Here is a 57,671-nt window from a genome sequence, read left to right as displayed (position 1 = left end):
TTCATCATGCCCATGTGGCCGCCGGCCTTGCCGACTTTGTTGTTGACGGCGCGCCAGATCTGGTCGGGCGTGGCGTCCTCTTCGGCGGCGGGACGGTAGCCGGTGAAGGCGGAACGATAGGTGGTGGCCGGCACGGACGCTTGCGCCTCTTGCGGAGCGGACGGGGATTGCGCTGCGGCGGCCAGCGGCAGTACAGCCAGCGCGAAGCTGAACAGGTGTTTCATGGTATTCCTTGAATGACGGGTATGGCGCGGCGGGCGCGCGGCTGGAACGCTGGCGTGGCCGCTGCAACGTGCAGGGACGTGCGACGGCGGCGCCGCCAGGTTCAACGGGCGGTCAGGCGGAGCGCGTGCTTCTCGGGGGACGTTCGGGGCCAGGCGGGATATGCCCGGCGAACAGGGAATCGGGCGCCAGCGCCGGGGGCGGCGCGCGCAGGGTCAAGGCGTGCAAGGCAGGCATGCCGGGCGGCGCCGTGGCGCCCACGGTGCAGGCGCCATGATTGCTGCAATCGTGGCCATGGTGGGTGGCGCCGCCATCGTCCATGGCCATCTTCATCAGCTGGCCCGCGATCCGCATGTCGGCCGCATCGTTCATATCATGGCACTGGGGCGCCTGCATGGCCTCGGCGGCGACCGTGACCGCTGCCGCCAGCTCGTCCACGCAGCAGCTGCGCATGGCCGACGCAAAGCCCTGCAAGGGCAAGGTGACGACCAGCAGCCAGAGCAGCGAGCGGGCGAGTGAGCGGAAAAAGGCGCGGTTCATGGCAGGACTATAAACCTTCCCACGCGAGGAAGGTCAAGCCCCTATTTGCGCCCGCCGCCGTGCGTCAGCCAGATGACGTAGGCGCCGTAGTAGCCCTGCCCCTCCAATATGACCTGGCCCTCGGCAAAATGGATTTTCTCCACTTTATTGACGGTAAAATACGCGCGGCCATCGGCCGCCTCCACGTCGCCCAGGCAACGGGCGCGGGGCCGGCAGTAGCCGCTGGCGCGCCCGATGGCCCACATCAGGTCGCCGATCATGAAGTCGTACATCATTTCGGCCAGCAACGGCCGGTGCCCCGCCAGCATGGCCGTGATATCGGGGTAGCCGGCGTCCCTGAGCTCGGGCAAATCGCTTTCCTCGTACTGCAGATCGTCTTCACGGCAATCCTGCACGAAACTGTTGAACGGTTCGTCAAGCAGTCCCGCCAGCGCCGCTTCCGGCACGCTCAGGCGGAACGGGTGCAGCGGCAGCACGCTGTGCTGGCCGTAATTGAGTTCGCGGCAGTCGAGCAAGGCCAGCGGGTGCGGCTGGCCACCGACCTCGCAGCGGATGCCGGAGGCCTGCGCCATCAGCTGCCCATCCCCGCCGCCCGCATCAGCAGGCGCATTGCCCAGGCGGCCAGGCCCAGGGTGGCCACGCTCGCCAGCCAGATGCCGGCCATCCACGCCAGTCGCTTCCGCCATGATTGTTGCCCTTGTTCAAATTGTTTCATCAATGATAGCCATCTTCCGGCAAGACTTTGCCACGAAACACATAATAGGACCACACCGTATACATCAGGATCACGGGAATGATGAACAGCGCGCCCACCAGGGTAAAGCCCTGGCTTTGCGGCGGCGAGGATGCCTCCCAGATCGATACCGACGGCGGGATGATGTTGGGCCACACGCTGATGCCCAGGCCCGTGTAGCCGAGGAAGACGAGCGCCAGGGTGCACAGGAACGGCGCCGTTTGCCGGCCCCGCCGCAGGGAGCGCAGCAGCAGCCAGCCCGCGCCCGCCACCAGCAGCGGCACGGGCAGGAAGAAGAACAGTTGCGGCAGCGCAAACCAGCGCGCGGCGATGGCCGGGTCGACCAGCGGCGTCCAGACGCTGATGACGGCGATCACGCCCAGCAGCAGCCACACCAACACGCGCGTGACGCGGTAGGCATGCGCCTGCAAGCCGCCCTGCGTCTTCATGATCAGCCAGGTGCTGCCCAGCAAGGCATACGCCGCCACCAGCCCCGCGCCCGTAAACAGCGAGAACGGCGTGAGCCAGTCCAGCGCGCCGCCCGCATAGCTGCGGTCCTCCACCGGCATGCCCTGGATGTAGGCGCCCAGAGTCACGCCCTGGAAGAAGGCGGCCGCCACCGAGCCAAAGATAAACGCCTTGTCCCACACGTGGCGCTCGTGCTCGCGCGCCTTGAAGCGGAATTCGAAGGCCACGCCGCGGAAGATCAAGCCCATCAGCATGAAGCTGAGCGGCAGATAGCAGGCGCTCAGCACCACCGAATAGGCGAGCGGAAAGGCGGCCAGCATGCCGGCGCCGCCCAGCACCAGCCAGGTTTCGTTGCCATCCCATACAGGCGCGACCGTATTCATCATCACGTCGCGCTCGCTCTTGTCCTGAAAAAACGGATACAGGATGCCGATGCCCAGGTCGAAGCCATCCATCACCACATACATCATGATGCTGAACAAGATAATAATGGCCCACAGTAGAGGCAGATCAATGCCCATGCGAATTTCCTCCTTGCGCTGGTGCTTCAAGATGCGCGGCCGAGATGGGCCGCGCGGGTGTGCGTTCCTGGCCGGGGCCGCCGTGTTCGACGCTCTCCCCCTCGTGCGGCCGCGGCCCCACGCGGATCAAACGCAGCAGGTAGCCGATGCCCGTGCCGAACACTGCAAAATAGATGACGACGAACGACACCAGGGTGATGCCCAGCTGCGTGGCGCCGTGCGCCGAGACGGCGTCTTGCGTGCGCAGCAAGCCGTACACGGTCCACGGCTGGCGGCCGATTTCCGTCGTGTACCAGCCGGCCAGCATGGCCACCAGGCCGCTGGGTCCCATCCACAGCGCGCAGCGCAGGAACAGGCGCGAGCGCCACAGGGTGCCGCGCCAGCGCAGCCACGCGCTCCAGATGCCCAGCGCGATCATCAGCATGCCCAGGCCCGCCATCAGGCGAAACGACCAGAACACGACGGCGGAAGGGGGCCGGTCGCGCGGCGCGAAGTCCTTCAAGGCGGGGATCGTGCCATTCCAGTCATGCGCGAGGATCAGGCCGCCCAGGCGGGGGATTTCCACCTTGTACAGGGTTTCCTCGCGCTCCATGTCGGGCCAGCCGAACAGGATCAGCGGCGTGCCCTCGCCGCCCTTGTTTTCCCAGTGGCCTTCCATGGCGGCCAGCTTGGCCGGCTGGTGCTCCAGCGTGTTCAGGCCGTGCAGGTCGCCGATCACGGCCTGGATGGGCGCGACGATCAGCAGCATCGACAGGCCCATGCTCATCATCTTGCGGATGGCCGCATTGTCGTTGCCGCGCAGCAAATGCCAGGCGGCCGACGCCACCACCAGCAAGGCCGTGGCAAGGAAGGCGGCCACGCTCATGTGCAGCAGGCGGTACGGGAACGATGGATTGAAGATGACGGCCAGCCAGTCCACGGGCACGATCCTTCCGTCGATGATTTCATGGCCCTGCGGCGTCTGCATCCAGCTGTTCGAGGCGATGATCCACGTGGCCGAGATCAGGGTGCCGAGCGCCACCATGGACGTGGCGAACATGTGCAGGCCCGGCCCCACGCGGTGCCAGCCGAACAGCATCACGCCGAGGAAGCCCGCTTCCAGGAAGAAGGCCGTCAGCACTTCATAGGCCAGCAGCGGCCCCGTGATGCTGCCCGCGTAATCGGAAAAGAAACTCCAGTTGGTGCCGAACTGATAGGCCATGACAAGGCCGGAAACGACGCCCATGCCGAAATTGACGGCGAAAATCTTCGACCAGAAGTGGTACAGGTCGCGGTACACGGCGTCCTGCGTGCGCAGCCACGCCGCCTCCAGCACCGTCAGGTAGCTGGCCAGGCCGATCGTGATGGCAGGAAAAATAATGTGGAACGAGATGGTGAAGCCGAACTGGACGCGCGCCAGTTCCAATGCAGTGAGCCCTAACATGTGTTGCCTTCCCGACGTGTGACGTCTGTTTTACCCAGGCCTCCACTCTAGGCTTTACGGGCAAAACATAACAGACTCAGAAATCGGAGAAAACATAGGATCAGTTTGACGTTTTCCGAATGACAAGGTCAAGCCGATCCAATGGAAAAACGCATCAGGCAGGCTCCGTGATCCCCACGCAATTGCGCCCGTTTTCCTTGGCCACGTACAGGGCCGCGTCGGCGGCCAGCAGCACGGCGTCCGTGCTGCGCTCCCCGTGCGACGACGAGACGACGCCCAGCGAGACCGTGATGGCGCCCGCGCCGGGTATCACGGCGGCGGCCACCTTGGCGCGCAGGCGCTCGGCCACCTGCATGGCCACGTCCAGGTCGGCGTCGGGCAGCAGCATGATGAATTCGTCGCCGCCATTGCGGCACAGCACGTCGGCATCGCGCGAACAGGCACGCATCAGCTGCGCCAGGCGCAGGATGACTTCATCGCCCACGGCATGGCCCCAGCGGTCGTTGACTTGCTTGAAATGGTCGATGTCGATGGCGATGACGGAAAACGGCCGCGCCTGCGCCTGCCAGGCGTCCAGCGCCGCCGCCATGCCGCGCCGGTTCGACAGGCCCGTCAGCGGGTCCGTCTCCACGTCCGTCTTCAGCTTGCCGATCTTGTTCTGCAACAATGCCAGGCCCTTCAACAGGGCTTTCTTGATCTGCGCCGCTTCCACGTACCATGAGCGGATGGCGGCGATGCGCTCGGCCGTGCCGGGCGCGTCCATGCGCCGCGCGCCTTCGGCCAGCTGCACCAGGGGCCGTGAAATCAGGCTGGCCAGCCACCAGATGAATGGCAGGCTCAGCAAGGCGATCGGCAGGGAATGCCACACCGTGTTGGCCATCAGCTGGTTCAGCGGCGCCAGGGTCATGGCCGTGGGACGCTGCGCCACGATGCCCCAGCCCGTCGACGGCATGACGGCGTAGCCGGCCAGCATGTCCACGCCCAGGCTGTTGTCCATGCGCCGGTTGCCGCCGCCCCGCTGCGCGATGATGGCGTCGATCACTTCATTGCGGCCGGCCACGTCGCCCAGGCGTTCGGGGTCCGGGTGGTACAGCAGGCGCCGGTTCTGGTCGACCACGTACAGGTAGGAGCCGTCGCGGTAGTAATGCTGGCCCAGCATGGTGTACAGGATATTTTTCTGTTTCAGGTAGATGCTGCCGCCCACATAGCCGAGGTAGCGCCCATCCTTGCCGACGATGGGATGCGAAACGAAGACCACCAGATTGCCGACCGAAGATATGTAAGGCTGCGTGACCAGCGGGCGCCGCTCGCGCAGCGCCTGCGCGGCGCCGGCCGAATCGAGCGTGCGGTTTTTCAGTGCCAGGGTTTCCGGCGACACGCCCAGCACCTTGCCGTCCGCATCGACGATGAGCACGGAATTGAAGCTGTTCGTTTGCAGGCGCAGGCGCTGCGCCTCTTCCGTCAGCCATTGCTCGTCGTCCATGCGCGAGGGCAGGCTGCCGGCGCTGTAGGCCAGCTGCTGGCGCGCCGACTGCAGGAAGTCCTCAGCCGTGCTGGCCAGCTTGCTGGCGTAGGCGTGGTTCGCTTCCAGGGTGGTATCGATCAGCAACTGGCGCTGCACGCTGTAGCTGGCATAGAAGGTATTGGCCAGGGACACCAGGGCGCTGGCAAAGGCCACAAGCACGATCAAACGGCGCAAGTTCATGCGCAGAACAGGTTTAGTCCACATGGAGTCGGCAAGAAGAAAGTATTGCGCTAAAGAAAGGGCGCATTATACCGAGACACCCGTGCCAATATTGAAATCCTGGCATCCATGGTCAAAGAATATGAACAAGCGGCAACGCTGGGCGCTGCCGCCTTGATATGCATCAAGCGTGGATGGCGTGCTTGCGGACCCAGTCCGTGTAACGCTGCATCCAGCCCTGGAAGAAACCCAGGCTGGCCGGGCCGATGCCGCCGTGCTCGTCGAACAGGCCGTCCTTGGCCTGGATAAACATTTCAGGCTGCCCCAGCAGCGGCACGTCCAGGTAGGCGAGCACATTGCGCAAATGCTGCTGCGCCAGCGCCGTGCCCGTGGCACCCACGGAGACGCCCAGCACGGCACCGGGCTTGCCGCCCCACACGCTCTGGCCATACGGGCGCGAGCCGTGGTCGAGGGCATTTTTCAGCACGCCGGGGATCGAGCGGTTGTATTCGGGGGTGAGGAAGAGCAAGGCTTGCGATGCGGAAATGTCGGATTTCAGGCGCAGCACCTGCTCGGCCTGCGCGCCATCGTCGTCCTGGTTGTACAGCGGCAAGTCGCCGATCTCGATATGTTTAAAGGAAAACTCGGGCGGCGCCAGCTTGATGAGGGCGTCGGCCAGCTTGCGGTTGAAGGAATCCTTGCGCAGGCTGCCGACGATGATTGCGACTTGATATTGGCTCATGAAAGTCCCCGATAACGGTTGAAAGAAAGCCCTGGAGTGAAGCTCACACCAGGGCTATCTTGCCACACAATTATCGGTTTTGCGCGCTAGCGTGCGGACTGCGCCAGGCCTTGATACTCGCGGTAGTAGCGTCCACCCAGGTTCGTCAGCACCTCATAGCCGATGGTATTGGCCATGGCCGCCACGGCGTCGACCGGGTGTTCGGCGCAGATCAGGTCGACCAGGCTGCCCGGCGCGACGCGCTCCTGGTCGATGGCGCTGACGTCCAGCGTAATCGAATCCATGGAAATGGCGCCGATCTGCGGCACTTTCACGCCATCGACGATGGCCAGGCCCTGGTTGCTCATGCTGCGCAGCCAGCCATCGGCATAACCGACGGAAATGGTCGCCACCTGGCGCGGCTCGCTGGCCGTGTAGCGGCGGCTGTAGCCCACGTGGTCGCCGGCGGCAATCGTGCGTGTCTGCATGACCTTGCCCTGCAGCCGCACCACGGAGCGCAGCGGATTCGGCTCGCCGCCCTGCGGCCCGATGCCGTACAGGGCCGCGCCCGGACGCACCAGGTCGAAGTGGTAGTCGGGCGACAGGAAGATGCCCGAGGAATTGGCCAAGCTGGCGCGGTATTGCGGCAAACGGGCGCGGATGGCGGTGAAACGGGCCAGCTGCTCGCCATTCATCGGGTTGGCGCGCTCGTCGGCGCAAGCCAGGTGGCTCATGATGTAGCGCACCTTGATGCCGTCGAGAAAGTGCGGATCCAGCAGCCAGGCGTCGATTTCCTGCGGCGACAGGCCCATGCGCGACATGCCCGTGTCCACCTGCACGATGGCGTCCAGGGTGGTGCCCAGCGCCTTGGCATGCCTGCGCCAGCCCGCCACCTGCGGCTCGCTGTTGAGTACGGGCGTCAGGCCGTGGGCCGTGAATTCGCCTTCCGTGTCGACGGGCGGGCCGTGCAGCACGAAGATGGCCGCATCGGGCGCCACGTGCGGGCGCAGGCTGATGCCTTCTTCCAGGTGGGCGACGAAGAAATGGCGGCAACCCTCTTCATACAGGGCCGCGCCCACTTGCGCGGCACCGAGGCCATACGCGTCGGATTTGACGACGGCGGAACAGGCGGCCGGGTGCGCCTTGTCGCGCAACAAGCGGTAGTTGGCGCGCACGGCATCGAGATCCACCGTCAGGATGGCGCCGCTACGTTCCTTGGGAGGCATGCTGGCCGCCATCTCAAGCCGCCGCGTGTTGCAGTTTGCCCTGGCCCTGCGCGCCGCTGTAGCGGCTGACGGACAGGTCGTCGGCCAGGATGGCCGGCTTTTTCGACGACATCAGGTCGGCCAGCAATTGCGCCGAACCGCAGGACATGGTCCAGCCCAGGGTGCCGTGGCCCGTGTTCAGGAACAGGTTGCGCAGCGGCGTGCGGCCGACGATCGGCGTGCCGTCCGGCGTCATCGGACGCAAGCCCGTCCAGAACGTCGCCTCGGCCGTGTTGCCGCCGCCGGGGAACAGGTCGTTGACGACCATTTCCAGCGTTTCGCGGCGGCGCGGGTTCAGGTTCAGGTTGTAGCCGGCGATTTCCGCCATGCCGCCCACGCGGATGCGGTCGTCGAAGCGCGTCACGGCGATTTTATAGGTTTCATCGAGGATGGTCGACACGGGCGCCTTGGCCGCGTTGACGATAGGCACGGTGATCGAATAGCCCTTCAGCGGATACACGGGAATGTCCAGCAGCGGCTTCATGAAGCCCGTCGAGTAGGAACCGAGCGCCACGACGTAGGAATCGGCCTTGACGATTTCCGCGCCGCATTGCACGCCAGCAATCTCATCGCCCTGCGTCAGCAAGGCATCGATGGACACGCCGTAACGGAACTTCACGCCCAGCGCCTCGGCCATTTCCGACAGGCGCGTGGTAAACAGCTGGCAATCGCCCGTTTCATCGTTGGGCAGGCGCAAGCCGCCAAACAGCTTGTCCTTGACGGCTTCCAGGGCCGGTTCCGCGCGCGACAGCTCGTTGCGCTGCAGCACCTCATACGGCACGCCGGCATCCTTGAGCACTTCGATATCTTTCGAAGCGTCGTTATATTGCTTTTCCGTACGGAACAATTGCATCGTGCCTTGCTGGCGGCCTTCATACGTGATGCCCGCTTCGGCGCGCAGCACCTTGAAGCAGTCGCGGCTGTATTCGGCCAGGCGCACCATGCGTTCCTTGTTCACGGCATACGCTTCCGGTGTGCAATTACGCAACATCTGCCACATCCATTTCAGCTGGGCGGCGCTGCCGTCGAGCGAGATGGCCAGCGGCGCGTGGCGCTGCATCATCCACTTCACGGCTTTCAGGGGAATGCCGGGCGCGGCCCATGGCGAAGCGTAGCCGGGCGAGATTTGCCCCGCATTCGCGAAGCTGGTTTCCAGTGCCGGGCCCGGCTGGCGGTCGATAACGGTCACCTCATGTCCTGCCTTGGCCAGATAGTAAGCACTGGTGACGCCGATGACGCCGCTACCCAGAATCACGATACGCATAGTTTCCTCATTATATTTTTTTAGGCTGACGCCAGATTAACCGCTATCATATTGGGAAAGAGCCAGTATTTGTTCACGTATAAATCGAGATATTCAGCAATAAATCATGAGAATCCTAAAAGAATCGGCACGTGGCCTCGACAAGCTGGATCGCCACATCCTGCGCATCCTGCAACAGGATGGCCGCATCTCGATGAAAGACCTCGGTGAACAGGTGGGGCTGTCCATCACGCCCTGCATCGAGCGGGTCAAGCGCATGGAGCGCGACGGCGTCATCACGGGCTACCATGCCAAGGTGAACCCGGCCGCGCTGGGCGCCAAGCTGCTCGTCTTTGTAGAGATTACTCTCAATCAAAAGTCGGCGTCCGCCTTCGAGCAATTCCGCCGCGAAGTGCTGCAGATTCCCGAAGTGCAGGAATGCCACCTGGTGTCGGGCGACTTCGATTACCTGATCAAGGCGCGCATCCATGAAATGGCCGAATACCGCAAGCTGCTGGGCGACATGCTGCTGCAGCTGCCGGGCGCCGCGCAATCGAAAAGCTATGTGGTGATGGAAGAAATCAAGGAAACCCTGGCGCTGTCGACCGACGTGCTGCAGAACCGCTAAAAGTACCGCCAGCCGGTACCACTGGCATCAGATTTTGCGCCTTTGTATAATCTTGTAGCACATTCGTGGCGACGCAAGCACACTCCCGGCATGACATCACGCCCGTCCCCTCTGAGATTGGAAGCAGTGATGCACACCGGGAGTCCCTATGAACACATTGATCAAACTGGCAGCTTCCTGCCTCGCGGGCCTGGCCGTGGCCATGTGCACCGCCAGTGAATACAAGGTCAACCGCGCGCCCGACAATGGCGCCATCTATCAGAACATCAAGGTCGGCAAGACCACCCGCCTCGACCTCGACGCGGCGCTGGGCAACGCCACCGTCGTCAGCTTCGACCCCGGCTATGAAGTCTGGGTCTACAAGAACCAGCTGCAAGCGCCCAAGGTGACGCGGCTGATCCCCCTGCTGGGCGAAAAAGGCACGCGCGAAGTGGCCGTGATGTTCGACCAGGCAGGTGTCGTGAAGAAATTCCGCATTCACGAGCCGCGCAAGTAGGCGCACAGCGAACGGGCGCCGCCTGCCACGCTGGCTGGCTATACTGGCTGCTGGCTACCGCCGCCCACCGCCCACCTACCCAGCAAGGAGTTCCCATGCGCCTGCCCCTGATCGCTCCGAAAGACCTGACGCCCGAACAACAGCCGCTGTACGACGATATGCGCAAAGGCATCACCAGCAATTTCAACGATTTCATCGCCGTGCGCGAAGACGGCGCCCTGATGGGGCCATGGAATCCATGGCTGCACGAACCGGCCATCGGCAAGGCCATCTGGGACCTGACCCTGGCCATGACGGCCAACGCCACGCTGCCCGACAAGGTGCGCCAGATTGCCATCCTGGTGGTCGGCGCGCGCTACAACGCCGCCTATGAAATCTACGCCCACATCGCTGTCGCGGAGCGCGAAGGCATGTCGGCCGAGCGCCTGGCCACGCTGGTGGCCGACGTCAAGCCCGTCGACCTGGACCAGCATGAGAGCATCGCCTACGACCTGGCTTACGCGCTCAGCGGCGGCGGCACGCTGCCGGAGCCGCTGTACCGGCTGGCGCTTGCCACCTTCGGCCAGCACGGCACCAACGAGCTGATCTATCTGGTGGGCCTGTACGCGCTGGTCTCGACCACCTTGAACGGCTTCAACGTGCCGGTGCCGGAACGCGACTGAAGGGCCTTGCCCTTCACTTGCCCTACCCCTGCCCACTTGCCGCGATGGGGAACGCCGGTGGACGCGCTCTTGCTCTACACTGGCGTTTTATCCTCTGCAACCTCCATGCAACTACCTGCAAACCTCGCCCCCATCTCGGTCGAACAAGACTGGCAACACACGACAGCGTATCCGCCGCTCGGCTTCACCCCGTTCTTTGAAGGCGCGCTGGGCAATGGCGACACGTTCGGCCTGTACTGGCCCATCGGGCGCGAAGCGGCGGAACCCATCGTCGTCGAAACATGGCACGACGAGTGGCGCATCCAGCCGCACTTTTCCAGCCTGGCGGCGTTCCTGCAAGCCTACGCAACGGCGGATGACGAGTATGTCGCCACACCGACGCTGGCCGACGACCCCGCCTCGCCGCGCGCCGCCTTCCTGGAAGCCAAGGAATTGATTGCGCAGCGCAAGCCGGACGCCGCCATCGCGCTGCTGGAAGCGGCGCTGGCCATCGTGCCCGAATACACGGACGCCCTGACCTTGCTGCATGGCCAGTATGTGCGCGCGGGCAGAATCGATGACGCCGTCAAGGTGGCCATCCAGGCCATCATTTCACCGCCGTCGTTTGGCGGCCCGCCATTGAAGGCCTTGCAATGGCTGCGCGCGCAGCCGGTGCCGGACAGGGAACTTGACCCCATCTGGCGCGCCTGCGGGCAATTGTCGTTCAACTTTGGCGGCAGCAAGGAAAATACCGATTACCCCGTGCTGCTGGCCGCCATCGACACCTACCTGGAGCAAGGCAAGCATGTTTCCGCCTCGACCCTGATGCAGACGTATGCCGAACTGATGAGCGCGGAAACCGTCTCGTTCCAGGAACGCTACGCCTTCGAGCCGGCCGCCTTCATCGCGCGGCAAATCGATGTCAGCGCCCAGCTGGCCAACGGCAGCCGGGACACATCAACGCTCTGGCTGCCCGACCCGGCCTGATTGCTGCCGAAACAGCTTGCGGTACGCCGACGGCGACGTCTGCAAGCTGGCGCGGAAATGCTGGCGCAGCGACAGGGCCGTGCCGAAGCCGGCTTCTTGCGCCACGACATCGATCGAGACCGCGCTTTTTTCCAGCAGGCTTTGCGCATGCGCAAGACGCTGGTTCAGCAGCCATTGCTTGAACGACGTGCCCGTCGCCTGGCGGAAGTGGCGCGTAAAATTGCGCCGACTCATGGCAGCCCGCCCGGCCAGCGCGTCGATGCTGTGCGCCTGGCCCAGGTTGGCCGTCACGCAGGCGAGCACATCGGCAAAGCGCCCTTCGCTGCCGGATACGGGCAGCGGACGCGCGATGAACTGGGCCTGCCCGCCCTGGCGGTGCGGCGCCACCAGCAGCCGGCGCGCCACCCGGTTGGCCACCTCGGCGCCCGCCAGCTGGCGCAGCAGATACAGACAGCAATCGAGGCCGGCCGCCACGCCGGCCGACGTGAGCACGCCGCCATCGTCCACGTACAGCACTTCCCGGTCCACCCTGACCCGGGGATAGCGGGCCGCCAGCCGGTCCGCCATGCCCCAGTGCGTGGCAGCACTCTTGCCATCCAACAAGCCCGCCTGCGCCAGGGGAAACGCGCCCAGGCACAGGCCCACCATGCGCGCGCCGCGCCCGCTGGCCGCCCGCAGCGCCGCGACCAAGGGCGGCGGCGCATCGCGGCAATCGTCGTGCCAGGCCGGCATGATGACGATGTCGGCCCCTTCCAGCCCTTCCAGGCCGAACTCGGGCGTGATGGCGAAGCCGGCCGCCGTGCGCAAGGGCGCGGGATCGGCGGCGCACACGCGCACGTGGAAAGGCGGCAGATCGGCCTCGTCCGTCTGGGCGCCAAACACGAGGCAAGGCACGGACAGGTGGAATGGCGTCATACCGTCGAAGGCGATCACGGCCACGCTCAAGGGGGACAAAGTAGGGATAGCAGTCATGGCCCGATTTTATCGCAGATAGGCCTTCGGGCCACTTTTTGTTTTCAACGCGCCGCTTGAAAATAGCTGTATCGGGGAAGTCCTTCCTCTTTCAACCATTCAGGAGTCACGCATGTCCAACACTACCGCACCGCGCCGCGCCCTGCTCGTCATCGACGTGCAAAACGAATACTTCACGGGCGACATGCCCATCGAATATCCATCCGTCGACATTTCCCTGCCGAACATCGTCGCCGCCATGGCCGCCGCCCGCGCCGGCGGCGTGCCCGTCATCGTCGTCCAGCACGATGCGCCGGAAGCTTCTCCCATCTTTGCAAAAGGCAGCGACGGCTGGCAGCTGCACCCGCAAGTGGCTTCCTTTGCCGCCGACCACCGCATCAACAAGACCATGGGCAGCGCGTTTGCGGGCACGGACTTGCACGCCTGGCTGGAGCGCCACAGCATCGACACCCTGACGGTGACCGGCTACATGACGCACAACTGCGACGCCGCCACCATCTACCAAGCCGCGCACGACGGCTTGCAAGTCGAATTCCTGCAGGACGCCACCGGCACCCTGCCCTACGCGAATGCGGGCGGCACGGCCAGCGCCGAGGAAATCCACCGCGTCTTTTGCAGCGTGTTCCACTCGAATTTCGCCGCCGTCGCCAGCACGCAGGACTGGCTCGATGCCGTGCGCGCAGGCAAGCCGCTGGAAAAGGACAATATTTATCTGTCGAACCAGCGCGCGAGAACAATTTCAATTACACCTTGATGGAAAGTACCGGATGCTTGAAAATATTTTCAGCCATCCCATTATCTTTCCCTGACACCGGCCGTCAGATACGTTAGAGTTTTACAATTACACAGCTTAAAAAGGCTGTGTCCTTTTCCACGCTAACGGAACACGACCGAGATGGCTTTAGCTGTATTTGAATGCACACAATGTGGAGCGAATCTGGACGTAGAAGACCAGGCATCCACATTTACCTGTCCCTATTGTCACAATTCACATGAGCGCAGCCATGAGGCGGCATCCAGCCCCACCCCACAAACCTTGTGCGTCATGGCGGAGCGCTCGATTGCAAAAGGACTCTATGGCAAAGCCATGCAGTACGTTGAGCAGGGGCTGCTGCTTGATCCTTACCATGCAGGCTTGCTGGATCTGGAAATAAAAGCGCGCGATGGGTTAAGCCAATTCAACAATACACAGGCTGCGCGACGTGCCAAAGAGGCAAAACTGGCTGCCGACAAGGCCGAATCCGACCAGTATCACTATCAAGCGAAGCAAATGATGCGATTGCTGCGCGAGAATAAGAAAATCTACGGTACCAACATAGGTTTTAAAGTGCCGCAATCGGCCGATATGGATCTGGCACTGCAATATATCGACCGTTCGCTGGAGCTATTTCCCGAAAACCCGATCTCTCTCAATCTGAAGGGGCTGATTTTATGGGAAGGACACAAGAAAAAAGACGAGGCACGGGCTTTTCTGGAAAAAGCCGCCCAACTCGCGCCGCGCAATATCGACATCCAGAATAATCTCGCCTCGCTCAATTCTTCGGCATGCTTCATCGCCACGGCGGCATTCGGAACACCTTTTGCAAGCGAAATCAATGTATTGCGGCATTGGCGTGATCGGCATCTGCTGCAATCTATTGGCGGACGCTGGTTTGTGGCGTGCTATTACCGCACCAGTCCTCCCTTCGCCAACTTCATTGCCACACGCCCAACATTGAAACGGCTGGTTCGCTGGCTAATCCAGCCACTGCTGACTTATGCGGCAATCCGCTTGCGCAAGGGCCATATCCATTCCGCCCCAGGAAAAACGTCAAGGCATTGCGAATGATGCGAAAACTTACGCTCCTGGGCTTGGCCAGCTCTGCCACGTTCTCGCTGGCCACCGCCGCCCTGGTGCTGGCGGGCCTGAACGACAAACTGGCCCCGGCCGACGTGATCGTCGTGCCCGGCAACACGATCCTGCCCGACGGCACGCCTAGCCCCCGCCTGCAGGCACGGCTCGACGCGGCGCTGACGCAATTCCAGGCCGGCCGGGCACCGCGCATCCTCGTCAGCGGGGCGACGGGCAAGGAAGGTTTTGACGAGGCCGCATCAATGGCCCGCTATCTGCTCAAGCGCGGCGTGCCGGCCGGCGCCATTATTGAGGATAATCAAGGCTGGACCACGGACTCCACGGCCCGCAACGCGGCGGCATTGATGCGCTCACACGGCTGGAAGACAGCCATGGTCGCCACGCAATACTTTCACGTGCCCCGCTTCCGCCTGGCTTTGGAGCGGGCCGGCATCACCGTCAGCGGCAACGTGCACGCGCCGTATGTCGAGCTGCGCGACCTGTATTCCGTGCCGCGCGAAACGGTGGGTTACGCCGTGTATTTCATACGGCACTGATCCCGGCTGATTCCCTGGCTCACTCGCTCCAGTCGCGCGAGCGCTCCACGGCGCGCTGCCATTTATGCAAGCGCGTCAGGCGCTCGTCGGCCGCCATGGCTGGTTCGAATCGGCGTCCCACCTGCCACTGGGCGGCGATTTCTTCCTGCGAGGCCCAGAAGCCCACGGCCAGGCCCGCCAGGTAGGCGGCGCCCAGGGCTGTCGTTTCCGTCACCACGGGGCGCACCACGGGGACATTGAGGATGTCGGCCTGGAACTGCATCAGCATGTCGTTGCGGGCCGCGCCGCCGTCCACGCGCAATTCACTTAGAGCAATGCCCGCGTCGTCCTGCATGGCGGACAGCACGTCCACGTTCTGGTAGGCCACGCCCTCCAATGCCGCGCGCGCGATGTGCGCCTTGCCCGTGCCGCGCGTGATGCCGATCAGGGTGCCGCGCGCATACGGGTCCCAGTACGGCGCGCCGAGGCCCGCGAAGGCGGGCACGAAGACCAGGCCGCCCGAGTCGGGCACGCTGGTGGCCAGCGCTTCCACTTCGGACGAGTCGCGGATGATGCCGATGCCGTCGCGCATCCATTGCACGGCCGCACCCGCGATGAAGGCGCTGCCTTCGAGCAAGTAATCCGTTTGATCTGCATCAGGACCCAGGCTCCAGCCCACGGTCGTCAACAGCCGGTTTTTCGATGGCAAGGGGCGCTTGCCCACGTTCATCAGCATGAAGCAACCCGTGCCGTAGGTATTCTTCGCCATGCCCGGCTTCAGGCAGGCCTGGCCGAAGGTGGCCGCCTGCTGGTCGCCCGCGATGCCGGCGATGGGCACGGCCACGCCCAGCAGGTCAACGTAGGTGTGCGCAGCCACGCCGCTCGATGGCACGACGTCGGGCAGCAGCGAGGCGGGAATGTCCAGCAGCGCCAGCAGATCCGTGTCCCATTGCAGGGTGTGGATATTGAACAGCATGGTGCGCGCCGCGTTGCTCGTGTCCGTCAAGTGGGCGCCGCTCATCTTGTAGATCAGCCAGCTGTCGACGGTGCCAAAGGCCAGTTCGCCCCGCTCGGCGCGCGCGCGGGCGCCCGGCACATTGTCGAGCAGCCATTTGAGTTTGGTGGCGGAAAAATAAGCGTCCAGCACGAGACCCGTCTTGCGCTGGATCAAGTCTGCCTTGCCCTGCTCGACCAGTTGCTCGCAATAAGCCGCATTTCTCCGGTCTTGCCAGACGATGGCGTTAGCGACGGGTTCGCCCGTGGCGCGGTCCCACAGCACCGTCGTTTCGCGCTGGTTGGTCACGCCGATGGCGGCCACGTCGCTTGCCGCCACGCCGCTGTCGCGCAGCACCTGCTGCAGCACGCCCTCTTGCGAGGCCCAGATTTCGTTCGCGTCATGCTCGACCCAGCCAGGCTGGGGGAAAATCTGGCGGAATTCGCGCTGCGCGCTAGCGTGCGGCCGGCCCGCATGGTCGAACAGGATGGCGCGCGAACTGGTGGTGCCCTGGTCTAAAGCAAGTATGTATTTGGTCATGGTCGCTACTACGGCTATACAGTGAAAAAAGGGCACGGACAAGCGCCCGTGCCCCGGGAAAGCGGCGGCAGAAGTCTACACGACTACTTTACCTTGCCTTCTTTCCAAGCCTGCAATAATTTATCGTAGGCAATCGTTTCACCCTTCGGCTTTTCATTCGCCAGCTTTTTCCATGGCGCGTGCTGGTCCGACAGATACTGGTTCGGATCGACCTTCGGATTGAGCTTCGGTGCGCACGCCTTCATGCCGGCCCGCTGCAATCGCGCCATGACCTGGTCCATTTCCTCGGCCAGGTTATCCATGGCGGCTTGCGGCGTTTTTTCCGCCGTGATGGCCGTGGCCACGTTCTTCCACCACAGCTGGGCCAGCTTCGGATAGTCGGGCACGTTGTTGCCCGTCGGCGTCCACGCCACGCGGGCGGGGCTGCGGTAGAACTCGATCAAGCCGCCGTATTCGTTCGCGTGCTTCGTAAAATAATCGTGGCGGATGTCGGAATCGCGGATAAACGTCAGGCCGACGATGGATTTCTTCAGCGACACGGTTTTCGACGTGACGAATTGCGCGTACAGCCAGGCGGCGGCCTTGCGGTCGTCCGGCGTGGACTTGAACAGGAACCACGAACCGACGTCCTGATAGCCGTTCTGCATGCCCTCTTTCCAGTACGGGCCGTGCGGCGACGGCGCCATGCGCCATTTCGGCGTGCCGTCCTTGTTGACTACTGGCAAGCCCGGTTTCGTCATGCCGGCCGTAAATGCCGTGTACCAGAAGATTTGCTGGGCGATTTCGCCCTGCGCCGGCACGGGGCCCGATTCCGAGAAATTCATGCCGTTCGCCTGCGGCGGCGCGTATTTCTTCATCCAGTCGATATATTTCGTCAGCGCAAAGACGGCCGCCGGCGAATTGGTGGCGCCGCCGCGCGACATCGACGCGCCCACGGGCGTGCACTTGTCGGCCGCCACCTTGATGCCCCACTCGTCGACCGGCATGCCGTTCGGAATGCCCTTGTCGGCCGCGCCAGCCATCGACAGCCACGCATCCGTAAAACGCCAGCCCAGGGATGGATCTTTCTTGCCGTAATCCATGTGGCCATACACTTTCTTGCCGTCCAGTTCCTTCACGTCATTGGTGAAGAAATCGGCGATGTCTTCGTAGGCGGACCAGTTCTGCGGCACGCCCAGCTCGTAGCCATACTTGGCCTTGAACTTGGCTTGCAAATCCTTGCGCGCGAACCAGTCGGCGCGGAACCAGTACAGGTTGGCAAATTGCTGGTCGGGCAATTGATACACCTTGCCGTCCGGCGCCGTCGTGAAGCTGATGCCGATGAAATCCTTCAAGTCCAGGCCCGGATTCGTGAATTCCTTGCCCTTGGCGGCCATGTAGTCGGACAGCGGTTCCACGGCGCCATAGCGGTAGTGGGTGCCGATCAGGTCGGAATCGGAAATCCAGCCGTCATAAATGCTCTTGCCCGACTGCATCGACGTCTGCAGCTTTTCCACCACGTCGCCTTCCTGGATGATGTCGTGGCGCACCTTGATGCCCGTGATTTCCTCGAAGGCCTTGGCCAGGGTCTTCGATTCGTAGACGTGGGTGTCGATGGTTTCCGAGACCACGGAAATTTCCTTGATGCCCTTGGCTTTCAGCTTGGCCGCCGCATCGATGAACCATTTCATTTCAGCAAGCTGTTGCTGCTTGCTCAGGCTGGATGGCTGGAATTCCTTGTCGATCCAGGTTTGCGCCTGCTTGGCGTCGGCCAGGGCCGCGTTCGACACGAGCATGGCCGCAGCCGCGAAGACCGTGAACTTCAATTTCATCGTGAATCTCCTTTTATTTTATTGCCGGCCGCCTGCTGACGGTCCGGCCTCCATCAACACCGGCAAGCCGGTCATCCCCAACGCATTACAATTACCAACAAGACAAAACTAATCGCAGCCCCGATGGCCTGCTGCATTTCCGTAAATCCCGCCCAGGCCAGATTGACATACGCGGCCGTCAACAGCCCGATGAACAGGCGGTCGCCGCGCGTGGTCGGCATCGGCAGGAAACCTTTTCGTTCGATGCTGGGCGAGCGGATTTGCCACACCGTCATGCCGGCCAGCATCAAGCCGATGCAAATGAAGAAGATGGCCACTTCCGGCGTCCACGCCATCCAGCCGAACAGGCTGGCTATGCTATCGGTATTGTTTTCCATATCACACCCTCCCCATCGCAAAACCCTTGGCAATGTAATGCCGCACGAACCAGATCACCAGCGCGCCGGGCACGATGGTCAAGACGCCGGCCGCCGCCAGCACGCCCCAGTCCATGCCGGCCGCCGAGACGGTGCGCGTCATGGTGGCGGCGATCGGCTTGGCATTGACGGAAGTCAAGGTGCGCGCCAGCAGCAACTCCACCCAGCTGAACATGAAGCAAAAGAACGCCGTCACGCCCACGCCGGACTTGATCATCGGCAAGAAAATGCGGATGAAGAAGCGGGGGAAGCTGTAGCCGTCGATATACGCCGTCTCGTCGATTTCCTTCGGCACGCCGGACATGAAGCCCTCCAAAATCCACACGGCCAGCGGCACGTTGAAGACCATGTGCGCGAGCGCCACGGCCAGATGCGTATCCATCAGGCCCACCGTCGAATACAGCTGGAAGAACGGCACGAGGAAGACGGCGGGCGGCGTCATGCGATTGGTCAACAACCAGAAGAACAGATGCTTATCGCCGACAAAGTTATAGCGGGAAAACGCGTACGCGGCCGGCAAGGCGACGGTGACCGACATCACCATGTTCAAGGCCACGTAAATCATGGAATTGATGTAGCCGCTGTACCAGGAACGGTCGGTAAAAATCGTGTGGTAGTTGGCGAACGTCAGTTGCTGGGGCCACAGGCTCAACACGCCCACGATTTCCTCGTTGGTCTTGAGCGACATATTGAGCATCCAGTAGATGGGCAACAGCGAGCCCAGCAAAAAGACCACGAGGATGGTGCTGCTCATTTTCTTGTGCATCATTTCTGGTCTCCCGTGCCGACGCGCTGCATCCACGTGTACAGCACAAAGCAGAACAGCAGGATGATGAGGAAATAGATCAGTGAAAAGGCCGAGGCCGGCCCCAGGTCGAACTGGCCCACGGCCTTTTGCGTCAGGTATTGCGACAAAAAGGTGGTCGCATTGCCCGGTCCGCCGCCCGTCAGCACGAACGGTTCCGTGTAGATCATGAAACTATCCATGAAGCGCAGCAAGACGGCGATCATCAGCACATTGCGCAGTTTCGGCAGCTGGATGTAGCGGAACACGGCCAGGCGCGAGGCGCCGTCGATGCGTGCCGCCTGGTAATACGCGTCGGGAATGGCGCGCAAGCCCGCATAGCACAGCAGCACGACCAGCGGCGTCCAGTGCCAGATATCCATCACCATCACCGTCAGCCAGGCGTCAAGCGAGTTGCCGTTGTAGTTGTAGTCGAATCCCAATTGATTCAGGGTGTAGCCCATCAGGCCGATGTCGCCGCGGCCAAAGATTTGCCAGATGGTGCCCACCACGTTCCAGGGAATCAGCAAGGGCAGCGCGATCAGCACCAGCGCCAGCGACGCCTTCCAGCCATCGGCCGGCATGCACAGGGCGATCAGGATGCCGAGCGGAATCTGGATGGCCAGCACGGAGCCGGAAAACAGCAGCTGGCGCAGCAAGGCGCTGTGCAAGTCGCCGTCCAGCATGACCATGCGGAACCATTCCGTGCCCACGAATACCTTTTGCGTGGGGCTCAGAATATCCTGCACGGAATAATTGACCACCGTCATCAGGGGCAGGATGGCGGAAAAGGCCACGCACAGCAGCACGGGCAAGATCAATAGCCAGGCGCGGCGGTTGTTATCGGTTTTACCGTTATGTATCATCAGGCCACCCGCTTATCGTTGACATAGAACAAGGTGCGTTGCGGCGGAAAATGCAGCCGCACGGCATCACCCACCACCGCATCGATGGCGCGCAGCTTGGCTGCCACCGTCGCGCCGCCCAGCTGGAATTCCGCCAGGTAATGCGTGCCCATGTTGCGCACGGCCGTCACCGTGGCGTCCAGGCAGTGATCGCTGCCCGCACCGCCCTCGCCCGCCTTCAGGCATGCGACGAATTCGGGCCGCACGCCCAGCGTGATTTTCCCTTGCGCGCCAGCCAGGGCCGCGCGGGCGGCGGCGGACACGGCCAGCAGCTGCCCCGCCACGCGCACGCCGCCATCGCCCATGCTGCAATCGAGCAAGTTCATGCCCGGGTTGCCGATGAAATAGCCGACAAACGTATGCTCGGGTTCCTCGAACAGCGCCTGCGCGCTGCCCGTCTGCACCACTTCGCCCTGCGTCATGACGACCACCTGGTCGGCAAAGGTCAAGGCTTCCACCTGATCGTGCGTGACGTAGATCAACGATAACTTCAATTCGTGGTGGATTTCCTTCAACTTTCTGCGCAGCAGCCATTTCAAATGCGGGTCGATCACCGTCAGCGGTTCGTCGAACAGCACGGCCGCCACGTCGGGGCGCACGAGGCCCCGGCCCAGCGAAATCTTTTGCTTGGCATCCACGGACAAGCCGCTGGCGCGCAGTTTCAGGTCGCCCGTCAGCTCCAGCATCTGCGCCACCTGCTGCACGCGCTTTTTCACCTCGCTCTCTTTCCAGCCGCGATTGCGCAGCGGAAACGCCAGGTTGTCGTGCACGGTCATGGTGTCGTAGATGACGGGAAACTGGAACACTTGCGCGATATTGCGTGCTTCCGTCGGCAGCTGCGTCACGTCCTTGCCGTCGAACAGCACCTTGCCATGCGACGGTTTCACGAGGCCGGAGATGATATTGAGCAAGGTCGTCTTGCCGCAGCCGGACGGCCCCAGCAAGGCATACGCGCCGCCGTCATGCCACTCCATGCTCATGGGCCGCAGCGCATAGTCGGCGGGTGCCGCCGGGTTCGGTTTGTAGGCGTGGGCCAGGTCCACCAGTTCGATGCGCGCCATGTCACACTCCCCCTTGCGCAGGAGCAAACAGCAGCCCGCCATCGTCGGCGAAGATCAGCAAGGCGTGCGGCTGGCAATACACGGTGCAGGCGCTGCCGATCTCCAGGTTGTGCACGCCGCCGAGCTGCGCCACCAGGGCCAGCTCGCCCCGGCGCGCATGCACATAGGTTTCCGAGCCGCTGATTTCCGCCAGGTCCACCGTAGCGGCGATGGCTACGTCGCCTTCGGACTGGGGAGATAAATGCAGACTGTGCGCGCGCACGCCGAGGATCACGTCGCGCCGCTCGCCGAGGCGGGCGCGCTGCGCGCCGCTCAGGTGTATCGACAGGCCGTCGGCCGCCTGCGCCACGCCGTGACCATCCACGCGGGCGGGAATCAGGTTGATGGGCGGGTCGCTGAAGGTGCGCGCCACGTCGATGGAATTGGGCGCGTTGAAGACGTCCAGGGTCGGCCCCTGCTGCAGCAAGCGTCCCTCGTGCAGCACGGCCACGTGGCCGCCCAGCTGCAGCGCTTCCAGCGGCTCCGTGGTGGCGTACACGACCGTCGTGCTGCCGCTGGAAAACAGTTCCGTCAATTCGCGGCGCAATTCCTCGCGCAGTTTGTAGTCGAGGTTGACCAGGGGCTCGTCGAGCAGCAGCAACGACGCATCCTTGATCAGCGCGCGCCCCAGCGCCGTGCGCTGCTGCTGCCCGCCGGACAATTCGCCCGGCGTGCGCTGCAGATACGGCGTGATATGCAGGCGCTCGGCCAGCGCCAGCACCTTGGTGCGGATCTGTTCCTCGGGCACCTTGCGCAAACGCAAGGGCGAAGCGATATTGTCGTAGACGGTGAAGGCCGGATAATTGATGAATTGCTGGTACACCATGGCCAGGTTGCGCTTGCTGACGGGCACGCCCGTCACGTCGACGCCATCGGCCGTGACCGTGCCCCCGCTGGGCTTGTCCAGCCCTGCCATCACGCGCATCAGGGTCGTCTTGCCGGCACGCGTGGTGCCCAGCAAGACGTTGATGGCGCCCGGCACCAATGCCAGCGACATCGGATATAAATAATCGTCAGCCCCCTGCTTCCTGCTGATCTTGTCCAGTACCAGTTGCACGCGCTTCTCCTCCAGTGATGTGTTCTTATTCTTCGCCGCGCCCTCTGCGGGGTGCGGTCGCTTACGTGTGCTGCTTACGACGACAACGGGTGCTGCAACAGCCAGGCGTCGAGCGTGCCCGCCGTCCCGCGCGGCAGGTGCAGGCCCAGCTTGGAGCGCCGCCACAGCATGTCGGCCGCGCTGACGGCCCATTCGTGGCGCCGCAAATAGTCCACTTCCGCCGCGTACAGGCCGGCGGCGATTTCCTCGCCCATGGCCGCCACATCCGTCCGCCCGGCCAGCAGCACGTGGATGCGCGTGCCGTAGGCGCGTGCATAGCGCGCCACCAGCGGCGCCGGCAGCCACGCGTATTCGCGCTGCAAGCCTTGCACGAACTGGCCGAACTCGCGCACGGAGCGGTTCTGCGGCGTGCTGCCGAACACGTCGCCGCCGGGCAGGCAGGCGTTGGCCGTCCAGGCCGGCAGCGCATTGCCTGGCGCCGGCGCCAGCAACGGTGCGAGCACATCGAGCGCTTCCTCGGCCAGCTTGCGAAACGTGGTGATCTTGCCGCCAAAAACACTCAGCAGCGGCGCGCCTTCCCGGTCCAGCTCGAAGCGGTAATCGCGCGTGACGGCCTTGGCGTCGGCCGCCGCGTCTTCCACCAGCGGGCGCACGCCCGCATACGTCCAGACCACGTCTTCTGGATTGACGGGCTTGCTGAAATAGTAACTGGAAAGCTCGCACAAGTAACGAATTTCCTCGTCGTCGATTTCCACCTTGCCGCTGTCGCCGTGATAGTCGAGATCGGTGGTGCCGATCAGGGTGAAATCGTGCTCATACGGAATGGCAAACACGATGCGCCCGTCCGGATGCTGGAAGATGTACGCATGATCATGCTCGAACAAGCGCTTGACGACGATATGGCTGCCTTTGATCAGGCGCAAATGCCGGCCCTGCCCGCCGGGCGCCGCCTGCTGCAGGAATTCGGCCGTCCACGGCCCTGCCGCATTGACGACGCTGCGCGCGCGCACGGACAGCTGACGTCCGTCGCCTTGCAGCAGGGTCGCCAGCCAGCAAGCGTCCGCACCCGCGCCGTCGCGCCGCAGGGCCGTGCAGCGCGTCTGCGTGAGGATGGTCGCGCCCTTGTCCGCCGCGTCGATGGCGTTCAAGACCACCAGGCGCGCATCATCGACCCAGCCGTCTGAATACACGAAGCCGCGCTTGAACTGGGGTTTTAATGGTTTGCCGGCCGCGTGGCGCGCCAGGTCGATGCCCTGCGAGCCAGGCAGGATTTCGCGCTTCGCCAGCATGTCGTACAGAAACAGGCCGGTGCGTATCAGCCAGGCGGGGCGCTGACCCTGGGCGTGCGGCATTACGAAGCGCAAGGGCCACATGATGTGCGGCGCCGAGCGCAGCAGCACTTCGCGCTCGATCAGCGCCTTGCGCACGAGGCCGAATTCATAGTATTCGAGGTAGCGCAGGCCGCCGTGTATCAGCTTGGTGGAGGCGGACGAGGTATGCGCGGCCAGGTCGTCCTTTTCGCACAGCACCACGGACAAGCCGCGCCCGGCCGCGTCGCGCGCGATGCCGGCGCCATTGATGCCGCCGCCGACCACCAGCACGTCGCATGCCATCGTTGTCTCCACACCTTGCTGTGCTGCGGCCATCGGGACTCCGTGTCTGTCGGGGAAAGGCCGGCGAGGAAAGACTAGGCATCGCCGGCGACTGTCGTTAAGATCAATACAGCTGTAATTCGAATGCAATATGGATAAGATACGCCAGATTGCGAATCGATAGCAACATATTTTTATCACTATTTGTTCGTTTTTGTTCGTTTGTGATTTTTAAAGAGACAAGCCCATGATTTTGAATCCCCGCCAGCGCCGCCTGCTCGAAGTGGTGCGCCAGAAGGTCACGATGTCCGTCGAAGAGCTGGCGCAGCAGCTGGACGTGACGCCGCAAACCGTGCGCCGCGACGTCAAGCAGATGGAGGAAGCGCGCCTGCTGGCCCGCTACCACGGCGGCGTGGGCTTGCCCTCGTCCGTGGAAAACATCGATTACAGCCAGCGGCAAGTATTCAACAGCGAGGCCAAGCGGCGCATCGCCGCCGCCGTCGCCGCGCAGGTGCCGCACGGCTGTTCGCTCTTGATCAATATCGGCACGACGACCGAGGAAGTGGCGCGCGCGCTGGGCCGGCACACGGGCTTGCACGTGGTGACGAACAACCTGAACGTGGCCGCCATCCTGGCCGACAACGCCGCCTGCGAAGTCATCGTGGCCGGCGGCGTGGTGCGCGGACGCGACCGCGGCATCGTCGGCGAAGCCACCATCGACTTCATCCGCCAGTTCAAGGTCGACATCGGCATCATCGGCATTTCCAGCATCGATGAAGACGGCAGCCTGCGCGACTTCGACGCGCGCGAAGTCAAAGTGGCGCAAGCCATCATCGAGCAGTCGCGCGAAGTGTGGCTGGTGGCCGACCAGCATAAATTCGGCCGCAAGGCGCTGGTGCGGCTGGCCGACCTGGCGCAAGTCGATATCCTGTTTACGGATGCGCCGCCGCCGCCCCGCTTTGCCGAAGTATTGCGCGAAGCGGGCGTAAAGGTGGTGCTGGCCTGAACGGGCGGCATTTCTGAAGGAAAACCACGCGCTGTCGCGTGGGCAATACATCTGGCGTTGGCCAGCAGACTAAATGATATGAAATATTTATCAATTCGGCAAAAATGCTGTTACCATTGATGCAACATGAGTTATTTTTTTAATCTTCCTCTCTGGCAATACGATTATTCGCTTGATATTGTTTTTTATCTATCCAGAGCAAGAAAAAAGGAAAAATTCTTTGCCGGTAAGTGATTTCCTGTGAAAACAGTGTTAGAAATACCTCAAGCACGATGATTGTTCCCAAACAAACCACTCGACAGCAAGCGTGAAGGCCTTAACCATGCCGGCAACGCCGCCTAGTGAAGGAAAAGAAATGAGCCATAATTTTGAAACGGCCGCCATGCCGCAAGCCGCCCATCCCAACAGCGTTCCCGTCAGCGAGCTGGAAGCCCATCTCGGTTACTGGCTGCGTTTCGTTTCCAACCACGTTTCCCACAGCTTCCAGAAAAAAGCGGAAGCCAATGGCGTGACGGTCTCCGAATGGGTGGTGCTGCGCGAAATGTTCCGCCTGGGCTGCACCTCGCCCACGGTGCTGGCGCAAGTGTCCGGCATGAGCAAGGGCGCCGTATCGAAGCTGATCGACCGCCTGGAAAGCAAGGGCATGGTCAGCAAGTCCATCCTGCTGGCCGACCGCCGCCAGCACTCGATCGAACTGACCACGGAAGGCGAGGCGCTGGTGCCCGTGCTGGCCGGGATGGCCGACCAGAACGACGAGGAATTCTTCGGCCAGTTGCCGCGCCAGCTGCGCGACGACCTGCTCGAAGCGATGAAGGAAGTGGCGCGCACGCACCAGCTCAAGAACGCCCCGCTGAACTAAGCAGTAACACATGCGGCAAGGGTGACACGCTGGCGCGGGCGCTTCGGCTATGATGCTGGCCTGACTGTTTACCAGGAACACGCATGGCCCTGCACATCGAAACTCCCTTGCTCAATTCGCGCGCCCTGAGCCTGCACAGCGAACGCGCCATCTGGCTCAAGCTCGAAGCCTTGCAGCCGCCCGGCTCCTTCAAGATCCGCGGCATCGGCCTGGCGTGCGAAGAATACGCGCGGCGCGGCGCCAGCCGCTTCATCTCCTCTTCCGGCGGCAATGCCGGCATCGCCGTCGCCTATGCGGGACGCCAGCTGGGCATTCCCGTCGTCGTCGTCGTGCCGGAAACGACCAGCGAACGGGCCAGGGCCCTGATCGCCCAGGAAGGCGCCGAAGTCATCGTGCACGGCGCCGCCTGGCAAGAAGCCAACGCGCTGGCGCAATCGATGCTCACGCCGCAAGACGCCTTTCTGCACCCGTTCGACGACCCGCTGCTGTGGCAAGGCCACGCCGGCATGATCGATGAAGTGGCCCGCGCGGGCCTGAAACCGGACGCCGTCGTGCTGTCGGTGGGCGGCGGCGGCTTGCTGGCCGGCGTGGCCGAGGGCTTGCAGCGCAACGGCTGGGACGACGTGGCCCTGGTGGCCGTGGAAACGGAGGGCGCCGCTTCGCTGGCGGCCGCCGTGGCCGCGCGCGAACACGTGGCCCTGCCCGCCGTGAGCAGCATCGCCACCTCGCTGGCCGCGCGCCAGGTCTGCGCGCAGGCATACGCCATCAGCCAGAACCGCCTGCTGCACAGCGTGGTGGTATCGGACCGGGCCGCCGTCGACGCCTGCCAGCGTTTTATCAGCGACCAGCGCCTGGTGGTGGAACCGGCCTGCGGCGCGGCGCTGGCCGCCGTCTACGGCAAGGCGCCGGAACTGGCGCCCTACCGCAACGTGCTCGTCATCGTCTGCGGCGGCGTGACGGCCACCACGCAGCAGCTGGACCAGTGGACTGCCACCCTGTAGCACCTACGGCGCCGCCTCAAGCAGCGCCACGCCGTCGCGGCCCTGCCCCTTGGCCGCATACAGGGCCTGGTCGGCCAGGTCCAGCAGCTGCGCCGGCGTCAGCGCGCCTTCGCGGAAGATGGCGATGCCGATGCTGGTCGTCACCGGCAGCGGGCCGCCGGCCAGCGCAAACGGCTGGCGGATGGCGTCGATGATCTTCGCGCCGATCTGGCGCACTTCGGCCGCGCCGTTCACGCCTTCGAAAACGATCACGAATTCGTCGCCGGCCAGGCGCGCCACCAGGTCGCTGGCGCGCACGCTGCGCACCAGGCGCGCGGCGAATTCCTTCAGCACCTCGTCGCCCGCCTTGTGTCCCAGGCTGTCGTTGATGGCCTTGAAACGGTCGATATCGAGATAGGCCAGCGCCATCGGCGCGCGTGCCGCGCGCGTGCGCTGCATGCTTTGCGCCAGCTGTTCGTCGAAGCGGCGCCGGTTGGCGATGCCCGTCAGGGTGTCGGTGGCGGCGGCGAACTGCAGCGCCGTATGCACGGCCTTGGTCTTGGTGATTTCGTGGATCAGGCCATACACGCCTTCCACCGCGCCGCTCTCGCCCACGTCGGGCACGTAACTGGTCTGGAAGGTCCGCTGGCCAGCCTCTCCCACGCCATCGACGGTAAACTCATATTCAACTTCTTCGCCCGCAAAGGCGCGCCGCAGGTAGGCTTCGCGCAATTGATACGCTTCCTCCCCCAGCACCTCGCGGATCGACTGCATCAGGCTTTCCCGCTGCGACCTGCCGAACCATTTTTCAAACGTCGCGTTGATGAACTGGTAACGGTGCTCGCGGTCGATGTAGACGATTACCACGGGCACGTGGTCCGTCAGCAGCTTCAGGCGCCGCTCGCTGTCGCGCGTCTGCGCCACGGCGATTTCGCGCTCGGCCACCAGCGAATAGAAATCGCGGCTCAAGTCGCCGATCTCGTCGCGCCGCTCGATCTGCAGCGCCTCGATACCCAGGCGCTGGCGGCGGATTTCATGCACATGGTGGCGCAGGCGCGCCAAAGGCTGCAGCAGGCGCAGCACCACGCGCCAGCCGGCCAGTCCTGCCAGCGCCGCCAGCAGCACGGCGGCCAGCAATATCTTGCTGCGGATGGCGTGCAGCGGCGCGAACGCGTCGCGCATGGGATACACGGACGCCAGGATCCAGCCGGTGGCGGCGATGCGGTGGTAGGCGAACAGCGCATCGACGCCTTGCGTGGTGGTGCCCGTCATCCAGCCCTCGAAACCCTGCATGGCGCGCCGCGTCGGTTCGCTGATGGGGCCATGCGCTTCGATATGCTGCATGATGCGCGACTTGTCGGGATGCTCGACGATGACGCCTTCATTCGTCATGATGTACAGGTAGCCGCCCGGACCCGGCTTGAGCGCGCCCAGGCGCCCCAGGAAATCGGGCTGGCGCAGGTTGACGCTGGCCGCCAGCACATAACGCACGGCGCCCTGCGCGTCGAACACGGGCTGCGTCACCACCACGATGGGCATGCCGGAAATGCTGCCGTTGAGCGGCGCGGAAATCACCGAGCGCCGGGCCGCCAGCGTCTGGTCGAAGTACGGGCGGCCTGTCACGTTCATCCCCGCCTGCGGCTTGAAGGGGCCCACGCTGGCCAGCAGGGAGCCATCGCTGGCCACCACGCCGGCCGTATAGAACTCCTTGCCCAGCACCGTTTGCGCGGCCAGGAAGCGCTGCAGGCTGGCGCCGTCGTGCGCGCCGCCGGCTGCCAGGCTGTCGGCGATGGCGCGCAGCACGTTGCGCTTCGCGTCGAGCTCCTCGTCGATGAAGACGGCGGCGCTGGCCAGCGATACGTACTGCTGCCGGCCCGTGACGTCGCGCATGCCGCGCTCGGCCACGGCCAGGGTGGCCAGCGCCAGCGAAGCCACGGCAGCCAGCACGAGCAGGAAGACGACCACGCTCATGCGCGCCTTCAGGCTGGCCGGCAGGCGCCGGCGCAATCGTTTGCGCCAGGTCGTCACGGCCGCTGCCGCAGGTACCGGCAGATGCGCTCGACCGACTCGTCCAGCGCCAGCGCCTGGGTATCGAGCGTCAGGGCGGCGGCCAGCGGCGCTTCATAGGGCGCGGAAATGCCCGTGAACTGCGCCAGCTGGCCCGCGCGCGCCTTTTCGTACAGCCCCTTGGGATCGCGCGCCTCGCACACGGCCAGCGGCGTGCTGACGTGGACTTCGATGAAATGCGCGGCGCCGATGATGGCGGCGGCCATGGCCCGGTCGGCGCGGTAGGGCGAAATGAAGGCGGCGATGACGGTCAGGCCCGCCCCGTTCATCAGGCGCGCCACTTCAGCCGTGCGGCGGATGTTTTCATGCCGGTCTTCGGGCGTAAAACCGAGGTCGCGGTTCAAGCCGTGGCGCAGCTGGTCGCCGTCGAGCACCGCCACGGCGCGGCCCTGCGCCTTGAACTGGCGCGCCAATGCGTCGGCGATGCTGGTCTTGCCGGCGCCGCTCAAGCCCGTCAGCCAGACCGTGGGGTGTTGTGCTGCTGTCATCGCACTGCCTCTCTGTTATAGAGCTGGCAATATAACAAAGCCGTGCCGGAAAGGACAGATTTTCAGGCCGCGCTGCGCGCCTCAAGCAGCAACTGTCGTATCTCGGGCACGCAGGAGCCGCAATTGCCGCCCGCCTTGACGCAAGCCGTCACCTGCGCCGTCGTCGTCAGCTTCTGCTCCACGATGGCGGCGCAGATGGTGTTGCGTCCCACGCCAAAGCACGAACACACGGTGGGGCCGGCGTCAGCGCCCTTGCCGATGGGCTGGCCCAGCAGCACGCCGGCGCGATCAAGCGCCTCCATTTGCGCGTGCGCAAACAGGCTGGCCAGCCAGCTGCGCGACGGCAGGTCGGGACGGGGCGAAACATACACGCATTGCGCGATGCGCCCCTCGTCCAGGTGCACGGCGCGGTACACGCCGGCGCTGGCGTCCGCGTAATCGAGCCAGTCGGCATCCTGGTCGGTGACGCCCAGCAGCGCGCGCGCCCAGGCGCCCAGGTCGGCGATGCGCTGGCGGCCCGCCAGCTCGTAGCGCAAAAACTGCTCGCCCTGCACGCGCGTCCAGTGCGCCACGCCGTCCAGGTTCAAGGGCGTGCGGCTCAGCACAAACGCATGCCAGTGCACGCGGAATTGCTCGATGCGCACGGGCGTGTGCTTGAATTCCGGCTCGCCAGAGACGGGATCGACGGCCGGATTGACGACGGCGCCCACGCGCGCATCGGACGCATTCGCGTCGCTCCAGTGGATCGGCACGAAGACCTGGCCGCGCGCGATGCCGCCGCCATGCACGACGCGCGCCACCATCGCGCCCCAGGCGCTGGAAATGCGCGCCAGTTCGCCTTCGCGCACGCTGTACAGCAGCGCATCCTGCGGGTGGATGTCGATGAACGCTTCGGCGACGTGGCCGGACAATTTCGCCGCCTTGCCCGTGCGCGTCATCGTATGCCACTGGTCGCGCACCCGGCCCGTGTTCAGGATCAGCGGATAGTCTTCATCGGGCGCGTTGCGCGGCGCGCGCGGCGCCGTCGGCACGAAGCGCGCGCGCCCGTCCGCATGCGCGAAGCGGCCGTCGCCGAACAGGCGCGCCCGGCCCTGCGGCCACTGCTGCGGCGCCAGGGCGTCGTATTGCGCTGCATCAAGGTTCTCCAGGCCCGCCAGATTGAACAGGCGCGCCGTTTCCGCCCCGTTGCGGAAGGTCGACAGGCGCGCATGCTCGTTAAAAATGGCTTGCGGCGACGTGAAATCGAAGCCCGCGTAGCCCATGCGCCGCGCCACGTCGCACAGCACGTCCCAGTCGGCGCGCGCCTCGCCCGGCGCCGGCAAGAACGCGCGCTGGCGCGAGATGCGGCGCTCGGAATTGGTCACCGTGCCATCCTTTTCGCCCCAGCCCAGCGCGGGCAGCAGCACGTCGGCATGCGCGTTCGTATCCGACCCGGCGCTGATGTCCGACACCACCACCAGCTCGCACCTGGCCAGCGCGCGGCGCACCTGGTCGGCGTCCGGCATGCTGACCAGGGGATTGGTGGCGATGATCCACACGGCCTTGACCTTGCCCGCTTCGATCGCGTGGAACAGTTCCACGGCCTTCAGGCCAGGCTTGTTCGCGATGCGCGGCGCGTCCCAGAACGTTTGCACGGTATCGCGGTGCAGCGGATTGTCCAGTTCCAGGTGCGCCGCCAGCATATTGGCCAGGCCGCCCACTTCGCGCCCGCCCATGGCATTCGGCTGGCCCGTCAGCGAAAACGGCCCCATGCCGGGCTGGCCGATGCGGCCCGTCGCCAGGTGGCAGTTGATGATGCTGTTGACCTTGTCCGTGCCGCTCGATGACTGGTTCACGCCCTGCGAAAAGGCCGTGACGACCTTGCGCGTGGCGGCAAACGCCTGGTAAAACGCCAGCAGGGCTTGCGGGGCGACCTTGCAGATGCGCGCCACCTGCAGCGGGTCGCCGCAGTCCGCGTGCGCGGCCGCCAGCGCCTCATCGAGGCCGCGGCTGTGCCGCGTGACGAAAGCGTCGGCGATCACGCCCTCCTTCGCCAGATAGCACAGCAAGCCGTTGAACAGCCACACGTCGGTGCCCGGTTTCACGGGCAGGTGCAGGTCGGCCAGCTCGCAGGTGGCCGTGCGGCGCGGATCGATCACCACCAGTTTCATCTCCGGCCGGGTTTCCTTGATGCGGGCGATGCGCTGGAACAAAATCGGATGGCACCAGGCCGTGTTCGAGCCCACCAGCACGATCATGTCGGCCAGTTCCAGGTCTTCATAGCAGCCGGGCACGATATCCTCGCCGAACGCGCGCTTGTGTCCCGCCACGGCCGACGACATGCACAGGCGCGAATTGGTATCGATGTTCGCGCTGCCCACGTAGCCCTTCATGAACTTGTTGGCCACATAATAATCTTCCGTCAGCAGCTGGCCCGAGACGTACAGGGCGACGGCGTCGGGGCCGTGCTCGTCGATGATGGCGCGCAGGCCGCCGGCGACTTGATCCAGCGCAAAGTCCCAGGAAGTGCGCCGCAGCACGCCGTCGACGCGCACCTGCGGCTGCAGCAGGCGCTGGTCGAGGTCCAGGGTATCGCCCAGGGCCGAGCCTTTTACGCACAGGCGGCCCAGGTTGGCCGGGTGGCTGGCGTCGCCGGCGATGCGGATGGCGCCGTCGGGCAGGCGTGTCGCTTCCACGCCGCAGCCGACGCCGCAGTATGGGCAAGTGGTTTTTACGGGCGTGCAGCTTGTCATGGAATGTCCTGTCAGGCGGCCTGGGCGCACAGCGCCTGGCCAAACAATAAATGGGCGCGCAGCTTGCTGATGTCGCGGCGCTGCTGGATCAGGTCGAAATACCAGGGGCCGTCCTGCACGTCGCCATACAGCACGGCGCCGGCCAGGCGGCTGCCCTGCACCACGAGGCGCTTGTAGATGCCGCGGCGCGGGTCGCGCAGCACGAGGTCTTCGCTGCCCTCGCCGCCGAGAATGTCGCCGGCCGAATACAGGTCGATGCCCGTCACTTTCAGTTTGGTGGCGCTGGCCTGCTGCACGTAGCGGCGGTGTCCGGCGCCGGCCAGGTGCGCGCCGCACACGCGCGCCTGTTCCCAGATGGGCGCCACCAGGCCGAAGGTGGCGCGCCGGTGCTGCACGCATTCGCCCACGGCGTACACGCGCGGATCGTAGCTTTGCAGGCAGTCGTCGACGACGATGGCCCGCTCGCAATGCAGGCCGGCCGCTTGCGCCAGCGCAATGTTCGGGCGCACGCCGGCCGTCATCACCACCAGGTCGGCGGGAATGCTGCTGCCGTCCGCAAACTGCACGCCTTCCACGCGGACGCTGCCCATGATGGCGGACGTTTGCGCATGCATTAAAAACCGCAGGCCGCGCGCTTCCAGCGCCGTTTTCAGCAGCAGCGACGCGGGTGCGTCGAGCTGCTGGTTCATCAGCGCGCCGCTCATGTGCACCACCGTCACATCCATGCCCTGGCGCTGCAGGCCGTTGGCCGCTTCCAGTCCCAGCAAGCCGCCGCCGATGACGACCGCGTGACGGTGCTTGCGCGCCGCCCGCAGCATGGTGTCGACGTCGTCGATGTCGCGAAAACCGATCACGCCGGGCAGTTCGTGGCCCGGCACGGGCACGATGAAGGGCGTGGAACCGGTCGCCAGCAGCAGGCGGTCATAGCGCACCTCGATGCCGGACAGCGCTTGCACCGTGCGCGCCTGCCGGTCGATGTGCACCACGGGGTCGCCCGCGTGCAGGGTGATGCCGTTGTGCGCATACCAGTCGCGCGTGTGCAGCATAATGTCGTCCACCGTCTTTTCGCCGGCCAGCACCGGGGACAGCAGGATGCGGTTGTAATTGCCGTGCGGTTCGGCGCCGAACACGGTGATGTCGTACAGGTCCGGCGCGAGTTTCAGCAATTCCTCGACCGTGCGCATGCCGGCCATGCCGTTGCCGACCACGACTAAAGACGGCCGTGCGGCGGTGTTCATATGGCCACCCACACCAAGCCGCCGAACACGCGCGCCGGCCAGGCGGCCACCGAGTGTTCAGGCGCTTCGATGCACTCGCCGCTGGCCAGGTCGAAATGCTGCTTGTAGATGGGCGACGCCACCACGACGCGCTCGCCGATGCTGCCCACCAGGCCGCGCGACAGCACGGAAGCGCCCGCGTTCGGGTCGACGTTGTCGATGGCGTACACGCGCGGCGCGGCATCGCCGACGCGGAACACGGCCACGTGGCGCCCCTGCAGCAGCGCGCACACGCCCGTGTCGGGTACGATGTCGGTCAGGGGGCAGATGGCCGTCCAGTTGTCGGCGCTGGCGCTGTTCAATTCATTCATCGCATTCATGGCTCACGCCTCCACGGCAAGGATGGGGATCACGGTGCTGCGGCGTTCAAGGGGCGAGGCGGGCCGGATCTGGCCCCGCTCTTCGACGAACACCACGTTTTCATCGTTTTTTTCGCTGTTGACGAAGTGGCGGAAGCGCTGGCGCACGGCGGGGTTGGACACGGCCGCCTTCCACTCGCAGGCATAGGTGTCGACCACGTGCTGCATGTCCGCTTCCAGCTCGTGGGCGATGCCCAGGCTGTCGTCGATGATGACGCGCTTGAGGTAATCGAGGCCCCCTTCCAGGTTGTCGCGCCACACGCTGGTGCGCTGCAGGCGGTCGGCCGTGCGCACGTAGAACATCAAAAAGCGGTCGACATAGCGCACCAGGGTGGCTTCATCGAGATCCGATGCGATCAGTTCCGCGTGGCGCGGCTTCATGCCGCCGTTGCCGCACACGTACAGGTTCCAGCCCTTTTCCGTGGCGATCAGGCCGATGTCCTTGCCTTGCGCCTCGGCGCATTCGCGCGTGCAGCCGGAGACGCCGAACTTGATCTTGTGCGGCGTGCGCAAGCCCTTGTAGCGGTTTTCCAGTTGAATGGCGAAACCCACGCTGTCGGCCACGCCATAGCGGCACCAGGTGGAACCGACGCAGGATTTGACCGTGCGCAAGGATTTGCCGTAGGCGTGGCCCGATTCGAAGCCGGCCGCGATCAGCTCTTCCCAGATGGCCGGCAGCTGGTCCACGCGGGCGCCGAACAGGTCGACCCGCTGGCCGCCCGTGATCTTCGTATAGAGACCGTATTTTTTCGCCACCATGCCGACGGCGATCAAGCCGTCGGCCGTCACTTCGCCGCCCGGCATGCGCGGCACCACCGAGTACGTGCCATCCTTCTGGATGTTGCCAAGGAAGTAATCATTGCTGTCCTGCAGGCTGGCGTGCACGGGCGACAGCACGAAATCGTTCCAGCAAGACGCGAGGATATTCGCTGCCACGGGCTTGCACACGTCGCAGCCGAGGCCTTGGCCGTGCGCGGCCAGCAGTTCGCCGAAGCTGCGGATCTTGCCCACGCGGACCATGTGATGCAATTCCTGGCGCGAGTACGCAAAGTGCTCGCACACGTGATTATTGACGGCCAGACCCTGCTTCTGCATTTCCGCCTTCATGATCTGCGTCACCAGCGGTACGCAGCCGCCGCAGGCGGTGCCGGCCTTTGTGCAGCTTTTGAGGGCAGCGATGGTGGTCGCGCCATCGGCGACGGCCGCGCACAGCGCGCCTTTCGACACGTCGTTGCACGAGCAGATTTGCGCAGCATCGGGCAAGGCGTCCACACCGAGTCCGGCCTTTTGCTGGCCGTCCGCCTGCGGCAGGATCAGGAATTCGGGGAACTCGGGCAGCTCAATCTTGTTGAGCATCATCTGCAAGAGCGTGCCGTATTCGCTGGCGTCGCCCACCATCACGCCGCCCAGCAGGTATTTGCCGCAGTCGGAAACGACGATCTTCTTGTATATCTGCTTGCGCTCGTCCATGAACTGGTAGGAGCGGCTGCCCGGCGCATTGCCGTGCGGGTCGCCCAGGCTGGCCACGTCCACGCCCATCAGTTTGAGCTTGGTGCTCATGTCGGCACCCTTGAACGACGCTTCGCCCTCCTCCTGCAACAGGTGGCGGGCAGCGATGCGCGCCATTTCGTAGCCGGGCGCCACCAGGCCGAACACCAGGCCGCCCCACAGCGCGCATTCGCCGATCGCGTAGATGTCCGGGTCGGAGGTGACGCAGCTGTCATCGATGGCGATGCCGCCGCGCGGCCCCACCTCCAGGCCGCAGGCGCGCGCCAGCTCGTCGCGCGGGCGGATGCCGGCCGAGAAGACGATCATGTCTGCTTCCAGGTGGCTGCCGTCGGCGAACTGCATGCGGTGCGTGGCAGATTCGCCGTCGACGATGGCCAAGGTATTCTTTTGCGTGTGCACGGTCACGCCCAGTTCCTCGATCTTGCGGCGCAGGACGCGCGCGCCGCCTTCATCGACCTGCACGGCCATCAGGCGCGGCGCGAATTCCACCACGTGGGTGTCGAGTTTCAGGTCGCGCAAGGCCTTCGCGCATTCGAGGCCCAGCAAGCCACCGCCGATCACCACGCCCGTGGTGGATCTGGCGCCCCAGGCCAGCATGGCTTCCAGGTCTTCGATGGTGCGGTAGACGAAGCAGCCATCCCTCTCCTTGCCAGGCAGCGGCGGCACGAACGGCGTGGAACCGGTGGCGAACACGAGTTTGTCGTAGATCAAGACTTCGCCCGTGCTGGCTGTGACGGTTTTCGCCGCGCGGTCGATGGATACGGCGCGCGCATTGAGCTTCAACACGACGTTGCCCTTGTCGAAGAAGCCGGGCGCCACCAGCGACAGATCCTCGGCCGACTTGCCGCTGAAAAATTCGGACAGGTGTACGCGGTCGTAGGCGGGACGCGGCTCTTCGCACAAGACCGTGACGGACAAGTGCGGCGCGTTTTCCAGCGCCAGGCGTTCGAGGAATTTATGTCCGACCATGCCATGGCCAAGGACGACGATCTTCAGGGGGTGGTTCATTGCGCTCTCCTCAGGCCGCGGCCATGTTCGGTTCGGCCGCTTCGCGGGTAAAGCGCACGGCGATGGCGCACAGGGCCGAGACCACCACCAGCGCGCTCAGGATGATCAGGGTCTGGCGGATGTCGCCCGTGCCCTTCATCAGGAAGCCGGCCGCCACGGCGCCCACGTTGCCGCCCGCGCCGATGATGCCGGCCACGCCGCCCAGCGCGCGGCTGTCGATGAAAGGCACCAGCGCATAGGTGGCGCCGCACGCCATGTGGGTGAACAGGCCGAAGACCAGCATGGCGATAACGGCGTAGGTGACGCTGTCGACCTTGGCAAACCACAGCAAGCCCACGCCTTCGCCGATCATCAGCATGAACAGCAGGGTGACGCGGCTGTTCAGGTTGCCGCGCAGGGCCAGTTTGTCGGACAGCCAGCCGCCCAAAGCGCGGGCAAACAGGGCCAGCAAGCCGAAGCTGCCGGCGGCCAGGCCCGCCGATTTCAACGACAGGCCGAAATGGTCGACGTAGTAGACGGCGGCGATGTTGTGGATGAAGATCTCGATGCCGAAGCAGGCGCCGTAGGTAACGAACAGCAGCCACACGCGATAATTGCTGCTGGCGGCCTTGAAGCTGTCCCAGCCACCGGCCGGAGCATGTCCGGCCTTTCCTCCCTCAATAGACACGCCAGCCTTGCGCAAATCCGAGTAATTGCCTTCCGGGCAATCCTGCGTGTAGCGCCAGTACAGCACGGCCATGACCAGCATCAGCACGCCCGGCACCAGCAGCGCCACGCGCCAGCCCAGCGACTCGGACACGCCCAGCATCACTACGGCACCGAGCAGCAAGGGCATCAAGGCCTGTGCCGCGCCGCCGCCCGCATTGCCCCAGCCGGCGGCCGCCGCATTCGCCGTGCCGACGACGCGGGGGGCGAACATCACGGAGGTGTGATATTGCGTAATGACAAAGCTGGCACCGACGGCGCCGATGCCCAGGCGGAAGAACAGGAAACTTTCATAGCTTTGCGACGCGGCCACGCCCAGCACGGGGATGGCGCCCAGCAGCAGCAAGCCCGTGTAGGTCTTGCGCGGGCCGTAGCGGTCGCACAAGGGTCCCACGATCAGGCGCACGAGGATGGTGATGGCGACGGCGGCGATATTGATGTTCGCCACTTGCGCCAGGGAAAGGCCGAACTCGCCCTTGATGACAGGCATCAGCGGCGCGCAGGCGAACCAGGCGAAGAAGCACACGAAAAATGCCATCCACGTCAGGTGGAATGCCCGCATGGGCGGCGTGGCGAGGGAGAAGAGCGCGATGCTTGTTGCTTTTTGGCTGGCCATGATGGTTTCCCGAAGTATCCCGAAAATAACAAAAATGCAAACAAAAACGGCGCCCGCCCCCGCCGATGGAAAAAATCAGCCAGAGCGGACGCCGTTGTCCAGGTGGTCCGTCGTTGGACCGTTGTGCGTTTATTCAGGGGATCGCCGTTGATCCGTATCTTCTGTCTAGCAAGCGCCGTGCCAGGCCCGTCCCAAGGGGGATGCCCCCTATCCGCACGGTCTTTGCGCCAGATCATGGCATCTGGCGGTGCAGGCGCGCCTCTTCTTGGTGCGTCGCGGAACTCGAAAGTGGCAATGATTGTCTAATTATTATTGAGTTCATGTAGCGGAGGCCGGCATGGTCGGGCAACTGCGGCAAGTGCTGCCACGGCGCGGCGTGGGGCGTGCACTGGCGTGCGCCTGCGTGGGGGCGCTGTTGATCGCCTGGAGCAAGTGTGCTGCGTCGCAAGATGGCTCCCCCGAACCCCGCGAACACAGCGAGCTGGACGCGACCGTGTTCGCGCCGTTCCATGCCGCGCGCGGCGAGCGGGGCACGCAGGCGCGCAGCGCGCAGTCACGTACATTTATTGTGCGCCTCAGTTATCCGGACGAGGGCCGCCCCCATGCGGTGCGCTGGACCTTGACCCTGTCCGGCCCCGGCCCGCAAGGGGCCGTGCTGCGGCGCTGGTCGGGCACGGAACAGGTGGGCGCCGGCGGCAAGAGCGTGAACTTGCCCTGGGATGGCCGCGCCGATGCCGATGCGCGCGAACGGCGCATGCTGGCGCCGGACGGCTTGTACGCGCTGCGCCTGCTGGCCGTGGCCGATGCCGGCACCCCACGCGAGGCGCAGGTGGAACAGCAGTGGCAAATCCAGGTGCAGCGGGGCGCCAGCACGGCGCCCAGGGTGCCCGCCTTCCGGGCCGGACTGCTGCAGCTGCCCAGCCTGGACGGCCAGCCTGGCTACCGCATCGTCTACGCCAACCTGCACAGCCAGACGCGCCACAGCGACGGCGGCGCGGCGCTGAACGACTGCCATGGCGCGCAGGAACCGCAAACGGCGCCCTTCGGCCCCATCGATGCATACAAGTATGCGCAAGATCACGGCCTCGACGCGCTGCTGACATCCGAGCACAACCATATGTATGACGGTTCCGACGGCACCAACAGCACGGCCGAGCCAGCCGAAGCAAAAACCCTGTACCAGACGGGGCTGGCCGAAGCGGCCGCGTACACGGCCGCGCATCCCGGCTTCCTGGCCCTGTACGGCATGGAATGGGGCGTCATCAACAAGGGCGGCCACCTGAACATCTTCAACAGCGACCAATTGCTGGGCTGGGAAAGGAATGCCCGGGGCGAACTGCTGGCCGACGTGGCAACGCCGAAAAGCGACTACGCCGCCCTGTATGCGCTGATGCGCGAACGGGGCTGGATCGGCCAGTTCAACCACCCGGCGCAAACGGGCCAGTTTCTCGTCAACGGCCAGCCGCTCGGCTACACGCCGGACGGCGACGCGGCCATGGTGCTGTGCGAAGTCATGAACACGTCCGCTTTTTCCACCAACGACGGGGAAACGGAAACGCGGCGCAGCAACTACGAGGCGGCCTGCAACCGCGCCCTGGCGGCCGGCTATCACGTGGCATTCAGCAGCAACCAGGACAACCACTGCGCCAACTGGGGGGCGTCGTACGGTAACCGCACGGCCGTGCTGGTGGCCAGCCCGGCCGCCGGCATGTCCGTGTCGCGCGACAGCTTCCTCGACGCGCTGCGCGCGCGCCGCGTGTTTGCCACCATGGACAAGCACGCGCAACTGCTGTTCACGGCAAATGGCAAGCTGATGGGCGAGCGATTCGACAACCACGGGCCTTTGCAGCTATCCACCCATTTCAGCAACGACACGGGACGGCAAGCGGCCGCCGTCGCCATCTTCCACGGCGTGCCGGGCGGCAACGGTTCCGTCACGCAAGTATCGGATCAGGCCGAGCTCACCCTCACGCCCGCGCCCGGCCCCCATTTCTATTACGCAAGGTTGACGCAAGACGACGGCAATATCGTCTGGTCGGCGCCCGTGTGGGTCAATCAGCTGCCGTGAACGCCCCCCGGCCAATAGCCCAATAGCAGCAGGTTTTCCCTCGCACGATTGCCCGTCGTGGCGGTTACGCACACTGATCTATGGCAACATGGCAACGCCGTTTTGACAACAAGGCGGCGCAACCGTCAATGCCAGGGAACAGGATGAAACCAAAAGCACTGATCATCGCCAATATTGAAGAGTTCTTGCTGGAGCCGCTGACCGCAGCGGGCTTCAAGTTCTCGCCAAGCCAGCTGACCTTCAAGCGCACGCAGAACGAATTCATCCAGACCATCCATTTCCAGGCCAACCGATACAACGAAGAGCATGTCTGCGTGGCATTCTGGAGCCACTATCAGGTTGCGTCCAGGTCCTACGCATCGTGGCACACGGCGCGCTACGGCCGTGAACCTGTCAACCATATCGTTGGCGGTGTGGCGGACTGGAATATCCCGAACTGGCAATTCCCTGTCATCGATGGCAAACAGGACAAAGAACACCAGCTCGTCGATCCATCCCGTCGGGCAACCGTCATGGCTTGCCTACGGGACAATCTGCTGGCGTTGGCCATTCCCTGGCTCGACCACCGGTCCAACTGGGAAAATGCGGCCCTGGCCCTGGTCGAAGCGCAAGACTCGCATGCCAGGGCCTGCGATTTCTATCTGATGGCGGGCAAGCAGGAAAAAGCCTTGTGGGCCTTGAACGAAGGCATTGCCTACTGGGAAAGAAATCCCCAGGCATCTGATCCGCAAGAAAAAGAGGAGATCGCTTTGCGTATGGATAAATACTTCAATGCTTGAACACCCTACACCATGACCGAAATCACTTGTCCCTACGATGGCGACTGCGGGCGCCATTTCGACCCCAGCGCAATGGATGCCTCAGATGAAGCGTTCTTGAAAACGGCCATCGGCAAAAAAATGACATTCATGTTCCTGCACTGCCCCGCATGCGCAAGGACGTTCCAGTTCAATCCGGTCGCCTGGACAGCGCAGGCTTGCGAAGCCGTCGTCCCCAAGGCCGCCAAAGTAGCGAAGCAAAGCGGCAAGCAGCTGGAAAAATGGCTGGCAAGCGAAAAAGTGGCCCTGCCCCAGGCCTATCTCGAGCACCTGCGCAGCGGAAAGCCGCGTCCCGGCGTGGCGATTGTCAGCGATGAAGATCACTTCACGCTGTACAGCCTGGACGCGCTGTGTCAAGACGTCGAGGTGGATGGAACAAGGTATCTGGCAGTCAGGCAGCTGGCCGGCTTTGCGCAAACCCTGGCACAGGCGGCGGGCACGGATTCGAAGCAGGCAGCGCCGTTCAGTCTGGCCGAGCTGGCGGCCTGCCTGTCCATCGGCGAGGAAAACACGCGCATCCTGTTCATCGACAGCCGCGACAACGATGCATTGTGGATTTATCACCCTGACGGCGGCGATGTCGAAAAGACGCGGCTTACCGTGAGCGCCCTGACCGAACCTGGCGCCTCCTGAACGGCGCGACAGGCCGCAGATTCTGCGGCCGGCATCCATTCCAGCAAACAATATTAGAAAAACATGCTATTTTTCAAATAGTCGTCCCTAGACACTGGTTCCCCACAGCAATCCGTGGCACCATGGCTGCGCCGTTTTGCCTGCAAAGCGGCCTCCATCGGACCAACCAGGAAACCCACCATGTCGTCATATCGCACCTTCGCCAGCAGCATGCTGCTCGGCCTGGCCGCAGCGGGCATTGCCCATGCGCAAGCCCCCTCCCCTGCCGCCGCCAACACCGATCCCCATTTGTGGCTGGAAGAAGTCCTCGGCGACAAGCCGCTGGCCTGGGTCAAACAGCATAATGCCGTCACCACGAAGGAACTGGAAAGCCAGCCCGGCTTCGCAGCCCTGCAGGCGCGCCTGAAAACCATCCTCAACTCGAAGGAACGCATTCCCTACGTCAGCAAGGAAGGCGAGTATTACTACAATTTCTGGCGCGACGCCCAGCACGTGCGCGGCATCTGGCGCCGCACCACCCTGGCGCAGTACCAGCAGGCCGAACCCGCGTGGGAAACCGTGATCGATCTCGACCAGCTGGCCGCCGGCGAGAGTGAAAACTGGGTCTGGGGCGGCGCCTCCTGCCTGTATCCGAAGGGCGAACGCTGCCTGATTTCCCTGTCGCGCGGCGGCGGCGACGCCAAGGTGGTGCGCGAATACGACGTGGCGAAACGCGCGTTTGTCGACGGCGGTTTTACCCTGCCCGAAGCGAAGGGCAGCGCCAGCTGGATCGACGCCGATACCCTGTTCGTCTCCACCGATTTCGGCCCCGGCTCGATGACCAGCTCCGGCTACCCGCGCATCATCAAGGAGTGGCAGCGCGGCACGCCGCTGGCGCAGGCGAAAACCTTGTATGAAGCGAAACCCGACGACCTGAGCGCGGGCGCCTACAAGGATTTCACGCCCGGCCACGAACACCAGTTCATCGAGCGGCAGATCGATTTCTACAGCGGCGAAATGTTCTTGCGCGACGGCGCCGGCTTGAAGAAAGTGCCGAAACCGGACGACGCCACGGCCTTCACCGTGCGCGACCAATTGATCATCACCCTGCGTTCGGACTGGAAAGCGAACGGCAAGACCTATGCGCAAGGCTCGCTGCTGGCCACGGATTTCAAGGCCTTCATGCAGGGCGGGCAGGCGCTGGAAGTGCTGTACGCGCCCACGGCCACGTCGTCGCTGGACAATGTCACGGCGACGAAGTCGGCCATCCTCGTGACCACCCTGGACAAAGTGAAAAACCGCCTGACGGAACTGCGCCACGTGAACGGCAAGTGGCAGCGCCGCGCCGTCGATGCGCCGAAACTGGGCACCCTGGCCGTCAGCGCGCTCGATCCCGTCGACTCGGATCAGTATTTCCTGACGGTAACAGACTTCCTCAATCCGACCACCCTGTACCTGGGCACGGCGCAGAGCGACAAGCGCACGAAAATCAAGTCGCTGCCCGCCTTCTTCGATGCCGCGCCGTACAAGGTGGAACAGTTCGAATCGACGTCGAAGGATGGCACCAAGGTGCCGTATTTCGCCATCATGGGCAAGAAGACGAAGTTCGACGGCCGCAATCCCACCGTGCTGTATGGCTATGGCGGCTTCGAAGTGTCGCTGAAACCGAGCTACAGCGGCATCATCGGCGAAGCGTGGCTGAACAAGGGCGGCGTGTACGTGCTGGCCAATATCCGCGGCGGCGGCGAATTCGGCCCCCGCTGGCACCAGGCGGCGCTGAAGGAAAACCGCCAGCGCGCGTATGACGATTTCATCTCCGTGGCGCAGGACTTGATCAAGCGCAAAGTCACCAGTCCGCGCCACCTGGGCATCATGGGCGGCAGCAATGGCGGCCTGCTGACGGGCGCCGTGCTGGTGCAGCGTCCCGATTTGTTCAACGCCGTCGTCAGCCAGGTGCCGCTGCTCGACATGCGCCGCTATAACAAGATGCTGGCGGGTGCCTCGTGGATGGGAGAATACGGCGACCCGGACGTGGCGGAACAATGGGCTTACATCAGCAAGTACTCGCCGTACCAGAACGTCTTCAAGGACAAGAAATATCCGCGCGTGCTGTTTACCACCTCGACGCGCGACGACCGGGTCCACCCCGGCCATGCGCGCAAGATGGTGGCGAAGATGGAAGAGCAAGGCCACGACGTGCTCTACTGGGAAAACACGGAAGGCGGCCATGCGGGCGCCGCCAACAACGACCAGCAGGCGCTGATGTGGGCGCTGACCTACACCTTCCTGCACGAGCAGCTGAAGTAAAGAAGTTGAAGTAAACGGGGCCCGACGGGCCTTGCGCAAGCAGAAACGCCTGCACCGGAGACTCCGGCGCAGGCGTTCTGCATTTGGCCTTTACTTCGCCTGCGCGCTGGGGCGCTCGGCGATGCGGTCGCGGTAAGTTTGCAGGTTGGATAAACCTTCCGCGCCGGGACGGTACTTCATCAGCCCGCGCGCGAATTCCAGCGCGCAGAAGGCCGTGATGTCGGCAATCGTAAACCGCTCGCCGGCGATGTAGGGCTGGCTGGCCAGCACCTGGTCCAGCCATTGCGCCGTTTCGCGCAGCTTGCCCGCCTGCGCCGTGGCGAAATCGGGAAACTGCGGGTTTTCCAGCGCCACCAGGGCCGGATGGCCGTGGCGCACCCAGTTGGCGGCGGCGCTGAACAGGTGCAGTTCCACGCGGCGGTCGGCCATTTCAATGAAGGCGCGCTCCTCGAAGCCTTCGCCCATCAGGTTCGGCTGCGGCTGCAAGCCTTCCAGATACGTGCAGATGGCGCGCGTCTCGGTCAGCACGCGCCCGTCGTCCAGCTCCAGCACGGGCACGCGGCCCAGCGGGTTTTTCGCCAGGAAGGCGGGATCGCGGTGCTGGCCCGCCATCAGGTCGAGCGCCACTTCCTCGATGCCGGTAATGCCCTTCTCGGCGATGAACATGGTGACGCGGCGCGGATTGGGCGTGCGGGGGCTGATAGTCAGTTTCATGTGCAGGTCTCGTCTCGTTGTAGTGGTGGATGGTGTTGACAATCATCTGAAGGACTGGCCGGTGGCAGTACGGTCAGTCGCCCATCATACCAGCGCACCGCCATGGTGCGGCACCCCTGGCGCGTTGACTTTGCCCCCGTTTCGCCTTAGATTGCTGTACGGGAACGCTGGCCTTCAGTTCCAGCGATGTCCCCCAACCGCCATCAACGCCCACGGCCTATCCGGCCGGCGGGCGTTTTACTCATGAACGAAGGGCATACCATGCATCGCACACCGACTCCGCGTTTCCGCCGCAGCCAACTGGCCGCCGCCATCCTGGCACTGACCGCCGCCACCGCCTTCAGCCCGGGCCACGCCGCCCCGGCCGCCAGGCACGCCTCGGCCAGCCACGCCATCGGCACCACCACGCAGCTGCCGCGCGGCGTCACGCCCTTGCACTATGCGCTGTCGATCACGCCGGACGCCGCCGCCGCCACCTTCAAGGGCGCAGCGGCCATCAAGGTGGCCGTCGACACGCCGACGGCCAGCATCACCTTCAATGCCTTGAACCTGGCGTTTGCCGCCGCCGCCATCGAAGGCGCGGGCGGCAGCAAGCAGGTGACGCGCAAGGTCGATATCGATGCGGACAAGCAGACGGCCACCGTGCATTTTGCCCAGCCGCTGGCCAAGGGCGAATATCTGCTGCGCATCGACTACAGCGGCAAGATCGGCACGCAGGCGACGGGCCTGTTCTCGCTCGACTACGACACGCCGCAGGGGCGCCAGCGCGCGCTGTACACGCAGTTCGAAAATTCGGACGCGCGCAGCATGCTGCCGTCGTGGGATGAGCCGGACTACAAGGCCACCTTCGCGCTGGACGTGGTCGTACCAAGCAACCAGATGGCCGTCGGCAACATGCCCATCGCCAGCAGCGAAGAGCTGGGCAATGGCATGAAGCACGTGTATTTCGCCACCACGCCGCGCATGTCGACGTATCTGCTGTTCTTCGGCCTGGGCGACTTCGAACGGGCGACAAAGATGGCCGACGGCACGGAAGTGGGCGTCATCACGAAAAAGGGCGCGCTGGCGCAAAGCCGCTTCGCGCTCGACGAGTCGGCCGCCCTGCTGCGCGAGTACAACGATTATTTCGGCGTGCGCTATCCGTTGCCCAAGCTCGACAACATCGCCGCGCCGGGCCGCAGCCAGTTCTTCGGCGCCATGGAAAACTGGGGCGCCGTCTTCACCTTCGAATACGGCTTGCTGCTCGACCCGGCCATCTCGACCCAGTCGGACAAGGAAAACATCTACACCACCCTGTCGCATGAAATGGCGCACCAGTGGTTCGGCGACCTGGTCACCATGCGCTGGTGGGACGACCTGTGGCTCAACGAAGGCTTTGCGTCGTGGATGGAAAGCCGCACCACGGAGCGTCTGCACCCCGAGTGGAACACGGCCCTGTCCAACGTGGGCGGGCGCGAATCGGCCATGAGCCAGGATGCGCTGCGCACCACGCACCCGGTGGTGCAGCGCATCGCCACCGTGGAACAGGCCAGCCAGGCCTTCGACGGCATCACCTATCAAAAGGGCGAGGCGGTGATCCGCATGCTCGAAGCGTATGTGGGCGCCGACACGTGGCGCACGGCCGTGCGCAGCTACATGCGCAAGCATGCGTATGGCAATACGGTGTCGGACGACCTGTGGCGCGAAGTCGATGCGGCCGCGGGCAAGCCCGTCAGCGCCATCGCCCATGATTTCACCCTGCAGCCGGGCGTGCCGATGATCACCGTGGGCGACGCCGTGTGCAGGAAGGGCAGCACGCGCGTGACCCTGACGCAGACGGAATTTTCCAAGGACCAGCCGGACAAGAAGCCGCTGTCGTGGAAAGTGCCGGTGATCGCGTCGACCGTCGGCAACGGCAAGCTGGCCAAGGTGGTGCTCAAGAACGGCAAGGCCACCCTGAACGTGCCTGGCTGCGGCGCGCTGCTGGTGAATGCGGGCCAGAGCGGCTACTACCGCACCCTGTACGAGCCCGCCGGCACGCACGCGCTGGCGGGCAGCTTCGCGCGCCTGGCGCCGATCGACCAGCTGGGCTTGCTGGCGGACAGCCAGTCGCTGGGCATGGCGGGCTTGCAAGACCCGGCCGGTTTCCTGGAACTGGTGAAAGCCACGCCCCTGTCGGCCGACCCGCAAGTGCTGGGCCGGGTGGCCGGGTCGCTGAACGGCCTGTATGAACAGTATGCGGGCGATGCCGCGCGCCAGCAGGCTTTCGGCCGCTTCGCCATGGCGCGCCTGGCGCCGATGATGGCGCAGACGGGCTGGGAAGCGCGCGCCGGCGAAGCGTCGAGCGTGGCGACCCTGCGCGGACGCCTGATTGCCATCCTCGGCGACATGGGCGAGCCCGGCGTGATCGCCGAGGCGCGCCGCCGCTACGCGGCCAGCGAGCAAGACCCGTCCGCCATGCCCGCGCCGCTGCGCCGCACCATCCTGGGCGTGGTGGCGCAGCATGCGGACGCCGCCACCTGGGAGCAGCTGCACGCCAAGGCGCAGCAGGAAAAGACGCCGCTGGTGAAGAACCAGCTGTACGACCTGCTGGCCTCGAGCGATGATCCCGCCCTGGCGCAGCGCGCGCTGGCGCTGGCGCTGACGGAGGAACCGGGCGTGACCAACAGCCCGGCCATGATCTCGCGCGTGTCGCGCAGGCATCCGGAACTGGCCTTCGACTTTGCGCTGGCGCACCTGGAGCAAGTCAATGCGCGCATCGACGCCAGTTCGCGCAGCCGCTACTTCCCGCGCCTGGCCGCCGGCTCGGCGCAGCCGGAGATGATCGCCAAGCTGGAAGCGTACGCGCAGGCCAACCTGCCGGCCAGCGCGCGCGGCGACGCCGACAGTTCCGTGGCCGGCATCAAATACCGCATCAAGGTACGCGCCGAGCGCCTGCCGGCCGTCGATGCGTGGCTGGCAAAACAGGCCGGCTAAGTGGCTTCCCGGCGCCGCGGCGCCGGGAAGTGATGAAAACGCAGGCAAAAAAAACCGGCTTCGCAAGGTGCGGTAGCCGGTTGAAACGCTGTTTCAGAGCGCAGGGATAAAACGGGAAAAACACATGAAAAAGTGGAAATCGTGCCGGTCATTGAGGTGTCCGGCAACCTTGCGCCCGGGGTTTCCGTGCGCCATGTGTCCACTATGCCAGTCCTTCATTGAGTCAGGCTTAGGACTTCATTAAATCCCCGCCCAATTCCTGCATTTCCCTTGCCCCGCCCTGCGGATCTTGCCATAAAACAATTTTTACATGTCTGGTGCCGATGGTTGAGCTCACCGGCTAAGCTGTTGAGTCATGCCTGCATCCTATCGCTCCCGGAACGTAGTGATTTGCGCACCGCATGCTGTGTGCCAACGAAAGCATCATAGCAGCGCCATATGACCGCCTTATGACGTAGCTCTAACATTGCGCGCGCGCCGCCGCGCGGATCGCGTACCATTCCCCCATCGCCCTTGTCCCTTCTGCCCCCATGTTCAGCCAGAACCGCCGCCCGCCCTCAGCCATCCGCACCGCCTTCCTGCTCGCCTGCGCCGTGCTGGCGTCCTGCACGCCCCTGCCGCCGGCGCCGGCTCCCGCGCTGGCCGTTCCTGCCGCCCCTGCCGCCATGCCCGCGCCCGCGTGGCAGCAGCCGGGCATGCAGCTGCTGCACATCGTGCCAGCAGAATCCCTGCTGACCATCACCGTGCGCCGCGGCGGCGCGCTGGCGCGGCTCGGGCATGACCACGTGGTGGCCAGCCGCACCCTGCAAGGCGTGGTGGCGCCCGCGCCGGGACGCGCGCAGTTCCGCTTCCGCCTGGACGAGATGAGTGTGGATGAAGCCAGCCTACGCCAGGCGGCCGGCCTGGCGACGACGCCGTCGGCCGACGCCATCGCCGGCACGCGCCACAACATGCTGGTGCGCGTGCTGGACGCCGAGCGCTATCCGTGGGTCAGCATCGAGGCGCGCCGCACGGGCGACCAGCAGGAGTTCGATGCGGACATCACCCTGCATGGCGTGACGCGCGCGGTGCGCTTGCCCGTGCGGATCGAGCAAGCGGCCGATGGGCGCAGCCTGCAGGCCAGCGGCAGCCTGCTGCTGAAACAGAGCGACTTCGGCATCGTGCCGTTTGCCGTCCTGGGCGGTGCCATGGCCGTGCAGGACCAGATGGAACTGGCGTTCCGGATTACCGCCCGGCAAGACCTCAGCGCGCCAGGATCAGGCGCAAGCCCAGGCCGATGAAAATGGTGCCGGCCACGCGGTCCAGCCACAGGCCGGCGCGCGGGCGGCGGTTCAGCCACAGGCCGACGGCGCCGGAAAAATAGCCGAGCAAGCCGAACAGCACGCACGCCTGCGCCGTGAAGACCAGGCCCAGCTGCGCCGTCTGCCAGCTGGCATTGCCCTGGCCGGCGACGATAAACTGCGGCAGGAACGAGAGGAAAAACAGCACGACTTTCGGATTGATACTGTTGGCAAACAGCCCTTTGCCGAACAAACGCAGCAAGGACTCGTCGGGCAAGGCGGCCGCGCCATCGACTCTGGCGCCGCCACGGCTGCGCAAGGCGCCGATGCCCAGCCACACCAGGTACAGCCCGCCAGCCACTTTCAGCGCCGTAAAGGCCGTGGGCGAGGCGGCCAGCAGGGCCGATACGCCGATGGTCGCCAGCACGGTATGCGTGAGGCAGCCAAGGGCGCAGCCCAGGCCGAAGGCCATGCCCTGGCGGCGTCCGCGCGACATGCCCACGCCCAGCACCATCAGGTTGTCGGGGCCGGGACTGGCGGTGATCAAAACGGCGGCGGCCAGGAAGGCCAGGAACTGGTCGGGACTGAGCATGAAGATCTCGCAGGCAAAAGCCGACATGATACCGGAGCGGCCGCCATGCCGGCAGGGCAGGAAATTGCCCGTGTGTCACCGAGAGTCGATTAAAATGAGCACTCCACAGCAAACGGCGTTGCCGCCATTTCCCGCGCGACCACCACCCAATCCATCGATGCCAGCCCACCCGCCCCTTTCCCGCCACCGCGCTCCCAGCTCCCGCGTCTGCGCCTGGCTATGCGGCTGGCCGCTCCTGCTCGGCCTGCTGTTCGGCCTGCTGGGCCTGGCGGGCGCGGCGCAGGCGGCACCCTTGCCCCTGAGCAAGCAAGGCATCGCTCATCTGGACGATGGCGGGCAACTATTTCTCGCCGGTAATGACGCCGCGCCTGCCGATGCGGCCGCCCTGCCCGCCTGGCTGGAGCGCCAGCGCCCGGCCGGCCAGGTCGACCTGTTCGGCGGCGCCTACTGGCTGCATGCGCAGGTGCGCAACGACAGCAGCGAAGCGGCCTGGGTCATCGACCCGAACGACACCCTGATCGACCTGGTCGACGTCTACGTGTATGGCCCCGGGCCGCACACGCCGCCGCGGATCTTGCTGACGGGCTACCAGCGTCCGCACGAGTATTTGTTGCACTACGGCAGGAACGTGCAGCTGGCGCCAGGCGCCACGTATGACATCCTGATCCGCTTTTCCAGCCCTTATTACGCGCGCGCACCCCTGTTCGGCGTGAAGACGCAGCAAGACTACCGCAAGCTGGTGGGCAAGGAAAACTTCCTGATGGTGGCGTCCATCGGCGCCCTGCTGGCGCTGGGCCTGTTCAATTTCTTCATCTTTTCCATCACCCTGGACAAAGCCTCGGCGTATTACGCGCTGTACGTGCTGATGTATGGCCTGGCCTGGGCCATGACCTTCCACGTCTTTGCCGACCTGTTCGACTGGCACCAGCTGCAGCTGCATTACGTGCCGTTTTTCCTGCTGCCCGTCTTCAGCACCCTGTTCTACATGCATTTCCTGCACCTGCGCGACTACTCGCCCCTGCTGTATCGCCTCAGCAAGGTCAACCTGGTGCTGCCCCTGCTGCTCTTGCCCAGCTGCTTCTTCGCCCTGTCGTATGCGCACACGCTGGCCACCATCGCCATCAGCATCTGGATGCTGCTCGCGCTCGTCTGCGGCATCGTCGTCTGGCGCCGCGGCTACCAGCCGGCGCGCTTCTTCGTGCTGGCCTTCGTCGCCCTGATGCTGCCCGGCTTTCTGATCCTGCCGGCCAACCTGGGCCTGATGCCGGCCATGGTGGCCAACGCCCAGCTGGTGACCTTGCTCGGCGGCACCTTGGACGGCTTGCTGCTGGCCTTTGCCCTGGCCGACCAGATCCGCCTGCTGCGCAACAACCTGGAACAGCGGGTGCAGGAACGCACCCTGGCGCTGACCCTCAGCAACGACGCCCTGCTGAAAGCCAAGGAGCACGCGGAAGTGGTCAGCCGCCACCGCATCGATTTTCTGTCCGCCATGAGCCACGACATCCGCACGCCGCTGGCCGGCGTGATCGGCATGCTGAAATTCGCCCTGCGCGACCAGTCCGTCAAGGGCCGCACGCAGGAATACCTGCGCATCGGCCTGCACAATGGCGTCTCGCTCTTGACCATTCTCAATGACATCCTCGACTTTTCCAAGATCGACGCGGGCAAGCTGACCCTGGAAACGGTGGATTTCGACCTGCTGGCGCTGATCGGCGACGCGGCCGGCATCGTGCAGGGCCAGGCCGACGCCAAGAGCCTGCTGCTGCGCCGCGAACTGGCGCTGGACTTGCCCCGCTACGTGCGCGCCGATCCCACGCGCCTGCGGCAAATCCTCATCAACCTGCTGGGCAACGCGCTGAAATTCACGGCGAATGGCGAAGTGCTGCTGGAAGTGCGGCGCGCCCGCACGCCGCCGCGCCGCGATGGCCGCAGCGACATCGAATTCATCATCAGCGACACGGGCCCCGGCATCGACGCGGACACCTTGCCGCGCTTGTTCCAGAAATTCGAGCAGGCCGACCATTCCACCACGCGCCGCTACGGCGGCACGGGCCTGGGCCTGGCCATCTGCAAGGAACTGGTCGAACTGATGGGTGGCACGATCGGCGTGGAAAGCCGGGTCGGCATCGGTTCGCGCTTTCATTTCACCTTGCCGCTGACGCCCGGCAGCGCGCCCGCGGCCGATGCGCGCCGGCCGGCACGCCAGGCGCGCCATGCCTGCCGCCTGCGCATCCTGTGCGCCGAAGACGTGCGCACCAACCAGATCATCATCGGCACCCTGCTCGAAAGCATGGGCCATGACGTGACCATCGTGGAAAACGGCGAGCAGGCGCTGCGCGCGCTGGGATCCGGCCCCTACGACTGCGTGCTGATGGATGGCCGCATGCCGGAAATGGACGGCGAACAGGCCGCGCGCCTGATCCGCGACGGCGGCAACGGCCAATTCCCCATTCCCGACGCGCACATTCCCATCATCGCCCTGACGGCCAACGCCAGCGAACATGACCGGCAACGCTACCTGGCCGCCGGCATGGACGACTTCCTCAGCAAGCCCGTCGACGAAGCGCTGCTGTTCGAGAAAATCGACGCCGTCATCGACCTGCTGCTGGCGCGCGGCCACGCCCTGCCGCCCGCTGCGTCCGCCGGGGACGACACGCTGGCGCGCCAGTTCGGCCTGGACGACGCCAGCGGCGCGCAACCGCAAACGCCGGCGCCGGCCGATCCCATGACGGCGCCCGTGCACATCCTGCCGCTGGCGGGCCTGTCGCCGCAGCACTTGCAGCGCATCGCGCAAGCGTTTTTGACGGAAGCGCCGCGGCGCCTGGACCTGGCTTGCCACGCCGTGCGCGACGGCAATGCCAGCGCAGCGGCCGCCGCCTTCCACGCATTGAAAGGCAGCGCCGGCTACCTGAGCCGCCCCACCCTGCACGGCCTGTGCCACCAGATGGAAACCCTGGCCTCGAATGGCCAGCTCGATAACGTGGAGCAATTCCTGCCGCAGCTGCAGGCGGCGCTGGAGGTGGCGCGGCGCGACCTGGAAAATCAGCCTGGAGCCTGAGGCAGCCAGCCACGCGATTGCAGCCACGCCAGCAACAGCCGCGGCCAGGCGGCCGGCTCGCTGCCCGGCTTGCCCAGGCCCCAGCCATGGCCGCCGTGCCGGAACTGATGCAGCTCAAACGGCACGCCCGCGCGGCCCAGCGCGGCGGCCATCAATGTACTGTTTTCGGGCGGCGACACGCGGTCATCGAGCGCCTGCGCGATGAAGGCGGGCGGCGTGTGCGCATCGACGTGCCATTCCACCGACAGCGCATCGCGCGCCGCCTGCGTGGGGCGAGCGCCCAGCAGCTCTTTCTTCGCATGCGTCGTGTCGAACGGCGGCTGCATGGTCAGCACGGGGTACAGCAGCACGACGAAATCGGGCCGCGCCGATACGGCATCGATCGCATCGGCGGGCGCATACAGGGCGGCGGCCGGCTGGACGGCCGTCATGCCGGCCAGGTGCGCGCCGGCGGAAAAACCCAGCATGCCGATGCGCGCCGGGTCGATGCGCCACTCGGCGGCGCGCGCGCGGATCACGCGCATGGCCCGCTGGCCATCCTGGAACGGCGCGCCGACGCCGCCGCCCTCCCGTGGCAGGCGGTACACGAGTTCAAACGCCGTGATGCCCTGCGCCTGCAGCCAGGCGGCGACCGGGCCGCTTTCCTTGCCCGCCTCGATATGCGCATAACCGCCGCCGCTGACCAGCAGGATGGCCGTGCCGTTCGGCTGCGCCGGGCGGTGCACGAGCAGGTAAGGCTGCTCCACCTGCGTGATGGAACCCCTGGCGCTGGCGCGCTGCGGCCCCGGCGCCGCGCCACCGGGCGGCGCGCCGGGCCACAGGAAAATCGCGCCGGGCGGCGCGGCGCTGGCGTGCAGATTGATACAGATCAAACACAGTAACAGCAGGCCTTGCATCACTAGAAATCCGTCTCGCCCTGGATCACGGCCGGATAGCCCGTCATGGCGCGCGAGGTCTGCATGCCGGCCATCACGGCCGCCTCCACGCAGCCCGCATTGATGCCCGTCCTGATCCAGTCGCCCGTCAGGAACAGGTTACTGAAGCCCGACTGGTCGGTGGCCAGCCGGTACTGCGTGCTGTTCACCACCGACATCACGTAGCGCTCGGACGGGTCGACGTTGGCGCGCCAGTACTGGCTGTCGAAGCGCGCCGGCCCCGTGCCCTGCTTCGCGTCGACCAGCCATTGCCACGGGAACGCGCCCGGCGCGCCCGCCTCGGGCCACAGCGCGCCGATCTCGCGTTCCAGCTGGTGCAGCGCACCCTGCTTCGCCCTGGCCGCGCAGCGGGCGGGGAAATCCGTGTCGGTGACGGGCGGGTAGCTGTCGACGGGGAAGGCGCTGCAAAAATACGAGACGTTTTTCGGTTCCAGCCCCGCCGGCCAGTCCTCGTGCGCCAATAGTTGATCCATCGGCGCCCACGTATCGTACGGCTCCGTGAAGGCCGACAGCACGGGCTGCTGGCCCTTCGGCTGCGTGGTCCAGCCCATCTGCGCCAGGTTTTTGTTCAGCCATACCTGATAGGCCTGCGTGGCCACCGTTTTCACCTTGTCCGATGCCAGTTGCAGGGCCGGGCTTTGCGCCAGCAGCTGCGGGCACAAAGCCGGCAGCGAGCCGATGGAAATGCCGAACACCACCTTGTCAAAATCGACGCCCTTCTTCAGGATCGTGGCGGGCAGCTGCCGGCCGAACGCCTGCTGGTACTGCTGCGGCCAGTCGCTCCAGTACGATTCCAGGTTGACTTCCTGCCCTTGCAGCAGCGCCGCTTGCGCCGGATCAAGCTGCGCATAATCGGGCGCGCTGGGCCAGCAAGCCAGGCCCTTGACGTCGACCAGCGGCGCATAGCCGGCAGCCGGGTCCTTCAATTGCACCTGCTGCGTGATGCGGATGCTGTCGATGTCGCCCGCGCCCGGCACCAGTTCTTCCACGCGCTGGAAGAACCTGAATTCCACGCCCCGTTTTTTCAGCACCTCGTACAGCGGCGTAAAAATCGTGTCGCCCATGCCGGCCTGCATCTTGAACATGATGCCGCCCTTGTAGGCCAGGCCGATGCGCGCCATCGCCCGCAGCAAGGTGCCCGCCTCGATGTTCGGCTTGGCGAAATCGCCGCCCTCGTAGGCGAACACCAGGTCGTAAAAGCCGCGCACGGGCGCCGAATTGACGCTGAACTGCTCGTCGCCGCCATGTTTTTTGAGCCAGGCACGGAAATCGATGTCGTTGATGACGTCGAAGCCGTGCTTGAACACGCCATCCTCGAACATGCCTTTCATGACCGTGATGCCCAGGTCCAGGCAGGTGAACAGGCGGCGCAATTCATCGTCGCCATCGATCAGGGCGCGGTAGCGCAGGCGCAGCCAGGCGCGGATGCCGTTCAGGGTGCTGGCCAGCAGCTGGTGGCGGGCCTGGTCGTGGCGCGTGGAATCGGGCGCCAGGTCGGCCACCAGGGCCGCCAGCGCGCCCACGGACAGGCCCACGTCCAGCCCCAGTTCATCGGCCTGCCCCACCACTTCATCGGCCAGGCGGCGCAGCCAGCCCGGCCACACGCCTTCGCCTTGCGAGGCACTGGCACGCACGATGCGCGCATCGGCATCGGCCACCTGCCGGATCTGGCGCAGCCACTGCTCGATCCAGCCCACCATGGCGATGGCCATCTGCCACAGGGTGATGTCTTCGCCGCCCTCGCCCGGCTCGCCCGGCAAGGTGGGAAAGACGATCGACCAGTTGCGCCACTTGCCCTTGACGTCTTCCGACAGGGCCACGTAATCGTGCTGCTTGAAAGCGTCGCGCCAGGTGGCCAGCGGCGATCCGGGCGGGCGCTCCAGGCTGGCATACGCTTCCTTGATCATCCTGAAGGCGTTCGCGTAGAAGCCGAACCAGATGTGCAAGCCGTGTTCCTCGATGCGCTGGCCCGCCTGCGCATTGCGCCCGCTGGCGCCCTTGCCGCCCAGGCGCCAGCCCAGCTGGTAGACGGTGATGGCGTGCCGGTTTTGCCAGCCCGGCTGGTTCGTCAGATAATACGCCGCCGTCATGGCGGCCACGCCGCCGCCGAGGATGGCGATCTTTTCCGGCGCGATGCGCGAATTGTCGACCAGTTCCTCGCCCGGCATGGCCGTGAAGTCGAAATTGACGTTGAACGGCAAGATCGCCGCCTGCGGCCCCAGCTGCAAACCCAGGGTCTGGTCCAGCGGGAAGCTGTCGAAGGCGTGCAAGGTGCATTCGTATTCATAGCCGAGCAGGCGCGCGCTGTGCAGGCGGTTGATCTCGGCCGGCGCGGCCACCAGGGCCTGGTACACGGCTTTCACGCCCGCGCTGTCGGGGAATTGCTTGAGGAAGATCTGGTCGATGCGCGGATTGCGCAGCAGCGACAGGATATCGGCCCAGCCGGCCTGGTCCATGTCGAAGAAATCGGGGATGGAGAGGAAAATCTGGAATGCCTGCTCGATGAGTTCCAAAAAGCTGTTGACGGGTTTGTGCGGCCCCGTCTGCACGGTGGCATTGACTTCGAGCAGCGGGTGCAGGGCCAGTTTCGTTTCCGGCGAGAAATGCTGGAAACCCTTGGCGGCGACGGAACAGCGCAGCGGCTCGCTGCCGGCGGCGGGAATCTCGTAGTCGCACAGGTATTTCGGATAGCCGAACAGTTCGCGCCCGTTGATCAGGGCCATCGCGTCATCGACAAAAATATGGCATGGATACCAATAGATATGCGCGAGCTTGCCGTGTTCATCCATCTGACCGACCATGATCCAGGTGACGATGTCGACTTCCGTGATCCAGCCCTTGGCCTGGTCCACGGGGTTGCTTGAATCCGCATGGTTGACACGTGTAAACGTCAGCATCACGTACGGCGACAGGGCTTTCAGGGTCATCTTGCTGCCCGCCACCTGGTTCAGGGTGGTATTCACGGTCGCTTGCAATTTCGCCAGATCGCCGCGGACGAAATAGCCGTACATTTCCGACTGTTTCAATTGCAGCGGCGCATGCATCATCACCGAACCGCCCTGATAGATATACGAAGGTCTTGCAGAAGGTGTCGCCGTCATTGCCCTGTCCCCTTTAAGTTTCATTCAAACAAGATTTCTACAGTGTATTTGAGAAAGATCAATGAATGATATGAAATAAATTAAAGGATTTGCCAAGATGCATAGGCTCAGCCGGAAGGGGCAGGGACAAGCGTGAGGCAAGCGGCAGCCATCCGGTGTAGGATGGATCATCCGTGCAAAGCAGGCGAACTGACCCTGAAATGATTACTACCGACTACGTATCCACCTATTCCGGCAACCGCTTTTATCCCTTGCGCCCGCATATCGACAAGGTCGCCATCGAAGACATCGCCCACGGCCTCGCGTACCAGTGCCGCTTCAATGGACAGACGCAAGTGTTTTATTCGGTCGCCCAGCACAGCCTGATCGTCGCCGAGCTGGTGCCGCCCCCTTTGCGCCTGGCCGCCCTGCTGCACGACGCGGCCGAAGCCTACCTGGGCGACATGGTGAAGCCCTTGAAAGTGCTGCTGCCGGAATTTGCCGTGCTGGAAGACAAGGTCAGCGCCATCATCGCCGCCACGTATGGCCTGGATTTTTCCGACTACGCCCCCATCAAGCGGGCCGACCTGATCGCGCTGGCCACGGAAAAGCGCGACCTGATGCCGCACTCGGCCGAGCGCTGGGCTTACCTTGACGGCATCGCCCCCTTGCCCGGTATAATCGAGGCCATGGGCCCGGCCGAAGCCAAGCAGCGCTTCCTGCATGCGTTTGCCCGGCTGAGCGGGCTTGGGCTTGCGGCATGACGGCGTTTGCCCAGCCTCGCGAACGGGCGCTAAGCCCCGGTTTTTGCACGGCTTTTTTAGATATCCACAGCAACTGTGGATAAAGTTGTTGATAAGCCCCTCTTGACAAGCCGCAACGCCAGTATTGATGCGGGTTTCAATAATTTGCTGATTTCACAGGCAATTTTTTACCCCAATGAAATCAATGACTTAGGATCATGGGTTTGCGCCAACGCAAAGTTATTCGACAGCCATGAAAATATATTTTGCTGTGCACAAGCAATCCTGCCCGGGCCGTCTTGCCTGAACAGCATTATTTTGACAAACCCCGCAGACTGGCATAGTGTGGAGTGAGCGAGCACGATCAACGGTGGATAAACGCATGAATATGGATAGCGACAGTTCCGCCAAGGGGGCGGACGAACCGGACTGGCTGGTCGATGAGCCGCTGGAACGGGCAAATGCGGCGGCAGAGACTGCCAACGCAACACCATGGCGCGTGCTGATCGTCGATGACGATGTCGACGTGCACGTGGTGACCAAGTTCGCCCTCAGCCAGGCCAGCTTCCAGGGCCGCAGGCTGAGCTTTCTGCACGCCTACTCGGGCGCCGAGGCGCTGGCCTTGCTGCGCAGCACATCCGATATTGCCGTGGTGCTGCTCGATGTCATCATGGAAACCCAGGATGCCGGCCTGCAAGTGGCGCGCCAGGTGCGCGCAGACTTGCACAACAGTGCCGTGCGCATCATCCTGCGCACGGGCCAGCCTGGCCAGGCGCTGGAACACCGCATCATC

General features: G+C 64.5%; 48 protein-coding genes and 1 pseudogene (2 of these 49 only partly in view). 19 read left to right on the top strand and 30 right to left on the bottom strand.

Going from position 1 to position 57,671, the window contains the following annotated elements; genetic code table 11:
* From IGS61_RS16855 to IGS61_RS16810, 10 genes are all read right to left on the bottom strand, one after another.
* Positions 1 to 224, bottom strand: partial view of a hypothetical protein gene (locus IGS61_RS16855; RefSeq protein WP_230540722.1) — the 5' portion only. The gene continues 118 nt to the left of window position 1, outside the view; only the first 224 of its 342 coding nucleotides appear in the window; the start codon lies at positions 222 to 224; its stop codon lies off the left edge, out of view.
* 112 nt (positions 225 to 336) lie between these two features.
* Positions 337 to 762: a hypothetical protein gene (locus IGS61_RS16850; RefSeq protein WP_230540721.1), complete on the bottom strand. Its 426-nt coding sequence runs from the start codon at positions 760 to 762 to the stop codon at positions 337 to 339.
* A gap of 41 nt (positions 763 to 803) precedes the next feature.
* Positions 804 to 1,334 carry a hypothetical protein gene (locus IGS61_RS16845; protein WP_230540720.1) on the bottom strand — a complete coding sequence of 177 codons (531 nt, stop codon included), beginning with the start codon at positions 1,332 to 1,334 and terminating at the stop codon, positions 804 to 806.
* Positions 1,334 to 1,426: a DUF2474 family protein gene (locus IGS61_RS27960; protein ID WP_329958067.1), complete on the bottom strand. Its 93-nt coding sequence runs from the start codon at positions 1,424 to 1,426 to the stop codon at positions 1,334 to 1,336. Before IGS61_RS27960 ends, IGS61_RS16845 begins: the two co-directional genes overlap by 1 nt.
* A 50-nt stretch (positions 1,427 to 1,476) precedes the next feature.
* Positions 1,477 to 2,484, bottom strand: coding sequence for a cytochrome d ubiquinol oxidase subunit II (cydB, locus tag IGS61_RS16835; protein WP_230540718.1), 1,008 nt, complete (start codon positions 2,482 to 2,484; stop codon positions 1,477 to 1,479).
* Complete coding sequence (locus tag IGS61_RS16830; protein WP_230540717.1) at positions 2,474 to 3,907, bottom strand: cytochrome ubiquinol oxidase subunit I; 1,434 nt, start codon at positions 3,905 to 3,907, stop codon at positions 2,474 to 2,476. The genes cydB and IGS61_RS16830 overlap by 11 nt, the downstream gene beginning before the upstream one ends.
* 154 nt (positions 3,908 to 4,061) lie before the next feature.
* The gene (locus tag IGS61_RS16825) at positions 4,062 to 5,636 is read right to left on the bottom strand and encodes a sensor domain-containing diguanylate cyclase (protein ID WP_230540716.1); all 1,575 of its coding nucleotides are present in this window, start codon (positions 5,634 to 5,636) and stop codon (positions 4,062 to 4,064) included.
* Positions 5,637 to 5,775: 139 nt separating this feature from the next.
* Positions 5,776 to 6,333, bottom strand: coding sequence for an NADPH-dependent FMN reductase (locus IGS61_RS16820; protein ID WP_230540715.1), 558 nt, complete (start codon positions 6,331 to 6,333; stop codon positions 5,776 to 5,778).
* Positions 6,334 to 6,419: 86 nt separating this feature from the next.
* Positions 6,420 to 7,538, bottom strand: a complete 1,119-nt coding sequence (gene alr, locus IGS61_RS16815) for an alanine racemase (RefSeq protein ID WP_230540714.1) — start codon at positions 7,536 to 7,538, stop codon at positions 6,420 to 6,422.
* Between the two features lie 13 nt (positions 7,539 to 7,551).
* The gene (locus IGS61_RS16810) at positions 7,552 to 8,841 is read right to left on the bottom strand and encodes a D-amino acid dehydrogenase (RefSeq protein ID WP_230540713.1); all 1,290 of its coding nucleotides are present in this window, start codon (positions 8,839 to 8,841) and stop codon (positions 7,552 to 7,554) included.
* A 106-nt stretch (positions 8,842 to 8,947) separates the two neighbouring features.
* On the opposite strand from IGS61_RS16810, the gene IGS61_RS16805 reads away from it, so the two are divergent.
* From IGS61_RS16805 to IGS61_RS16790, 4 genes are all read left to right on the top strand, one after another.
* Positions 8,948 to 9,448 (top strand): Lrp/AsnC ligand binding domain-containing protein, encoded by a 501-nt coding sequence (locus IGS61_RS16805; protein WP_070222192.1) that lies wholly within the window; start codon positions 8,948 to 8,950, stop codon positions 9,446 to 9,448.
* A gap of 148 nt (positions 9,449 to 9,596) precedes the next feature.
* Entirely contained in the window at positions 9,597 to 9,944 is a 348-nt protein-coding gene (locus IGS61_RS16800; protein ID WP_070222194.1) for a hypothetical protein, read from the top strand.
* A 95-nt stretch (positions 9,945 to 10,039) separates the two neighbouring features.
* A complete protein-coding gene (locus tag IGS61_RS16795; protein ID WP_230540712.1) occupies positions 10,040 to 10,606 on the top strand; it encodes a carboxymuconolactone decarboxylase family protein in 567 nt (188 codons plus the stop codon).
* Between the two features lie 105 nt (positions 10,607 to 10,711).
* Positions 10,712 to 11,572, top strand: a complete 861-nt coding sequence (locus IGS61_RS16790) for a tetratricopeptide repeat protein (protein WP_230540711.1) — start codon at positions 10,712 to 10,714, stop codon at positions 11,570 to 11,572.
* On the opposite strand, the gene IGS61_RS16785 is transcribed toward IGS61_RS16790, so the two are convergent.
* A complete protein-coding gene (locus IGS61_RS16785; protein ID WP_442908077.1) occupies positions 11,543 to 12,517 on the bottom strand; it encodes a GlxA family transcriptional regulator in 975 nt (324 codons plus the stop codon). The two genes, IGS61_RS16790 and IGS61_RS16785, sit on opposite strands and share 30 nt — an antisense overlap.
* A gap of 139 nt (positions 12,518 to 12,656) precedes the next feature.
* Here IGS61_RS16785 and IGS61_RS16780 point away from each other — a divergent pair, with 139 nt between their 5' ends.
* The 3 genes from IGS61_RS16780 to IGS61_RS16770 all read left to right on the top strand — a co-directional run bounded on the left by IGS61_RS16780 (position 12,657) and on the right by IGS61_RS16770 (position 14,932).
* The gene (locus tag IGS61_RS16780; RefSeq protein ID WP_230540709.1) at positions 12,657 to 13,298 is read left to right on the top strand and encodes a cysteine hydrolase family protein; all 642 of its coding nucleotides are present in this window, start codon (positions 12,657 to 12,659) and stop codon (positions 13,296 to 13,298) included.
* Positions 13,299 to 13,439: 141 nt separating this feature from the next.
* Complete coding sequence (locus IGS61_RS16775; RefSeq protein WP_230540708.1) at positions 13,440 to 14,372, top strand: CFI-box-CTERM domain-containing protein; 933 nt, start codon at positions 13,440 to 13,442, stop codon at positions 14,370 to 14,372.
* Positions 14,369 to 14,932, top strand: a complete 564-nt coding sequence (locus IGS61_RS16770) for a YdcF family protein (protein ID WP_230540707.1) — start codon at positions 14,369 to 14,371, stop codon at positions 14,930 to 14,932. Before IGS61_RS16775 ends, IGS61_RS16770 begins: the two co-directional genes overlap by 4 nt.
* Positions 14,933 to 14,951: 19 nt before the next feature.
* On the opposite strand, the gene glpK is transcribed toward IGS61_RS16770, so the two are convergent.
* The 8 genes from glpK to glpD all read right to left on the bottom strand — a co-directional run bounded on the left by glpK (position 14,952) and on the right by glpD (position 24,131).
* A complete protein-coding gene (glpK, locus tag IGS61_RS16765) occupies positions 14,952 to 16,445 on the bottom strand; it encodes a glycerol kinase GlpK (RefSeq protein ID WP_230540706.1) in 1,494 nt (497 codons plus the stop codon).
* An 83-nt stretch (positions 16,446 to 16,528) separates the two neighbouring features.
* The gene (locus IGS61_RS16760; protein WP_230540705.1) at positions 16,529 to 18,256 is read right to left on the bottom strand and encodes an ABC transporter substrate-binding protein; all 1,728 of its coding nucleotides are present in this window, start codon (positions 18,254 to 18,256) and stop codon (positions 16,529 to 16,531) included.
* A 71-nt stretch (positions 18,257 to 18,327) separates the two neighbouring features.
* Positions 18,328 to 18,603, bottom strand: a complete 276-nt coding sequence (locus IGS61_RS16755; RefSeq protein ID WP_230540747.1) for a DUF2160 domain-containing protein — start codon at positions 18,601 to 18,603, stop codon at positions 18,328 to 18,330.
* Between the two features lie 31 nt (positions 18,604 to 18,634).
* On the bottom strand, positions 18,635 to 19,441 hold the full coding sequence (locus IGS61_RS16750; RefSeq protein WP_070256602.1) for a carbohydrate ABC transporter permease: 807 nt from the start codon (positions 19,439 to 19,441) through the stop codon (positions 18,635 to 18,637).
* Positions 19,438 to 20,322 carry a carbohydrate ABC transporter permease gene (locus tag IGS61_RS16745; RefSeq protein WP_034754965.1) on the bottom strand — a complete coding sequence of 295 codons (885 nt, stop codon included), beginning with the start codon at positions 20,320 to 20,322 and terminating at the stop codon, positions 19,438 to 19,440. Before IGS61_RS16745 ends, IGS61_RS16750 begins: the two co-directional genes overlap by 4 nt.
* Positions 20,322 to 21,422: an ABC transporter ATP-binding protein gene (locus tag IGS61_RS16740; protein WP_230540704.1), complete on the bottom strand. Its 1,101-nt coding sequence runs from the start codon at positions 21,420 to 21,422 to the stop codon at positions 20,322 to 20,324. Before IGS61_RS16740 ends, IGS61_RS16745 begins: the two co-directional genes overlap by 1 nt.
* A 1-nt stretch (position 21,423) precedes the next feature.
* Complete coding sequence (locus IGS61_RS16735) at positions 21,424 to 22,518, bottom strand: ABC transporter ATP-binding protein (protein WP_230540703.1); 1,095 nt, start codon at positions 22,516 to 22,518, stop codon at positions 21,424 to 21,426.
* 74 nt (positions 22,519 to 22,592) lie between these two features.
* Positions 22,593 to 24,131 (bottom strand): glycerol-3-phosphate dehydrogenase, encoded by a 1,539-nt coding sequence (gene glpD / locus IGS61_RS16730; RefSeq protein WP_230540702.1) that lies wholly within the window; start codon positions 24,129 to 24,131, stop codon positions 22,593 to 22,595.
* A 226-nt stretch (positions 24,132 to 24,357) separates the two neighbouring features.
* Between glpD and IGS61_RS16725 the strand changes: the two genes are divergently transcribed.
* The 3 genes from IGS61_RS16725 (at position 24,358) to IGS61_RS16715 (ending at position 26,976) form a co-directional block, all read left to right on the top strand.
* Positions 24,358 to 25,116 (top strand): DeoR/GlpR family DNA-binding transcription regulator, encoded by a 759-nt coding sequence (locus tag IGS61_RS16725; protein WP_230540701.1) that lies wholly within the window; start codon positions 24,358 to 24,360, stop codon positions 25,114 to 25,116.
* A gap of 355 nt (positions 25,117 to 25,471) precedes the next feature.
* Entirely contained in the window at positions 25,472 to 25,975 is a 504-nt protein-coding gene (locus IGS61_RS16720) for a MarR family winged helix-turn-helix transcriptional regulator (RefSeq protein ID WP_230540700.1), read from the top strand.
* Between the two features lie 83 nt (positions 25,976 to 26,058).
* Positions 26,059 to 26,976, top strand: coding sequence for a pyridoxal-phosphate dependent enzyme (locus IGS61_RS16715; protein ID WP_230540699.1), 918 nt, complete (start codon positions 26,059 to 26,061; stop codon positions 26,974 to 26,976).
* A gap of 3 nt (positions 26,977 to 26,979) precedes the next feature.
* Here the strand turns inward: IGS61_RS16715 and IGS61_RS16710 are convergent, their stop codons facing one another.
* The 7 genes and pseudogenes from IGS61_RS16710 to IGS61_RS16680 form a co-directional block, all read right to left on the bottom strand.
* Positions 26,980 to 28,983, bottom strand: coding sequence for a diguanylate cyclase domain-containing protein (locus IGS61_RS16710; RefSeq protein WP_230540698.1), 2,004 nt, complete (start codon positions 28,981 to 28,983; stop codon positions 26,980 to 26,982).
* Positions 28,980 to 29,489: pseudogene (gene cysC, locus IGS61_RS16705) on the bottom strand (adenylyl-sulfate kinase); the annotation flags it as partial. The pseudogene cysC and the gene IGS61_RS16710, both read right to left, overlap by 4 nt.
* Before the next feature lie 83 nt (positions 29,490 to 29,572).
* Positions 29,573 to 32,242 carry a nitrate reductase gene (locus IGS61_RS16700; protein ID WP_230540696.1) on the bottom strand — a complete coding sequence of 890 codons (2,670 nt, stop codon included), beginning with the start codon at positions 32,240 to 32,242 and terminating at the stop codon, positions 29,573 to 29,575.
* Positions 32,243 to 32,253: 11 nt separating this feature from the next.
* Complete coding sequence (locus IGS61_RS16695; RefSeq protein ID WP_230540695.1) at positions 32,254 to 33,480, bottom strand: NAD(P)/FAD-dependent oxidoreductase; 1,227 nt, start codon at positions 33,478 to 33,480, stop codon at positions 32,254 to 32,256.
* Complete coding sequence (gene nirD, locus IGS61_RS16690) at positions 33,477 to 33,839, bottom strand: nitrite reductase small subunit NirD (protein WP_442908076.1); 363 nt, start codon at positions 33,837 to 33,839, stop codon at positions 33,477 to 33,479. Before nirD ends, IGS61_RS16695 begins: the two co-directional genes overlap by 4 nt.
* Before the next feature lie 3 nt (positions 33,840 to 33,842).
* Positions 33,843 to 36,395: a nitrite reductase large subunit NirB gene (gene nirB, locus IGS61_RS16685; protein ID WP_230540694.1), complete on the bottom strand. Its 2,553-nt coding sequence runs from the start codon at positions 36,393 to 36,395 to the stop codon at positions 33,843 to 33,845.
* 10 nt (positions 36,396 to 36,405) lie between these two features.
* On the bottom strand, positions 36,406 to 37,716 hold the full coding sequence (locus IGS61_RS16680) for an MFS transporter (protein WP_230540693.1): 1,311 nt from the start codon (positions 37,714 to 37,716) through the stop codon (positions 36,406 to 36,408).
* Between the two features lie 337 nt (positions 37,717 to 38,053).
* On the opposite strand from IGS61_RS16680, the gene IGS61_RS16675 reads away from it, so the two are divergent.
* The 4 genes from IGS61_RS16675 (at position 38,054) to IGS61_RS16660 (ending at position 43,521) form a co-directional block, all read left to right on the top strand.
* Positions 38,054 to 39,784, top strand: coding sequence for a CehA/McbA family metallohydrolase (locus tag IGS61_RS16675; protein ID WP_230540692.1), 1,731 nt, complete (start codon positions 38,054 to 38,056; stop codon positions 39,782 to 39,784).
* 143 nt (positions 39,785 to 39,927) lie between these two features.
* Positions 39,928 to 40,563 (top strand): DUF4304 domain-containing protein, encoded by a 636-nt coding sequence (locus tag IGS61_RS16670; RefSeq protein ID WP_230540691.1) that lies wholly within the window; start codon positions 39,928 to 39,930, stop codon positions 40,561 to 40,563.
* A gap of 96 nt (positions 40,564 to 40,659) precedes the next feature.
* Positions 40,660 to 41,235 (top strand): hypothetical protein, encoded by a 576-nt coding sequence (locus tag IGS61_RS16665; protein WP_230540690.1) that lies wholly within the window; start codon positions 40,660 to 40,662, stop codon positions 41,233 to 41,235.
* Between the two features lie 180 nt (positions 41,236 to 41,415).
* A complete protein-coding gene (locus IGS61_RS16660; RefSeq protein ID WP_230540689.1) occupies positions 41,416 to 43,521 on the top strand; it encodes a prolyl oligopeptidase family serine peptidase in 2,106 nt (701 codons plus the stop codon).
* A 90-nt stretch (positions 43,522 to 43,611) separates the two neighbouring features.
* Here the strand turns inward: IGS61_RS16660 and IGS61_RS16655 are convergent, their stop codons facing one another.
* Positions 43,612 to 44,235: a glutathione S-transferase family protein gene (locus tag IGS61_RS16655; RefSeq protein ID WP_230540688.1), complete on the bottom strand. Its 624-nt coding sequence runs from the start codon at positions 44,233 to 44,235 to the stop codon at positions 43,612 to 43,614.
* 261 nt (positions 44,236 to 44,496) lie between these two features.
* Here IGS61_RS16655 and IGS61_RS16650 point away from each other — a divergent pair, with 261 nt between their 5' ends.
* Positions 44,497 to 47,190, top strand: a complete 2,694-nt coding sequence (locus tag IGS61_RS16650) for a M1 family metallopeptidase (protein WP_230540687.1) — start codon at positions 44,497 to 44,499, stop codon at positions 47,188 to 47,190.
* A gap of 530 nt (positions 47,191 to 47,720) precedes the next feature.
* Entirely contained in the window at positions 47,721 to 48,470 is a 750-nt protein-coding gene (locus IGS61_RS16645; RefSeq protein ID WP_230540686.1) for a YceI family protein, read from the top strand.
* Here IGS61_RS16645 and IGS61_RS16640 read toward each other — a convergent pair.
* Complete coding sequence (locus IGS61_RS16640) at positions 48,433 to 49,062, bottom strand: LysE family translocator (RefSeq protein WP_034754929.1); 630 nt, start codon at positions 49,060 to 49,062, stop codon at positions 48,433 to 48,435. The two genes, IGS61_RS16645 and IGS61_RS16640, sit on opposite strands and share 38 nt — an antisense overlap.
* Positions 49,063 to 49,156: 94 nt before the next feature.
* Between IGS61_RS16640 and IGS61_RS16635 the strand changes: the two genes are divergently transcribed.
* Positions 49,157 to 52,120 carry a hybrid sensor histidine kinase/response regulator gene (locus IGS61_RS16635; protein ID WP_230540685.1) on the top strand — a complete coding sequence of 988 codons (2,964 nt, stop codon included), beginning with the start codon at positions 49,157 to 49,159 and terminating at the stop codon, positions 52,118 to 52,120.
* Here the strand turns inward: IGS61_RS16635 and IGS61_RS16630 are convergent.
* Both IGS61_RS16630 and IGS61_RS16625 read right to left on the bottom strand, forming a co-directional pair.
* Complete coding sequence (locus IGS61_RS16630) at positions 52,105 to 53,016, bottom strand: alpha/beta hydrolase (RefSeq protein WP_230540684.1); 912 nt, start codon at positions 53,014 to 53,016, stop codon at positions 52,105 to 52,107. The genes IGS61_RS16635 and IGS61_RS16630 overlap by 16 nt on opposite strands.
* A gap of 2 nt (positions 53,017 to 53,018) precedes the next feature.
* Positions 53,019 to 56,156, bottom strand: a complete 3,138-nt coding sequence (locus IGS61_RS16625) for an NAD(P)-binding protein (protein ID WP_230540683.1) — start codon at positions 56,154 to 56,156, stop codon at positions 53,019 to 53,021.
* 200 nt (positions 56,157 to 56,356) lie between these two features.
* On the opposite strand from IGS61_RS16625, the gene IGS61_RS16620 reads away from it, so the two are divergent.
* On the top strand, positions 56,357 to 56,899 hold the full coding sequence (locus IGS61_RS16620; RefSeq protein ID WP_230540682.1) for a phosphohydrolase: 543 nt from the start codon (positions 56,357 to 56,359) through the stop codon (positions 56,897 to 56,899).
* Between the two features lie 361 nt (positions 56,900 to 57,260).
* Positions 57,261 to 57,671, top strand: the 5' portion of a protein-coding gene (locus tag IGS61_RS16615) for a response regulator (protein ID WP_230540681.1). Its footprint extends 189 nt past the window's final position; 411 of the gene's 600 nt are visible here — the first part of the coding sequence; the start codon lies at positions 57,261 to 57,263; its stop codon lies beyond the right edge, outside the window.

Origin of the sequence: Janthinobacterium sp. FW305-129, from assembly GCF_020858115.1 — a bacterium.
Lineage (GTDB): Bacteria > Pseudomonadota > Gammaproteobacteria > Burkholderiales > Burkholderiaceae_D > Janthinobacterium.
The sequence above is the reverse complement of the archived record's forward strand: the minus strand, read 5'-3'. Positions and strand labels throughout refer to the sequence as shown.

Coding starts and splice junctions, on each gene's coding strand:
- IGS61_RS16660 (WP_230540689.1), top strand. CDS start 41,416: ATGTCGTCATATCGCACCTTCGCCAGCAGCATGCTGCTCGGCCTGGCC.
- IGS61_RS16750 (WP_070256602.1), bottom strand. CDS start 19,441: ATGATGCACAAGAAAATGAGCAGCACCATCCTCGTGGTCTTTTTGCTG.
- nirB (WP_230540694.1), bottom strand. CDS start 36,395: ATGAACCACCCCCTGAAGATCGTCGTCCTTGGCCATGGCATGGTCGGA.
- IGS61_RS16800 (WP_070222194.1), top strand. CDS start 9,597: ATGAACACATTGATCAAACTGGCAGCTTCCTGCCTCGCGGGCCTGGCC.
- IGS61_RS16620 (WP_230540682.1), top strand. CDS start 56,357: ATGATTACTACCGACTACGTATCCACCTATTCCGGCAACCGCTTTTAT.
- IGS61_RS16680 (WP_230540693.1), bottom strand. CDS start 37,716: ATGGCCAGCCAAAAAGCAACAAGCATCGCGCTCTTCTCCCTCGCCACG.
- IGS61_RS16805 (WP_070222192.1), top strand. CDS start 8,948: ATGAGAATCCTAAAAGAATCGGCACGTGGCCTCGACAAGCTGGATCGC.
- IGS61_RS16630 (WP_230540684.1), bottom strand. CDS start 53,016: ATGCAAGGCCTGCTGTTACTGTGTTTGATCTGTATCAATCTGCACGCC.
- IGS61_RS16820 (WP_230540715.1), bottom strand. CDS start 6,333: ATGAGCCAATATCAAGTCGCAATCATCGTCGGCAGCCTGCGCAAGGAT.
- glpK (WP_230540706.1), bottom strand. CDS start 16,445: ATGACCAAATACATACTTGCTTTAGACCAGGGCACCACCAGTTCGCGC.
- IGS61_RS16650 (WP_230540687.1), top strand. CDS start 44,497: ATGCATCGCACACCGACTCCGCGTTTCCGCCGCAGCCAACTGGCCGCC.
- IGS61_RS16635 (WP_230540685.1), top strand. CDS start 49,157: ATGAGCACTCCACAGCAAACGGCGTTGCCGCCATTTCCCGCGCGACCA.
- IGS61_RS16625 (WP_230540683.1), bottom strand. CDS start 56,156: ATGACGGCGACACCTTCTGCAAGACCTTCGTATATCTATCAGGGCGGT.
- IGS61_RS16760 (WP_230540705.1), bottom strand. CDS start 18,256: ATGAAATTGAAGTTCACGGTCTTCGCGGCTGCGGCCATGCTCGTGTCG.
- IGS61_RS16640 (WP_034754929.1), bottom strand. CDS start 49,062: ATGCTCAGTCCCGACCAGTTCCTGGCCTTCCTGGCCGCCGCCGTTTTG.
- IGS61_RS16745 (WP_034754965.1), bottom strand. CDS start 20,322: ATGATACATAACGGTAAAACCGATAACAACCGCCGCGCCTGGCTATTG.
- glpD (WP_230540702.1), bottom strand. CDS start 24,131: ATGGCATGCGACGTGCTGGTGGTCGGCGGCGGCATCAATGGCGCCGGC.
- IGS61_RS16775 (WP_230540708.1), top strand. CDS start 13,440: ATGGCTTTAGCTGTATTTGAATGCACACAATGTGGAGCGAATCTGGAC.
- IGS61_RS16795 (WP_230540712.1), top strand. CDS start 10,040: ATGCGCCTGCCCCTGATCGCTCCGAAAGACCTGACGCCCGAACAACAG.
- alr (WP_230540714.1), bottom strand. CDS start 7,538: ATGCCTCCCAAGGAACGTAGCGGCGCCATCCTGACGGTGGATCTCGAT.
- IGS61_RS16740 (WP_230540704.1), bottom strand. CDS start 21,422: ATGGCGCGCATCGAACTGGTGGACCTGGCCCACGCCTACAAACCGAAC.
- IGS61_RS16715 (WP_230540699.1), top strand. CDS start 26,059: ATGGCCCTGCACATCGAAACTCCCTTGCTCAATTCGCGCGCCCTGAGC.
- IGS61_RS16780 (WP_230540709.1), top strand. CDS start 12,657: ATGTCCAACACTACCGCACCGCGCCGCGCCCTGCTCGTCATCGACGTG.
- IGS61_RS16675 (WP_230540692.1), top strand. CDS start 38,054: ATGGTCGGGCAACTGCGGCAAGTGCTGCCACGGCGCGGCGTGGGGCGT.
- nirD (WP_442908076.1), bottom strand. CDS start 33,839: ATGAATGCGATGAATGAATTGAACAGCGCCAGCGCCGACAACTGGACG.
- cydB (WP_230540718.1), bottom strand. CDS start 2,484: ATGGGCATTGATCTGCCTCTACTGTGGGCCATTATTATCTTGTTCAGC.
- IGS61_RS16845 (WP_230540720.1), bottom strand. CDS start 1,334: ATGGCGCAGGCCTCCGGCATCCGCTGCGAGGTCGGTGGCCAGCCGCAC.
- IGS61_RS16830 (WP_230540717.1), bottom strand. CDS start 3,907: ATGTTAGGGCTCACTGCATTGGAACTGGCGCGCGTCCAGTTCGGCTTC.
- IGS61_RS16725 (WP_230540701.1), top strand. CDS start 24,358: ATGATTTTGAATCCCCGCCAGCGCCGCCTGCTCGAAGTGGTGCGCCAG.
- IGS61_RS16655 (WP_230540688.1), bottom strand. CDS start 44,235: ATGAAACTGACTATCAGCCCCCGCACGCCCAATCCGCGCCGCGTCACC.
- IGS61_RS16720 (WP_230540700.1), top strand. CDS start 25,472: ATGAGCCATAATTTTGAAACGGCCGCCATGCCGCAAGCCGCCCATCCC.
- IGS61_RS16825 (WP_230540716.1), bottom strand. CDS start 5,636: ATGTGGACTAAACCTGTTCTGCGCATGAACTTGCGCCGTTTGATCGTG.
- IGS61_RS16645 (WP_230540686.1), top strand. CDS start 47,721: ATGTTCAGCCAGAACCGCCGCCCGCCCTCAGCCATCCGCACCGCCTTC.
- IGS61_RS16850 (WP_230540721.1), bottom strand. CDS start 762: ATGAACCGCGCCTTTTTCCGCTCACTCGCCCGCTCGCTGCTCTGGCTG.
- IGS61_RS16790 (WP_230540711.1), top strand. CDS start 10,712: ATGCAACTACCTGCAAACCTCGCCCCCATCTCGGTCGAACAAGACTGG.
- IGS61_RS16695 (WP_230540695.1), bottom strand. CDS start 33,480: ATGAACACCGCCGCACGGCCGTCTTTAGTCGTGGTCGGCAACGGCATG.
- IGS61_RS16810 (WP_230540713.1), bottom strand. CDS start 8,841: ATGCGTATCGTGATTCTGGGTAGCGGCGTCATCGGCGTCACCAGTGCT.
- IGS61_RS16700 (WP_230540696.1), bottom strand. CDS start 32,242: ATGACAAGCTGCACGCCCGTAAAAACCACTTGCCCATACTGCGGCGTC.
- IGS61_RS16770 (WP_230540707.1), top strand. CDS start 14,369: ATGATGCGAAAACTTACGCTCCTGGGCTTGGCCAGCTCTGCCACGTTC.
- IGS61_RS27960 (WP_329958067.1), bottom strand. CDS start 1,426: ATGGCCGGCATCTGGCTGGCGAGCGTGGCCACCCTGGGCCTGGCCGCC.
- IGS61_RS16670 (WP_230540691.1), top strand. CDS start 39,928: ATGAAACCAAAAGCACTGATCATCGCCAATATTGAAGAGTTCTTGCTG.